Raw genomic sequence first — 57,671 nt, 5'->3', positions numbered from 1 at the left:
CGCCTGCGGATTGCTCCTCACGGGCGGCGAAGACGTCGACCCCCGACGCTACGGCGCCACCGCCCACGCCGCCACGCAGGCCCCCAACGTCCTGCGCGACGACACCGAACTTGAGCTCCTCCGAGTGGCTCGCGCACGGCAACTGCCCGTGCTCGCCATCTGCCGCGGCATGCAGCTGATCAACGTCGCGCTCGGCGGGTCGCTCGTGCAGGACATTCCCTCGCTACGGCCCTCCGAGATCCGCCACGATCAGCCCGACCACGCGGTGGGACGCTGCCACTCCGTGTCCGTGATTGCCGACAGCACACTGGCGCGCGCCATGGGGGTCACCACCCTCGACGTGAACTCATACCACCACCAGTGCGTGGATCGCGTCGCGCCCGGGCTCTTCGTGAACGCCACCGCGCCGGACGGGATAATTGAGGGATTCGAGAGCACCGACCCTGGCTGGTGGATGCTCGCGGTGCAATGGCACCCCGAAGATCTCACCCGCGACGTGATGGGCTGGGAGCGCGGGATCTTCCGCGCCTTTGCGGAGCAGGCAGCGCGCTTTCAGCGCACTTTGCAGCCGTAGCCAACCCCCAAGGGGCGCACGCACGGGTTAGGGGACCCTCGAATAGCGGGCCGAAGTACTACACCCAGCCCCACACGCGCTCTAACTTTGATACTTCGCTTCCAAAGGCCCCGTGCTGTACATCTGCATCCCCTCGTATAACGAAGCGCCGACCGTCGGCGTGTTGCTCTGGCGCATCCGCAAGGTGTTCCAGGAGTACTCGCGCGAGTATGAAGTCATCGTATATGACGACGGAAGCACCGACGGCACACGCGAGGCCCTCGCCCCGTACGCCAAGGTGATGCCCATCACGGTGATTGGCCGCAAGGATCACCGCGGCTACGCGGCCGCGGTTGACGCCCTGTTCCGTACCGCGAGCGACCGCACCAAGTATCCGCGTCGCGACGCGGTGGTGCTCATGCAGGCCGATTTCACCGATCTCCCCGAGCATCTCCCGGAACTCGTCAAACGGTTCGAAGGGGGTGCCGACGCGGTGATCGTTGACCGAGTGCTCGGCGCCACGGCGCCTGAACCGGTGCGCAAGTTTGCCCGCGCCGTGCGTTACCTGCGTGCATTGTGGCCCATTCGCTCGTTCCTCACCGTGCCCGGCGTACAGGATCCGTTCAGCGGCTTCCGCCTGATGCGCGTGACCGTGGTGCGCGACCTGCTCAAGGAAAACGGCGACCAGCCGATGAGCGACGCGCCCGTGTGGGCCATCAACGCCGAATCGTTGCGTGCGGCCATGCGACTGGCGCGTCGCGTTGAAACCGTGCCGCTCGAAGCCCGCTGGGATGTTCGGCCGCGCGAGAGCCGCGTGCGCCCGTGGCCGGATGCGGTCGATCTCGTCAAGCGCGGTTGGGCCGCGCGGTCGCGCCGCACGCCGAGCCCGGTCGTCTGAGGACGGTGTCCGTGCAGGCCCGCGCCGCCATCGGCGCTTTGCTATTGGTGTGCGCCGCCGTTGCTGTAGGTCTGGTGCCGATCCAACACGCGAGCGCACAGCGAGCCACCGAAGCCGCCGCCGTGGTGCCGACCGTCGCGCCCTTGGGTACGACGCGCACCGGCGTCCCGTGGGCCACCGGCGAGTACCTCGAATACGACGTCAAGTTCAATAGCATCACCGCTGGGCTCGGACGCATTCAGGTGGTTGGCCTCGACACCGTGCGCGGACGCACCGCGTGGAAGCTGCAGTTCGCACTCACCGGCGGGATCCCGTTCTATCGGGTCAGCGACAGCTACTACAGCTGGATCGACACCGCCACGCTGTCGTCCCTGCGATTCGTGCAGCAGCTCTCCGAGGGGAACTACCACCCCACCCGCACCTTCGAAATTTTTCCCGAACGCGGAATCTTTCAACAGAACGGCAAGCCGGAACAAAAAAGCGTCGCGCAGCCGCTCGACGACGCGTCGTTTTTCTTCTTCATCCGCACCATCCCGCTGGAAGTCGGCAAGAGCTACGAGTTCAATCGCTATTTTAATCCCGAAGGGAACCCCGTCATTGTGCGCGTGCTCCGAAAAGAGCGCATTCGGGTTCCCGCCGGCACCTACGACGCGATCGTCATTCAGCCGATTATCCGCACCAAGGGCATATTCTCGCAGGATGGCATGGCCGAGCTCTGGCTCTCTGATGATCCGCGCCACATGCTATTGCAGATGAAGAGCAAGTTTTCGTTCGTCACCCTCGGTCTGTTCCTCAAAAAGTCCACGCTACCACCGCTTGGTCCGGAGTCGGGACGATGAGCAAGACCCCACGCGAAACCGATCTGTCGCGCGTCCGCACCGTACCGGTGGGCGCTCGCCCCAACAAAGTGCGCGCCGAAGACTTCAGCGCGCCCCCAGGCCCCGACCGCTCCTTTGCCGCATTCGTGAAGGCGCTCCCCGACGTCCTCGTCGCGCGCGACTTCCGCGCCGTTGTCGCCGCGCTCGCCGCCGCCAAGCGCGCGAACAAAGGGGTGATCGTCATGCTCGGCGGGCACATCGTGAAAACCGGACTCGCGCCGGTGCTCATTGATCTCATGCGCCGCGGCGTCATTACGCACCTCGCTATGAATGGCTCCGCCGCCATTCACGATTACGAAATCGCCCGCTTTGGCGGCACGTCGGAAGATGTGGCCGCCGGTCTTCGCGATGGCACCTTCGGCATGGCTGAAGAAACGGGCCGCGGAATGAATGACGCATTCATTCGCGGCTCGGCGGCGGGGCACGGTATGGGCGAGGCCGTCGCGGAAGCACTCAATGCCGAGCCAGCCCTCGCACATCCCGAACTTTCCGTGGTGCTCAACGCGTGGAAGCTCGGCGTCCCAGTGACCGTGCACGCGGCGATTGGCGCGGAAATTATTCATCAACATCCCGCGGCCAGCGGCGCTGCGATTGGCGACACCAGCCATCGCGACTTCCGCCGCCTCGCGGCGAGCATCGAAACGCTCAATGACGGCGGCGTGGTACTCAACTGTGGCAGCGCGGTGATCATGCCCGAGGTGTTCCTCAAGGCGCTCACCATAGCGCGCAATGTGAACGCTGGCAAACCGCAGGGCTTTGTGACGGTGGACCTCGACATGCAGCGTCACTATCGCCCGCAGGTGAACGTGGTGCAGCGCCCCACCATGGACAGTGGCAAAGGCTACGCGATCACGGGCCACCACGAGATTATGGTGCCGCTCCTCGCGTGGGCCGTGGTTGAGGAACTGGAGCGAGGCTAACGCCTCCTGGCGGAGCTCGCGGATGCATACACGAAGGGGCACGGCCAATGCGGCCGTGCCCCTTCTGCGTTCTCGCGCGCTCCGATCCGGGTCGGGCCGCGCGGCTTAGCTCACGAGTGGGTGCTCCCCGAGAACCTGTCCTCCAGCGACCGTGCCGTACTCGGGCTCACGATGCGAAGGATGAAGTAGATCAGGGCGCCCCAGAACAGAATCTTGATGGCGAGAATCGCCACAATAGCAAAAACGCCTAAGAGCCCAGCCAGCACGCCAAAGACAATCTTCAGCGCAAAGAGCCCGACGATCGCCATGAGGCCAATCATGAATAGCGTGCGTAGCATTGCCATGTCCTCGAGAGAGTCACTGGTCCTTACGGAAGTTTGGGGGCGTGCGTTTCAGCTGGCTACGGCTTCCGCCGGAGCCGCCGAGGTGGGGGTGGAAACGCCCACCGTCCCCTCTACTTGATAACCGCCGAGATAGGGCCGAACAGCGCTTGGAATTGAGTAACCTTCTATTCTATTTACGATGGTTACTATGCTCTGGCGGAGGGCTAACACCATCCCTAGATTCGACTTCTGGCACTGGAATGCACGCGCTCGGCACCCCTCTCGCTCCATCTGGAATGACCGACCATCTCTATCAGATTCTCGGCAGGCACCGCGCCGATCCGCTCCCTGATCGCAAGCCCAACTGGCTCAAGGTCAAGGCGCCCGGTGGCACCGGCTATCTGGGCCTCAAGAACATGATGCGCGAAATGGACCTCCATACCGTATGTGAAGAGGCCCGCTGCCCGAACGTGGGAGAATGCTGGGATCACGGCACCGCCACCTTCATGATCCTCGGCGATGTCTGCACCCGGAACTGCGCCTACTGCGCGGTGGCCCACGGTCGCCCGCCCAAGTACGACCCCGCCGAGCCGGCGCGCGTAGCCGAAGCGGCCGAAAAAATGAAACTCCGCCACCTCGTCATCACGAGCGTGGATCGCGACGACCTCCCCGACTTTGGCGCGTGGGTCTTTGCCGAAGTCATTCGCCTGGTGCACGAGAAGGTCCCCGGCTGCTCGGTGGAAGTGCTCGTCCCCGACTTTCAGGGAAACGAAGACTCCATCCGCATGGTTCTCGAGGCCCGGCCGGAGATCTACAATCACAACACCGAGACGGTGCCGCGCCTCTATAAAAAGGCGCGCCCAGGTGGCCGCTACGAGCGCGTGAAGGAAATCTTCCGCTTCGCCAAGCGCACGTCGCCGGATACTCCCACGAAAACGGGAATCATTCTCGGCATGGGCGAGACCAACGAAGAAGTGCTCGACACCATGCGCGACCTGCGCACCGTGGATGTCGACATCCTTACCCTCGGGCAGTATCTGAAGCCGAGCAGTGCGCACATCGCGCTCGACCGCTACGTCACCCCCGACGAGTTCCGCATGTTCTATGAAGAGGGGATGAAGATGGGGTTCAAGCACGTCGAGAGCGCTCCGCTCGTGCGTAGCAGCTATCACGCCTGGGAGCAGGTACAGGCCGCGGGCGTCTAACGCCGCACTTTCGCCATCGCGTCGCTCGCCCGTTCCCCTCCGCTCTTTTTCGCTTTACCAAACACCGATTCCGTCATGCCTCCAAAGAAGAAATCCGAAAACGGCTCCAATGCCGCGCTGCACAAGGAGCTGCTCCATGCGATGCTCCTGCAACGGCGCTTTGAAGAAAAAGTCGCCGAGGCCTATGCGCTCGGAAAAATCGGCGGGTTCTGCCATCTGTATATCGGGCAGGAAGCCGTCAGCACTGGCATCATCGCGCAGCTGCGCGACGACGACTACGTCATCACTACTTATCGCGATCACGGGCAGGCCATTGTGCGTGGTATGTCGCCGCGCAGCGTAATGGCCGAGCTGTTTGGCCGCGTGGATGGCTGCAGCAAGGGCAAAGGCGGCTCGATGCACCTGTTCGACCGCAATGTGAATTTCCTCGGCGGGCACGGCATCGTCGGCGGGCATGTGCCCATCGCGGCCGGCGTCGGCTTTGCTATCAAGTACCGTGGCGGCGATCAAGTCATGATCTGCTTTATGGGCGAGGCCGCCGTGAACAATGGCGCCTTCCACGAATCACTGAACATGGCCGGTCTCTGGAAGTTGCCGGTGGTCTTTGTGATTGAGAACAATGGCTACGGCATGGGCACGGCGGTGAGCCGGTCGTCGTCCATCAAGGACATGTACAAGCGCGGCGACACGTACAACATGCACAACGCCGTCGTGGACGGGCAGGACGTGATGGCCGTGCGCGCCGCGGCCGCCGAAGCCATTGCGCGTGCCCGCGCGAACTCCGAGGCGACGTTGCTCGAAGTGCGCACCTACCGCTACGTCGGCCATTCGATGTCCGACGCAGTGAGCGGCACGTATCGCACCAAGGCCGAGCTTGAGGAGTATCTGAAGCGCGACCCAATCAACTTGCTCAAGGCCGTGATGGAGGACGAGGGGACACTCTCCGACACCATGGTGCAGGAGATGGAACAGGACATCGCAGCGGTCGTGCAGGACGCGTGGGATTTTGCCGACGCGAGCCCGGAACCGCCGCTGGAGTCGTTGTACGAGGATGTGTTGGTAGAAACAACCTCGGGCTGACGGCAACTACAACTGCGAGTTGTCGGTTGACAGTTAACCGTTAACGGTAAACCGTCAACGACTGACCACCACTCGCAAATCACACGCGCCGCCCGCTGTCTACTGCCTACTGTGTACTGCCTACCGTCTACTCGCTTCTAATACCATGCCCGTAATCACCTATCGCGACGCGCTCAACCAAGCCCTACGCGAAGAAATGCACAAAGACGACCGCGTCTTCCTCATGGGTGAGGAAGTCGCGGCCTACAACGGCGCGTACAAAGTCTCCAAGGGACTCCTCGAAGAGTTCGGCGAGATGCGCGTGGTGGACACGCCCATCACCGAGCTCGGCTTTGCGGGCGTTGGCGTCGGGTCGGCCATGGTTGGGCTGCGCCCGGTCATTGAGTTCATGACGTGGAACTTCGCGCTGCTCGCGATCGACCAGGTGGTGAACGCCGCCGCGAAAATGTTGTATATGAGCGGCGGCCAGTATCCCATGCCGATTGTGTTTCGCGGCCCTAACGGCGCCGCGTTGCAGCTCTCGGCGCAGCACTCGCAGGCCTTTGAGTCGTGGCTCGCCCACATCCCGGGGCTCAAGGTCGTGGTGCCAGGGACGCCGTACGACGCTAAGGGTTTGCTCAAGAGCGCCATCCGCGACGACAACCCGGTGGTGTTTCTCGAAGGCGAAATGCTCTACAACACCAAGGGCGAAGTGCCCGACGAAGAATATCTCGTGCCCATCGGCAAGGCCGATCTCAAGCGCGAAGGCGGCGACTGCTCGATCATCACCAGCGGCAAGATGGTGCTCGTGGCCATGAACGCGGCTGATCAGCTCGCAAAGGAAGGGATTCACATTGACGTGGTGGATCTCCGCACCATTCGCCCGATGGACACCGAGGCGATTTACGCCAGCGTGCGCAAAACCAATCGCGCCGTGGTGCTCGAAGAAGGCTGGGAGATCTGCGGCATTGGCGCGCAGGTGGTGGACTACATCCAGCGTGAATGCTTTGACGATCTCGACGCCCCAGTGGTGCGCGTGCACCAGGCGGACGTCCCCATGCCGTACGCCAAAGCGCTCGAGAAGGCGGCCAAGCCGGATCTCGCCAAGACCATCGCGGCGGTGAAGAAAGTCATGTACCTCGAGGCCTAACCGATGGCGACCAAGATTTTCATGGAAGCACTCTCGCCCACGATGGAAGAAGGGCGACTGGTGAAGTGGCTCAAGAACGAAGGCGACGCCGTAAAGCACGGCGACGTGATGGCCGAAGTCGAAACGGATAAGGCGGTCATGGAGCTCGTCGCCCGTGGCGACGGCGTGTTGCGCGCCAAGCTCGTGCAGGAAGGGAGCGCGGTTGCCGTTGGAACTCTGGTGGGTGTGATTGGCGCCAAAGACGAAGATGTGAGCGCCTTGGTGGCTGGCGCGGGTGCTGCGGCTCCGGCCGCTTCCCCGGCTAGTGCCCCTGCCACCAGTGCAGCGCCGCGCGTTGGCGCTGCCCAACCCGCCGCCGCGCCAAGCTCGGCCAGCGCGAGCAGCACCGTGTCGCTCGGTTCTGCGTCCGCTGTAGGCCGCACCATTGCCAGCCCCCTCGCCCGCAAGCTCGCGGATGACCGCGGCCTTAGCCTCTCGGGCGTCACGGGCTCCGGCCCGAATGGCCGTATCGTCAAGCGCGACATCGAAGCCATCGCCGCCGCTACATCCGCGCCGGCCAAGCCGTCAGCGCCGACGCGCGCCGCCAGCGGCGCCGACTTCGAGGACATTCCGCTCACGCAAATCCGCAAGACAATCGCGCGCCGTCTCGCGGAATCCATCGGCCCGATCCCGACGTTCTACCTCACCGCCGAATTCGACTTGAGCCGCGCCGCCGAAATGCGCGCGGCAGCCGCTGAGCTGGGCGACGAGTTCAAAGTCTCGTTCAACGACATCATTCTCAAAGCCACCGCCACCGCACTCACGCAGCATCCGGAAGTAAATGCGCACTGGCTCGGCGATTCCATTCGCTATCACAATCGCGTGCACCTCGGCATGGCCGTCGCCACCGACGATGGGCTGATTGTGCCAGTGATCTTTGACGCCAACGAAAAGGGGCTCGGCGCCATTTCGCGCGCGAGCAAGGATCTCGCCAAGAAGGCCCGCGAGCGGAAGCTCAAGCCTGAGGAATACACGGGCTCGACCTTCTCCGTGTCGAACCTCGGTATGATGCAGATTGATCAGTTCACGGCCATTATCAATCCGCCCGAAGTCGGCATTTTGGCCATCGGCGCCATCGAAGACAAACCGGTGGTCGCGGCTGACGGTGGTTTTGAGATTCGCAAGAAGCTGCGGGTTACTATGAGCTGCGACCACCGCGTGATTGACGGCTCGGTGGGTGCTAAGTTTCTACAGACGCTTCGTCGGTTAATTGAGAACCCTCTGCTGCTGGTGCACTAGCATGGCATCCTTTGACGTGATCTTTCTCGGTGGCGGCCCGGCCGGCTATGTCGGCGCCATCCGCTCCGCCCAACTCGGCCTCACCGTGGCCGTCATCGAGCGCGAAGGGCTCGGCGGCACCTGCGTGCTCTGGGGCTGCATTCCCGCCAAGGCGCTGCTCGAAGCGTCGAGCATCGCCAACCGCGTCAAGCACGCCGCCGAGTTTGGCGTGATGGTCGGCGAGGTGAAGACCGACTTTGGTGTGGCCATGAAGCGCTCGCGCGACATCAGCACCAAGAACAGCAAGGGCGTCGAGTTCCTCTTCAAGAAGAACAAGATCACTTGGATTAAGGGCACGGGCCTTCTTGGGCCGAACAAGTCGGTGAAGGTCACGACGGCCGACGGCAAGAGCGAGACGCACACGGCCACCAAGGGCGTAGTCATCGGAACCGGCTCGCGCGTGAAGGGGCTCCCGCAGGCCGGGCTCGAACTCAATAAAACAACCGTCATCTCGTCGGACGAAGCGCTCGTGCTCGAGAAGGCACCGAAGACGCTCGCCATCGTCGGCGCCGGCGCCGTGGGCTGCGAGTTCGCCGACGTGTTCAATGCGTTTGGCACCAAGGTGACGCTCATTGACGTGGCGCCGCGCATTCTCCCGCTCGAAGATGAAGACTCCAGCGCCGAAGTCGGCCGCAGCTTCAAGAAGCGCGGCATCGACGTGATTGTGGGCGCCAAGCTGAGCGGCGCTAAGATCGGCAAGTCGTCGGTCACGTTCAGCGTGGACGCCAACGGCGCCAAGCAGGATATCGAAGCCGAGAAGGTGCTGGTCGCCGCCGGCCGCGCGCCGAACATCGAGAACATCGGCCTCAAGGAAGTCGGCATCGCCACCAATGAGCGCGGCTTCATCAAGATCAACGAGAAGATGGAGACGAGCGTCAAGGGCTACTACGCCATCGGCGACGTCGCCGGCCCGCCGATGCTCGCCCACAAGGGCGAGCGCGAGGGGATGATCGTCGCCGAAGTGATCGCGGGCGTGCACTTCCACCCGGTGAACTACGGCAACATCCCGAACGCCACCTACTGCCATCCCGAAGTCGCGAGCATCGGACTCACGGAAGCGCAGTGTAAGGAAAAGAAGCTCGAGTACAAGGTGGGCAAGTTCCCCTTCAGCGCCAACGGCCGCGCCCGCACCTCAGGTGAGACCGAAGGCTTCGTGAAGATCATTCGCGACGTGAAGTACGGCGAAATCCTCGGCGCGCACATCGTGGGCGCGCATGCCACGGAAATGATTCACGAGCTGGCCGTGGCGCGCGAGAATGAGTTTACGGTCGAGGAAATCGAACTGGCCATCCACGCACATCCGACGCTCAGCGAGGCGATTGCCGAAGCCACCCTCGACGCAATGGGCCGGATGATTCACGCGTAGGAGGTTGTCGGTCGTTGCCGGTCGTTGCCGGTTTACGGCAAACGGCAAACGGAAAACGGAAAACGGCAAACGGCCAACCGTAAACGACTGAAAACCACGATCAAGTAAAGCGGGGCCGGAATCGCACCCCGATTCCGGCCCCGCCTTTTTCAACCGACAACGGTCGAAAACTACTTGTCGTACCCTTTCGCCCAGTGCGCCGCGCTGCGCCACGCCCCCGCTTCAAATAACTCCGCGGCCAACGGCATCCCCGCCTTCCAGTCCGAGTAGTCCTCCCCCTGCCGCCTCGCTCCGCCCGAGTACATCTCGATCTTCGTGGCAAGCCATCCCTCGCCCACGCGAACATAGCCGAGCAGATGGATGTCGAGCGGCGGCCGCCCAGCCCCCGACTCCACGATCATGCGCACCACCACCTGCCGCTCATCGTCCACCCAGAACTGTGGACTCACGGAGTCGCCGGCCGCTGCCCCTACCACCCAAGCGCGCCGCCCTTCCCAGCGGTCGGTGCGCACTTTGGAGAGATCGATCTTGAGCGGCGCCATTTCGCGCACGGTCCGCTCCACCGGCTGCAGGTAGACGCTCTCAATGAACGGAAGGAACGGATTCCCGGTCGGCCGCGTGGACGCGAGTGTCCCTCCGCGCACCGTGTACGTTGAGTCCCACGTGGAAAGCGAGCCGTTTCCGCCGGAGAGCGGCGCAACATCAATCCGCAGCACGGTCCCACGCGCCGGTGTGTAGCGGATGCTTTCATACCAGGTCTGCACCGTGTCACCGCCATCGGGGCGGCGGAGGGTGGTCTTCTGAACAAAAGTCAGCGTGGAGTACCAGCGGCCGCCGAAGGCGCTGCGCATGCGGCCGAGGATATCAGCACCGGTCGTGGGCACGACCGGCTGCGCGAACAGCGGCGTGGCCAACGCCAGCACAATCAGTAACGCGGATGAGGCGAAACGAAGGAAACGCATGCGCACACTCGGGCTCGGGTTCCGGTGAAAGCTACCGGTGGCGTCCGCGTCCGGAAGACGTCGCCACGCGCTCGCCCTGCCACGCTAGATTGTAGTCGTGACTTCTGAGCGCCTCCTTCTCGTCGCCGACCTCGGCACCCGTTCCTACACGGACGTGCTGCATTTACAGCGCGCCGCCGCCCGCGCGCGCCTCGACGGATCGCTCACGCAGGATCTCCTGCTGCTCGTGGAGCACCCGCCAGTCATCACGCTCGGCCGAGCGGCTCGCGATCCATCGCATCGCCTCTTTACGCCCGAGTTGCTCACGGCGCGCAGCGTCGAGTTGTTCGACGTGGAGCGCGGCGGCGACGTGACCTTTCACGGCCCCGGGCAGCTTGTTGGATATCCGATTGTGGATCTCAATCGCCATAAACTCGATTTGCACTGGTACCTGCGGCAAATCGAAGACGTGCTCATGCGCGCCATCGGCACGCTGGGCATCGTGGGCGAACGCAGCGTAGGTCAGACCGGTGTCTGGACGAGCGGCCGCAAGATCGCCTCCATCGGCGTCCACGCGCGGCAGTGGGTCACCTGGCACGGCTTCGCGCTCAACGTGACCACCGATCTCTCGTATTTCGATCTCATGGTGCCGTGCGGTATTGCGGGGGTGACGATGACGTCGGTGGAGCAGGAGCTGCTTCGCAGCTCCACGGCGGGTGCGCCCTCCGCATCGCCCACGGCATCGCCCACCGCATCGCCCACCGCATCGCCCACCGCATCGCCCACCGCATCGCCCACCGCATCGCCCACCGCATCGCTCGGCGCTGAGGTCCGGAGCGCGGTCGTGCGGGCGGCGGGCGAGGTGTTCTCGCTCGTGCCGACCGAGGCAGACGAGTCGGTGATGGAACCGTTGGAAGCGGCCGCGCGTCCCTCGGCCTAACGCGCCCCTGCGCGCCAATCACCGACACCGTCTGACCGCCGCCGAGCTACGGCGTGACGATCGCCATCACCGCCTGTTCGAGCGCGCGCGACAGCGCGTTCCGTTCCTGTTGTGTGACCGATCCGGCAATGGTGATATCCTCCGCCGGAAAGTGTCGCGAGAACGTGTTCCAGAATCCGGTGTGTCCCCACGCCATGTGCCCGCCTACTACAGCGCGCCCGATGCCGAGCGCGTACACGCGCTCGCTCACAATCCCAGTGGGCAGCGTGATCATCGCCTGAATAGTGGATGGGCGCGAGAACACACCACCGGCGAATAACGCACGCGTAAAGCGCGCCATGTCGAGGGTGGTCGCCGCGAGTCCACCGCCGCCGTACAAATCGAACGACGGATCGATGCCGCGTGTGTCCACCTCGCCCATGTACTGATGGACGAGATCGGGCACTCCGGCGGGCCGAGGCTCCATCGTCTCGAGCCAGGTCGACGAAAGCCCGAGTGCCTCGAAGTGAAGTAGCGAACGGAAGGCCGCTGCCATCGGTTGCGCCGTCAAACGCTCCACGATTTGTCCGAGGAGGATGTATCCCGTGTCCGTGTAGTGAAACAGCGCACCTGGGGCACCATACGGTTGTCCCCAGACCATCGCCGAGTCCACTTGTTCGGCGCGTGTCCACCGATGGAGCGGATCGTGCGTCACGATGTAGACGAAGTGTTCGTCCATCGCGTAGTCGTAAATGCCAGCGGTGTGTGTCAGGAGATGGCGCAGCGTGATGTGGTCTACGTCGTAGCCGTCGCGACGGAGCGGTGCGAGTGCCTCCGCTGGGAGGTGGCGCGTCATTGGGTCATCGAGCGATAAACGTCCTTCTTCCATCAGACGGAGAATGGCAGCCGCTGTGTACGTCTTGGTGTTGCTGGCCATGCGATGCGGAACTACCGGCGTGAGCGGCGTGCGCGTGGTGCGGTCGATAACACCCGCCGCACCGCTCCACGCAACACACCGCGCCGGCGCGAGCACGGTGAGCGCGACGCCAGGTACGTCCGGCGTGGTGCGCACCACGGAATCAATCAGCTGTTGCAAACGCTGTTCAATGCGACGTGATGCATCGCTCGGCGTGCACGCGGGAGCGGATTGTGCCCCGCTCACACGAGCAAGCCCCAGCAGTGCCACCACGGCGGCGGCGCGCAGACGCACGGCCAGCACCCGGCTCACCGCCGCACCGCGCTCGAGTCGCCGTTAATCCACATGCACATCCGCGTGCCGCACCGCTTGATCACGATGGCGCGCCCTTCTTGCTCCGCCAACACACTCCGAACCACGAACGACGAATCCGACGCTGGCTCGAGCGTAATGTCATTGCCTTCGTGACGGCCGGCGAGCGCGTTGCCCTTCACGGCCACATGCATGAGTCCCGACATCGTGTCCCAGTCGCCAGCGAACGCGCTGAGGCGTTCCGGCTTCATCGCAAATCCGTTGGCGGCCACGGGCTTGTGCGCCGGGAACGAGGCGTAGGCGGCCACCGGCAACCCCTTCAGCAGCTTCAAAACATTCTGCAGCAGCTGCACCTTGCCGTAGTCGATGTCGTTGAAGACGAGGACGATGCCGACTTTCTGCTCCGGCATCATGAAGAACAGCGAGCCCATACTCCCGACGCTTCCACCTTTCAGCGCCGTCTTGCCGCCTTCGTCGGTGGTGATTTCCCAGGCGAGCGCGTACGTGGTTGGGCCACCCAGCTCCGACTCCGCCTTTTGCTGACCACGGAGCAGTTCAGCGGCACTCGCCTCTGATAGCACGCGCGTGCCATTGGGCGCCTTGCCCCCAGCCATGATGGTCTGCAGAAAACGAGCGGCATCACTCGCCGTGGAGAGAATCATCCCCGATCCAGTCCATTCGCGGCCTAGCGACGGATTGCGCGGAAGTGGCTTCCCCTCAACCGACTCGCGATAGCCTTGCACCATGCCCTTCGCGGCGCCCTCCCAGAAGCGCCCCGTGCTGTGACGCATCCCGATCGGCGCAAAGATGTGCGACGCGATGTAGTCCTCATACGACTGCCCCGACGCATCCTGCACCACGAGCGACGCCAGCGAGAAGCCACGATTCGAATAGCGGTACGCCGACCCTGGCGCAAAATCGAGCGGCCGCGGGAGCATGTCGTCACGCACAACACGTTCAAGTGCACCGGTGCTCGTGTCCTGCACTTCGTACGGGTTGCCCGAGAATCCGGCGGGAATGCCCGTCACGTTGGTCAGGAGGTGGCGCACGGTGATTTTTCCAAAGCGCGCATCGGCCGCTTTTGACAGCTGCGCGTTGGCATGCCCCGGTGCGCCGAGCATCGCCACATAGTGCCCGACCGTGGAGTCGAGGGAAACACGCCCCGAATCCACCAACTGCATCATCGCAAACGAAGTGAAAGTCTTGCTCGTGGAGCCAATCACAACGGGCGTCGTGTCCGTCATCGGCACTTTCTGCTCAAGATTGGCGAACCCGTAGCCTTTGCTGTGAATCACGGAATCGCCGCGGACAATCGTCACAGCGAGCCCGGGGACTTTGCCGTCGCGCATCGCTTCCGCCACCAGGCTGTCCACGCGCAACGAAAATGCCGAGGCGGCGGCGGGGCTCTGGTTCTTTCCACACGCGAGAAGCGCAAGAACCGCAGTGAACACAACAGAGGAACGATAGGAAATTGACATGGGCCTAGGAGGTGGGAGCGCTGCGACGGAGCGGTCAACTGGCACGAATGTAGCACCAACAGAGAGCGAACACTATTTCCGAGAGGGAGCGTGGCACCGGCGCGCGCCACTCCCCGAGAGGAAGTAGGGTCGTTACACGGCCCAGAGCGAGCCCCACTACCCTGCTGTGAGATAGTGGGAGCGCCACGAAGGTTTGAATGCGGTATCTTGAAGGCGAAGGCGCCGGCATTCCGTTCCGGCGTGCGCCAACCGGTGCGGGCCAAAATCCTCACCATTCCCAGCTCGAACTCCTCCGAATGTCACGCAGCCTGCTGTTCGCCACCATCCTCGTGGCCGCCTGTGGCGGTGCCGCGCCGGTTCCGCCGGTTGCCGCACCACTTCCCGAAGCCGTGCCGCGCGCCACCGCCGCAAAGTCGTACGCGGCGCTCGACAGCGCCTCGGCGCGCATCACGGTGTTCGTTGCTACCTCGCGCCGCTCCGTGAACTCTGAACGTCCGGGCGATCGCTTTGGCCCCGACGACGCCGATCAACTCCAGTACGCCGCCGTCGGCGTGAATGTGCCGCCCTACACCGTGCGCGGCATCGGCGAACTCCCGCGCCCGGGCTCGCTGCGCAGCGCGATCAACTATAGCCCAGACCCCAAGAAAGAATTCTTCGTTACCTCCGTCATCGCCGCTGATTCCAACCGCTTTGTGCAGCGCGTCGCCGACGATCTCGCCCTCTCGCACGCACGCGACGTGCTCGTGTTTGTCCACGGCTTTAACGTCTCGTTCGAAGACGCCGCCGTGCGCGCCGCACAGGTCGCGGCCGACATCGGCTTCGACGGCACCGTGATTCTCTTCTCCTGGCCTAGCGCGGCCTCCGTCACCGCCTACGTGCGCGACCAGCAGACGGCGCGCAACGCGGGGTTCTATCTCCAGCGGCTTCTCACGCGCGTCCTGCCGCTCGCGAAGCCAGACCACGTCCACCTGCTCGGCCACTCGATGGGCAGCGAAGTGATCGCCAAAGCGCTGTCGCTCACCGCTGTGGATGCGCCGCTCCCGCGCTTTGAGCAGGTCGTCTTCGCCGCCCCTGATTTAGACGCACGGGTTTTCCGCCGCGAAATCGCGCCGTTACTCCTGCCGCGCGCAGCGCGAGTTACGCTCTATGCCTCGAGCGACGACGAAGCCCTCCGCGCCTCTCGCTCCGTGAACGGCGTCTGGCGCCTCGGGCTCGGCGGCGACTCGCTCACCGTCATTGACGGCATGGACACCATCGACGCCACTCGCGTACGCGGCGACGCGCTCGGCCATACGCTCTTTGGCAATCAGGGGTTCCTCTCCGATCTCGCCGTGCTCCTGCACGACGGCAAATCACCGGTGGATCGGCGCCTGCTCGCGGTGAAACGCGGCGATCTCACGTTCTATCGTTTTCGCGGCGATCCGAAGTAACCTCGCGAGCGAGAGTACGCTCCGATACGCTACAGCACGCAACTCTTACGGGGCGCGTTATCGCGACTGATCGGTTGGGTAGAGCTGCCGGAACCCAGACGCCTTGTACACGTCCACGGTCATTGCCGGCACCCCATGCCGATGCAACGGCACCTGCCCCGCAAGAGTGACGGACGTGAAGTATGGCGAGAACTTCGCCACCACATCATCTCGTTCTTTGTGCTTCACGAGCAGCACCGCGTCGTGGCCGAGCCAGCGGCGATCATCTTGCGTATACCGAAAGTGGTGCGGGTCGGCGCAAAGGCAGAGCACCGGCCAGTCCGGCCCCACACCCACGGCCGCCTTGCCGGACTGAATCCAACTCGGCGCGGCTACGAATCCTCCAGCCGGTAACCATCCGTTCGCCTCGAGGGCGGGGCGCACTTCGCGCCAGTCGAGGAGATCGGTGGTGGGGTCATCCTTGGTAAACGCGCTCGGCGCCACACGCACCATCCAACCACTGTTCGCCTGCGACGCGAGCACCGCAATCAAACCGATGTAGCCGCCCACACTCCAGCGCAACCAACGGCGCGTGGTGCGATCATCGCGCTCCATTCGTTCGGCAGCGGCAGCACCAAGCGCGGGGAATACAAACAACCACCCCGGCGCCTGCCAGTGCGGCAAGCCAACATCGCCGCGCAAAGCGATCAAGGTGAACGCCGCAATCGGCCCGATGGCTAAGCAGAGGAGAAACCAACGCGCGCTGTCGCGCGGGCCTGTGCGCGCGGCGCGCCAAAGCGCGGCGGCGAGTGGCACAAAGATCCACGGTAGAACCCACGCCATTTGCCCTGCGATGTTCGAGAGCATCGCCACTGGGTGCACACCGCCCGTCCCCGTGGCCCGCGCGCCCTGAAACACAAATGACGCCCACGCATGCTCGCGGTTCCATAGCAGCACCGGCAGCACACAGACAGCCGCCACGAGTGCGCCGAGGTACGGCCCGGGTGTGGCGAGCCACCGGCGGTGTCGCGCACTGCTGAGCAGAAAGAGTGTCGCACCAAAAAGGACAAACACGCCGTGATATTTCGACAACGTTGCCAGGCCAGTCAGCAGCCCCGCCAGCATCCATTGGAGCGTCGCACCGCCTGGCAGTGAGGCTTCGTCATCAAACAGGATGCGCGAAATCACGAGCGCCGCCGCCACCATCAGGAACATCAGCGGGCCATCCGGGAGGACCCAGCCGCCCGTGCTCAGACTGAACACCGCCGACACATTGATCAGCACCACGGCGAACGCACCCGCGCATTCGTCAAAGAGGCGGGCGGTCAGCAAGAAGAGCATCCAGGTGGTGCCCGCAAAACAGAGCACGAAGGGCAGTCGCAGCACAACACCGGCCTCACTCTGCGTGAGCCGCGCGGTCAGCCCCACGAGCCAGAGATGTAGCGGCGGATGGTCGAAGTACGAGAGCGACAGCTGCCGCGCCACCGCGATCACGTACGACTCGTCCACACCAAGTCCCACCGTGCCCGCGAGCACAAAGCGCACGAGCAGGCCGACCGCGATGACGGCGAGTGCCGTACTCCGCGGATCACGCGTCAGGTGGGAATGCATGGATCGCAGCACGCGCCAAATATCGCCTGTTGCGCCCCCGCACCGATAGCGCGGCCGCGGGGGATCGCCTCCCTCCCCGAGCTTACATCCCTTCTTTCGGGGGTGGCTCGCGTGTCCAAATCACAATCAGCCCACACGCGGTCTCGCGCTGCCGGAATCGGGCCGGCGTCTCGGCGGGGCCTCGGTACACCTCAATCCCCTCGATCGCTGACGGCGAGAGGTCGTCGATGTGGAACGTCCCGGTCGGCATCCAGTTGCCGTCCACGTAGTAGTTCACGCGGCACACCGACGCCGAGGACTGATTGCGCGTGAACGACTGCGCCTGCAACGGCTGACGCCCCATCGTGACCGAGGGCCGGTCGAACTGATCCGCCGTGCCTACCCGCACTCCGGCCAGCATGCGGAGCATATCGGTGGGCTTGCTCGGATGGCGGCGATCGATCTCATCGCGTGTCACGAATGCCCCGAGCCCCATGGCGCGCCGATTGTAGAAATCCGCCATGCGGCTACTACTCGGCCGGCCAAAGATTTTGACCGAGTCGAGCATATCGGGGATGCCTTCGAGGTCAAAATCCACCTGCCGCGCCTCGCCCTCAGCGATTTTCACCCCTTTGTCGAGCGGCTTGAAGCCGAGGCGGCGCGCGTACACGCGCACACGCCCTGCCGGGACGTCATCGATGCGATATTCGCCAGAATCGTTGGTCACTACGCGAAGCGCGGTGTTCTGGATGGTCACCTCAACACCAGGGAGCTTCACCCCATTGATGTTGGTGACAATCCCGTGCACGATCGTGACCTTCTGGCCACGGGCATCGGCACCACACAGGGTGACGGCCACACACGCCGCCACGACCGACACAAGAGGAAAGCGCACATCGCCTCCGAAGAGCTGCACTGCGGGCGCACCACGTGGCGCCCAACGCTGGGGGGAGCTGCGATAAAGCTCTCCGCCAAACGCCGGTGCGCAAGGCCAGCGGCGAACCGGAGTATATTTGCTGCATGACGGACGAGGCCCGCGTGTACCCGCAACGCCCCCGAACGGTGGAGCCGCGCGAGAAAAATGAACTCGCTGCCGGCCTCAACGAGGCGCAGGCGCGGGCCGCCGCGCACGCCGATGGCCCTCTGCTGATTATCGCCGGCGCGGGCACCGGAAAGACGCGCACCCTCGTGCATCGCGTGGCCCATCTGCTCGAGCGCGGCATCAAGCCGGAGCGCATCCTGCTCCTCACCTTCACGCGACGCTCCGCACAGGAAATGCTGGCGCGCGCCGAACGGCTCGTCGGGAGCGTCAGCCGGAGCGTGCAGGGCGGCACCTTCCACGGCACCGCGCATCGTCTCCTCCGCCGCTTCGGCGAGCGCGCCGGCCTCCCGCACGGCTTCACCATCATGGACCAAGGCGACGCCGTGGACCTGATGCAACTCTCGCGCGGCAAGCTCGGCCTCGGCGACAAGAAAAAGCGCTTCCCCAAAAAGGAAACGTTGCATCACGTCTATTCCCGCCATGTGAACACGGAGTATCCGGTTCCGGCGATCCTCAACGAGGAATACCCGCAGTTCCGCGAGTTCGAAGAAGACATCGCCCGCATCTTCGCCGACTACACCGAGCGCAAAACCGAACGCAATCTGGTGGACTACGACGATCTCCTGCTCTTTTGGGCGATGCTCGTCGAATCGGAGAGCCCGCTCGCCGAGCAGATCGCCGGCCTCTACGACCACATCTTGGTGGACGAATATCAGGACACCAACCACCTGCAGGCGCGCATCCTCCGCGGCATGTGCCGCACGCATCAAAACTTGACGGTGGTTGGCGACGACGCGCAAAGCATCTACTCATTCCGCGGCGCCACCATCCGCAACATTCTCGACTTTCCGCAACAGTACCCAGGCACCGCCGTGGTTCCGCTGGAGGAAAACTACCGCTCCACCCAGCCCATTCTCGATTGCACCAACACGCTCATCTCGCGAGCCGAAGAGCGCTACACCAAGAACCTCTTCACGCACCGCACCGGTGGCGAAAAACCGTGGCTCGTCACCGCCCACGACGAGCCAGCGCAAACGCGGTTTGTGGTTGATCGCATTCTCGAACTGCACGAAGAAGGCACGCCGCTGCGCGAAATGGCCGTGCTCTTCCGCGCCGGCTACATGAGTGCCGATCTCGAAATCGAACTCACCGCGCGTGGCATTCCCTTTGAGAAATGGGGCGGCCTCAAATTTCTCGAGGCGGCGCACGTCAAAGACGTCCTCGCCTTTTTGCGCGTGCTCGAAAACCCGCGTGACGAAGTCAGCTGGTATCGCCTCCTCCAACTCATGCCCGGCATCGGCGAAGTCACCGCGCGCGGCGCCGTCGAATCCATGGCGGCACTCGCCTGGACGTCAGAGGCCTTTGGCCGCTATGTGCCGCCGCCGCGCGCCCGCGCGGCGCACGCAGCCCTCGTCGAACTGCTCGATCAACTCCGGAGCAATCCCACCGAAGCCGATGGCATTGTGAGCACGGAGATCGCGCGCGTGCGACGCCTCTACGACGACATCCTCCGCGAACGCTACGACCGCGTGGAGCCTCGCCTTTCCGATCTCGACCAACTACAAACCATTGCCGCTGGCTATCCCAGCCGCGCGGCCTTTCTCTCCGCCCTCGCGCTCGAACCGCCACAAGCCACCCAAGACCTCGGCTTTGGCAGCGACAGCGAAGACGACGTCCTCGTGCTCAGTACCGCGCACAGTAGCAAAGGACGCGAGTGGGACGCCGTGTTCGTCATCTGGGCCGTCGATGGGTATTTCCCCATGTCCCGCGCCCTCGGCAGCGACGACGAGATCGACGAAGAGCGCCGACTCCTCTACGTGGCCACGACCCGCGCACGCAACCATCTGTTCGTCACGTATCCGCTCAACGTGTACGACTCGCGGCGTAGCGCGGACTACTCTATTGATCAGATCTCGCGCTTTCTCGATCGCGGCGTCCGCGAGATGATGCAACGCGTCGTCGTCGATAACCCAGACGCACCCACGCCCGCCCCAGACGCGGCCCAGCCGCCAGTCGTCGACTTGCGCGCGATGCTCCGCGGCCGCTTCGGCGCGTAACGCTTAGGGCGTACGCGCGAGCCACGCACGGACCGCCGCGCGCGAACCGCTCACAGCACCGGTGTCACTCCGCGCCGCCGCCACATCCGCCGCACCGGCCACCGTGATCACGCGATCCAACGCTCGGCGCACGTCCCCGCCCTCGCGCGCGAGCACCTGCTCGAACTCACCGAGCCCCGTCGCGTAAATGAAACGCGCCATCAGCGCGGCGTTGTCGAGTCGTACGCGAGACGCATACCGCGCATCAATGGTGCGCAACTGCGGCGCCACCGAATCGACGAGCCACCGACGCGCTGCTGCATACACGGTGTCGCGGGCACGCAGTCGCTCGGCACGCGCGGCGTCACCCGGATGCGCGCGAAACGCAGAGTCGAGCGTGTCGTAGGTCCGCGCCCATACATCGCCGAGCAGCACATCATCTGCCCACCGCGCAGCCACCCGCCGCGCGCGCGCCGTATCGCCACGCGCACGGAAGAATCGCTCTGCGCCGCGCGCACCTGAGAAATTCGCGAAGCTCTCATTGAACACCGCTTCCCCCGCCGCATAAAAGCGATTGTGCGTCAGCTCGTGAATCACGGTATTCACGATCTCTAGCGAATCGGAGCCCAAGGTTGTCGAGAGCAGAGGGTCGTTGAAAAACCCGAGCGTGCTAAATGCTGGCGACGGCCGCAAATACGTATCAAAGCCCTGCGCCGCGAGTTCTTTTTCCGCACGCCGCGCCAGCGCAAAATCAAAAAATCCCTTGTACGGCACGCGTCCCACTACGGGGAACCACCACGTCACCGCACGCAGCGCATCGGGATGTGCACCCGACAGCACGAGTACGAGCGTGTCGTGCTCCAACGCTGTGTACTGGGTAAAGGCGTTCTTTGCGGGAAGCCCCAGCGAGTCCACAGCAAAACGCCGGGCCTCGAGCACGAGCTGCAACTTGGCTCGCACCGCCGGAACCGTGGCGCTGTCGCGCACCATCGCGTCGATCGACCGGCGGCGTGCGAGAATCCCCGCCTCAGCCCACGCGCCCCGCGCGAGGTAACGACCCATCGGCGTCACCACCACCAGCAACGCGATGCCAGCCAGAATCGCCAACAGCGTCAGTCCCACGGTGCCCCACCGCGTGCGTACCAAGCGACGGCGCTCGCTCACCGTACCGGAGGCGCGGCGGCGAACCGCAGCCCCACACGGTGCGTGGCACCGCCAAGCAACTCAAAACCTTCGTACGCATAGTCCACTGTGAGGCGACCGAGCGAGAGTCCGCCGCCCAACGAAAGCGGTGAGCGGTCGTTCGTCGCGCTGCGCAGCGCGTACCCAATGCGCGCGGCCAGCAACGGTGCCTGCGCCGAGGCGCGCCACGTTCCTTCCGCGGCGAGCACACCGGTCACATCGTCGCCGCGCACCTGGCGTACTTCAACTATCGGGCGCAACGTCGCGCGCGTGGTACGCACCGCAGGCAGTGCCGCACCAACACGCCAGGTGAGCGGCAGCGGCGCCGTCACGGCCCCGAGCGTGAGCCGCGGCCCAGCATTCTGTAGCGCCGCCGAGAAATCCCAGCCAGCCGCGGTCGTGAGCGCTACGCCGACGTCCGCCGCCACCGCGCTCCCCGACACCGCCGCCACATGCTGCTGCGCCCATGTGAGCGCCGCTCCCACACGCCAACGTATCGCCTCGCCAAACTCCACTCCGTAGCCGAGTGAGAGCGCCACGTCCTGCGCAGTCACCTGTGCGCCAGTCGGCACCCCCTGCTCCGGCGTCGCGTTGGACGAAAGCACCACTTCGTCCGTTGATCCATAGTCCACAAACCGAACCCCAAACGCCACCACGCCACGCCCCAGCGGCGTTGCAACGCTCGCCGCGCCGAGCGTTGTGCCCATCACATAGCGCTGCAGCGACGCGGACACATCCGCGCCGCGCACTCGCGAGAGCTGGGCCGGATTAAAAAAGAGCGCATCGCCGCCGTCGACCACCGTGCCCCATCCGTCGCCCAGCGCGAGGCCGCGCGCACTAGACGGGAGCGTGAGAAACACCGCCGCCTGCGACGCGCCCTGCGCATGCGCCAGCGCAGGCGCCAAAACGGGCGCCAAAACGTGCGCCGTAATCAGCGCCATCGTCGACATCAGCGTGCACAACCGTCGCGTCATCATGGAGGTAACCGAAAAATGCTCACCTGCGCCCCATCTCGGCTACTGAACGACGAAAGATCAGGGCGCGAAAACCGCAACGTGATCGCACTCGCCGTGGACGCTCGCGAGAGCGTGTGCGTCATCGTCCCCGGCAACATCGCCGTCGAGAGTGACCCCCCGGTGCGCAAATCAAAGAGCGGCAAAGGCCATGGATTGGAGAACCCATCAGCAATCGCCAGACGCGCCATCAACGCCCGAAGATTACGGCGCCCAAACCGATACCGCGGCGCCACCGCCGCGCGCGGCACCCCAGGGAGCGAATCGGTGAAAAGCGCGAGGCTGAAATCGCCGAACATCGCGCCAAAGGTCTCGCCCGTGGCGGACTCCACATTGCCGATCCCCGTCTTTGACGTCTGCACCAGCCGCGAGAGAAGGCCGTCCCCCTTCTGCTCAGTCAACCAGCGCAGAAAGAGCCAACTCGCACCGCGATCTTCCAGCGAGCCCGCGTCGATATAACTCGTGACCGAATGGCCGCGCGGAAACGAGAGATATACGTACGCGTCGAGGAGATTCGCCGTAATAAACGGCCCTGCTGAATCCGGAAATATTTGCTCGGGCGACGTCCGCCCAGTGGGGTATGGAAAGCGCGCTTCAAAGAGCTGCGCCCCCAACTCTTCGGCGAGATGACTGAGCCCTTCATTCAACCAGGTCACCTCCGACTCCCCGCCGCGCGCCAGCACATGCTGGTTGAACGAAATCATATGCTGCATCTCGTGCACGAACGTACTTGGCACCGTTTTCAACACATACGCGCCGGTGTGTTCGCAGCTGTACCGCGCCGTGGAATCGGGCACCATCGAGTAGTAGATCTCCCCCTTATTGGAGTTCGCGCTCGACGGCAGAAGGTCATTCCCAAAAAAGAATCCCGTGACGAACCCTTTTTGCCCACAGTCCGCGCGGTCTACCATCGCGTTCACCACTGAGGTGAACAACACAATCACATGCCCGTTGTTGTCCACGTCCGATTCCGTGCCGAATGCCGCGCCGTCAATCGGATACAGATCTTTGTCGATCAGCACACCGAGCGACCGGTATTCTGCATCTGAGAACGCGCGCTCGGTGGTATCGGTGTACACCCAAAGGTGCGTTCCCGCGTACCGAAGACGGGCGCCCACATCGGCAAAGCGCGACCCATCGAGCGCCGCCACCACGCGAAACGACCGCACCGCCGGCGGCACCGCTGCCACCGTCTGGAACGACACGCCCTGCGCCCGCCGCATCGCGGCCTCCGCGGCCGCCTGCGGCGCGATCTGCCGCTCACGAGCTCGCAGAAATGCGTCAAACTGCTGCTGGACCCTATTCGTCGGTACGCTCAGCATCGCACTGGAGCGCACGTCGGCGCCGCTCGCCGACGGCGTCGATCCAAGCCGCCACGCCACGAGCGAATCCCCCGACCCGATTGACGCAAACTGCGGCACCACGAGATACGTGGCATTGGCCGGCAACCGCAGACAACTCGCCAACTCCGCCCCTGGAACGCGCATCGCCTGATACGGCGCAAGCGCCACCGACACGGACGCCCCGACATACGTGGCCGAGAGCGCATTCGTCGTCACGTTCCCCCACGACACGCGAAGCGCCACGGGCCCAGACGCCAAACAGGGCGGCACGATCACCCGCAGCAACGTGTCGCCACTGGCGACCAGCGCATTCGCGCGCTCCGAGCCGAATAACACCGTCGGCGTAGCGCCACTGATCGCCAAGCCACGCCCTCGAAGCGTGATCGTATCGTTCGCAGCAATCGCGGTGGGCGCCGTGGCCAGCACCGGCGCCGCCGTCGCAATCGCGCGCATCGTCACCGCATGCGAAATCAGCGGCCACACAAATGCCGTGACCAGCGTGGTGTCGCTCGTGCTTCCCACCTGCAAGCGTACCGACGCCGCACCGTCCACTCCCGCCAAACTCACACTGTCCACCAGTGCCGACCCGCCCGCCGCACCGCGAACCACGCGGAACACCACGCGCGTCCCCTTCGCCGGCGCGCCATCCGCATCGACCACCCGCACGGTCAGCGCCTCAGAAAGCACCGATCCGGCGGGCGCGCGCTGGTTGTCGCCGCTTACAACGGTGATCGAATAGGCCGCCGACGTAGGCACCGAAATCCGATCCGTCCGGCATCCCAGCCCCCCCACAGCGCACGCCAAAGCGAGCGCCAACCGGGCGCCGCCACTCCGGCAATGCCGGGATATCTTGCCAATACTGGCTAACTCGTTGCTATACAACATATTAGCTATTCAATACCACCCCATCTATAACTTTGACAGCGAGGCGCTCGCCGGGCTAACTTTGTTGGTTCAATGTCCTTCGTCCATCTCCATTGCCACTCCGAGTATTCCCTACTCGACGGCGCGAACCGCATCGATGACCTGATCACCAGGGCCATCGAGTTCGAGCAGCCGGCGCTCGCGATTACCGATCACGGTAACCTGCACGCGGCCTGGGAGTTCCAAGAGAAGGCCAAAAAGCAGGGGCTCAAAGCCATCCTGGGCATGGAGGCCTATGTCGCCCCGGGTGATCGCCGCCAACGCGGCCGAGCCACCCCCACGGAACGTTCATATTATCACCTCGTTCTGCTCGCCCGCGACCTCACGGGCTACCGGAACCTCGTCAAGCTTTCCTCCCTCGCCTACACCGAGGGCTTTTATGGCAAGCCTCGGGTCGACCGCGAGTTGCTCGAGCGCTACAACGAAGGGATCATCGTCTCCAGCGCCTGCATGGCTGGCGAAGTCGCCGTCCACCTCCTCGGCGACCGGGCGGAAGAAGCGCGCAAGACCGCCGAGTGGTACGCCGACGTCTTCAAGGACCGGTACTACCTCGAGGTACAGGCCCACGACGCCGGCGAACAGCGCAAGCTGAACAGTCAAGTGTTCAAGCTCGCGTCGTCGCTCAGCCTCCCCGTGGTGGCCACCAACGACTCGCACTTTCTGCGCGAAGAAGACCACGACTCGCACGACGTGCTGCTCTGCATTGGGCTCAAGAAAGACCGGCTCGACGAAAACCGCATGAAGTACGACCGCGGGCTCTACTTCAAGTCCGCGCCGGAAATTCGCGCGCATTTCAACGACCGCCCTGACGTTCTCGAAAACACACTCAAGATTGCCGACGAAGCCGGCTTCTCGTTCGAAAAAAAGTACTACGTCCCGTCCTTCCCCCTTCCCAAGGGCGTCAAAACCGAGAACGCCCTGCTCGTGAAGCTCGCCACCGACGGCGCGAAGGTGCGCTACGGCTCGCCACTGCCCGCGCACGTCGTGGAACGGCTCGAGTTCGAACTGGGCGTCATCACCAAGACGGGCTACGCGGGCTACTTCCTGATTGTCGCCGACTTTATTCAGGCCGCGCGCGACAAGGGAATCCCCGTCGGACCGGGGCGCGGTTCTGCCGCTGGCTCTATCGTCGCATACGCCACGCGCATCACCGACGTCTGCCCGCTCAAGTTCGACCTGCTCTTCGAACGCTTCCTGAATCCCGAACGCGTGTCGATGCCCGACATCGACGTGGATTTCTGCGAAGAGCGTCGCGGCGAAGTCATCGAGTATGTGCGCGACAAGTACGGCCGCGACTGCGTGGGGCAGATCATCACGTTCGGTACGCTCAAGTCCCGCGCCGCCATCAAGGACGTGGGCCGCGTGCTCGGCTTCTCGCCCTCCGAAACCGACGCGATTGCCAAGCTCATTCCCAACGCCCCGAACTTCTCGCTGACGGTCAAGGAAGCGATCGAGAAAGTGCCGGACGTCCGCAAGCTGTACGAAACGGACGAACGGCATCAGCAACTCCTCGACTTCGCCATCGCGCTCGAAGGGCTCTCCCGCCACGCGGGCGTGCACGCCGCAGGCATTGTCATCGCGCCAGGTCCGCTCGACGAGTACGTCCCCATTTGCACGGCGGACTCGAAAGGATCGGGCTCCGGCGGCGATGAGCGCGTCGTCGTCACGCAGTACGACATGAACGCGCTCGAGAAGGCCGGGATGCTCAAGATGGACTTCCTCGGCCTCACCACGCTCACGATCATCCACGACACCCTCGTGGCCATCAAAGCGCGCGGCCGCGACGTCCCCAATCTCGACACCCTCCCGCTCGACGACGACGCCACCTTCCGCATGCTGCGCGCGGGTCGCACCGCCGGCGTGTTCCAGTTTGAATCCCCGCTCGCCACCGACATGGTGCGCTCCATGCGCGCCGACTCGTTTGACGATCTCGTGGCCTGCAACGCGCTCATGCGCCCAGGCCCGCTCGACGCGGGGATGCACAAGACGTACATCCGCCGCAAGAAGGGTGAAGAGCCGGTCTCGTATCAGCTCCCCGAGCTCGAGGAAATCCTCAAGCCCACCTACGGCGTCATCACCTATCAAGAACAGGTGATGCGTATTGCACAGCGGCTGGCGGGCATTTCGCTCGCCGAAGCCGACGTGCTCCGTAAAGCCGTCGGCAAAAAAGACGCCGAGCTCATCAAGAAGGAACTGGGCAAGTTCGAAACAAAGGCGGTCGAGAAAGGCTTCGACAAAAAAATTATTTCCGAAATCGCCGCGCAAATCGAAACGTTCGGCCGTTACGGTTTCAATAAGTCGCACTCGGTGGCGTACTCGGTGCTCTCGTACCACACCGCGTACCTCAAGGCGCACTTCCCGGCCGAGTTCATGGCCGCACTGCTCTCGGCGTGCATCGGCGACACCGACTCGGTGGTGAAGTACATCAGCGAAGCCCGCGACCTCGGCATCGACATACTTCCGCCCGACGTCAACGAGAGCAACTACAAGTTCACCGTCCTCGAAGACAAGCGTATTCGCTTCGGCCTTGGCGCGGTGCGCAACGTGGGCCGCTCCGCCATCGATTCCATCATCACCGCTCGCACCGCCTCGCCCTTCACCACGCTCTACGATTGCGCCGAGAAGGTGGACCTGCGCGTCTGCAACAAACGCGTCTTCGAAGCGCTCCTGTACGCCGGTGCACTCGACGGACTCGGCGGACACCGCGCCCAGTATGCCGCGGCACTCGACGGAGCCATGCAGCACGCCTCGCTCTCGCAGGCGGAACACGCCACTGGGCAGGGCTCGCTCTTTGGCGAAAACGCCGGCCCAGAAAACGCGCCGCCGCTTCGTCCCGTGCTCCCCAACTTGCAGCCGCTCAGCGAGCACGAACGGCTCACCAAAGAAAAAGAAATCCTCGGCTTCTACATCTCGGGCCATCCGCTGGAGCCGTTCCGCGCCGAGTGCGAACTACTGGCCACACACACCGTGGCCAAACTCGGCGAGTGGACCGATCAGGCGATCACCATCGCTGTTGTGGTGACCACCGTGCGCCGCCAGTTCTCAAAGAAGAGCGGCAACGAGTTCGCGCGCCTCACGGTCGAAGACTTTTCGGGCTCCGGCGAAGTGCTGGTCTTTCCCGAAGCGTGGGCCGCCATCGGCGACCGCGTGCAGGCCGACGTTCCCGTCCTCATCAAGGGCGGCTATTCCAAGCGCGATCAAGGCGTGGACAACCCCACGTTCATCGTCGACGGCATTACGCGTCTGGCCGAACTGCGGACGCAGGGTCAACTCTCCGTGAGCCTGGAGCTCGGCCCCGACTCGGGCTGGACGCCGAGTGTTATGCAGGATGTTCGCGCCGTCGCCGACGCACACCCCGGCTCCGCGCCACTCGAAGTGCAATGGTCTGGCGCCGACGGCTCTCAAGCCCGCTGGCGTTCTGCCTCCGTCAAACTCTCCCCCGCCTCCGCCACCCTCTTGGAGCTGCGCGCGCTCCTCGGGCCGGAACGCGTTCGCCTCGTCCGAGGAAGCTGATCATGGGTACATCCGCCCTTGAGTTCGAAAAACCGATTGCCGAAGTCGAACGGCAGATCGAAGAACTGCGGCGCGTCGCCGAAGAACGCGGCGTCTCGACCGACGAAGAAGTCGCCTCGCTCACCAAAAAGATCGACGAGCTGCGCGCAGAGATTTACGAGAACCTCACGCCCATTCAGCGCGTGCAGGTGGCACGGAGTCCGCGTCGGCCTTTCACGCTCGACTACCTGCGACTCGCCTTCAGCGACTGGATCGAACTGCACGGTGATCGCGCGTTCCGGGAGGACGCGGCTATCGTCGGCGGATTCGCGCGCCTCGACTCCGAGACCGTGATGGTCATCGGCCATCAGCGCGGCCGCGACGCCAAGGAAAACATCTACCGCAACTTCGGCATGCCGCATCCCGAGGGGTACCGCAAGGCACTCCGCCTGATGAAGCTCGCCGAGAAATTTCACGTCCCCGTCATCACGTTCATCGACTGCATGGGCGCCTGGAGCGGACTCGGCGCCGAAGAACGGGGCCAGAGCGAAGCCATCGCGCGCAATTTGTTCGAGATGAGTCGGCTCACGGTACCCATCGTTGCGACGGTCATCGGCGAAGGCGGCTCCGGTGGCGCACTCGCGCTTGGTGTGGCCGACCGCGTGCTCATGCTGCAAAACGCCATCTATTCGGTGATCACCGTCGAAGGATGCGCGGCCATCTTGTGGAAGGACGGCAAGAGCGTGGAAAATCGTGAGCGTGCCGCGAGCGCGCTCAAGATCACCGCCCCCGACCTTATGGAACTGCGCGTCGTGGACGAAGTGATTCCAGAACCCGTGGGCGGCGCGCACGCCGATCACAACGCCACCGCCAATGCTGTGCGCGACGCGCTCATCCGGAATCTCGACGAACTGCGTCGCCTCAAGCCCGACAAACTCGTACGCCGACGTCGCGAGAAGTTCTTGCGCATCGGTCAGTACGTCGAGTAAGCCCTTTTAGCCGTATCCGATGACGCAACTGATTGAAGTGTCCTTCAAGGGCAACCGGCGGGAATTCTTCCACTGGCCGTTTGACGAAGCCCCCGCTGAGAAAGCCGGGATTATCGTCGAAACCGACCGTGGCGAAGACTTCGGCCGCGTGCACGCCACCGGCGAACTCGCCACGCGACGGAAGGCCGGCACCACGCACGGCAAAGAAGCGACGGGGCCACTCCGCACCGCCGTGCGCCTCGCCAACGGCGAGGAGATTGAACGCGCCCGCCTGTTGCGCGAAGACGAAGACGCCGTGCGCAAACGTGCGATCGAAAAAACACGCGCGCAAAAGCTCGACATGAAGATTACGGACACCGAGTGGCAGCTCGACCGCCGACGGCTGACGATCTACTTCACCGCCGACGCGCGTATCGACTTCCGTAATCTCGTCCGGCAACTTGAGACGGAACTCAGCACGCGCGTGCAGATGTGGCACATTGGCGTCCGCGACGAAGCGCGGCGTCTCGACGGCGTCGGCCGCTGCGGGCGCCAGCTCTGCAGCGCCAGTTGGCTCCCCGACCTGCGCCCCGTTAAATCGAGCATCGCCAAAGACCAGCGGCTCTCCACGCTCAACCCGGCACAGATCTCGGGTTCGTGCGGACGCCTCATGTGTTGCTTGCGCTACGAGCACGAGTTCTACGTGCAGCAACGCAAGCGCTTCCCCAAGGAAGGCAAGATCCTCGTCACGCTCCTCGGCGAGGAAAAAGTCGTCTCCAACGATATTTTCCGCGAACAGGTCACCTTGCGCGGCCCCACGGGCGAATCGCGCATTCTCGCGCTCGAAATTCTGAACCGTGAGCTGGGCGGCGAATACACCGCCCCCGCCGCCGATGTGGCGGAGGATGGTGACGACGACAACATGGACGACACCGCCGAGCGACGCGTGATGGTGGACAAGCCATCGACGCCGCAGCGCTCGTCGCACGAAAAACAACGCGAGCACCAGCAGCGTCAACAGCAACGGCCCGAGCGACCGGCACAGCCCGAGCGTACGCGGTCCCGCCCAGAGGGGCCGCAGCAAGGCGGCGCCGAACGTCCGCCGCAGTCACGGCCGGAGCGAGCCAAGCCGCCACGCACGGAACGGACGCAGGAGCCGCGCACGGAACGGACGCACGAGCCGCGCCCCGATCGGTCGCAACAAACACGCGCCGATCGCCCGCAACAGCCACGCGGCGAGCGCCCGCAGCAGGGTCGTCCGGAGCGTCCCAACCGTTCGCAAAACGAGCGCCCGCCTCGCCCCGTCCCAAACGCGCCATCGACGCCCGCACCGGATGAAGTGAGTGCCGATGCCGGCAGCGGCGCAGGTGCTGGCGACGAAGCCGCCCAGCACCGCCGTCGCCGGCGCGGACGCCGTGGCGGCCGCCGCAGCCGTGACGGCGGCGCCCCTCCGTCCGCCCCCGAGGGAACACCGCCCTCCGCTCCGCCTACCGCCGGAAGTTGACGTGACCGAACCACGCCCGTTCTACATCACCACCGCCATCGACTACGCCAACGGCGATCCGCACTTCGGACACGCCCTGGAAAAAATCGGCGCCGACGCCATCGCACGCTTCCACCGTCAACTGGGGGAACGTGTCCATTTCCTTATTGGAATGGACGAGCATGGCCAGAAAGTCGCGCAGACCGCCGCCGCGCAGGGCATCGAACCGCAAGCTTTCGTGGACGGCGTCGCCGAACACTTCAAGGCGATGTGGGCGCGACTGTCGATTTCGTACGACCAGTTCATTCGCACCACCGACGCCCCGCACAAGAGCGGCGTGCGTGCCCTCATCAAACGCATCGCCGAAAGTTCGCCCGACGACTTCTACCAAAAGTCATACGACGGCTGGTACTGCGTTGGCTGTGAACTGTTCAAGCGCGAAAACGAAATCGTCGACGGCAAGTGCACCGTCCACCCCACGCGCGAACTCCAGTGGACGGAGGAACGGAACTGGTTCTTCCGCCTCACCAAGTACCAAGGTTTTCTCGAACGCCTGCTCGCGGACCGCCCTGATTTCATTCAGCCGGCGTCGCGCCGCAACGAAATCCTCGCCCTGCTCGAGCAGGGTCTCGAGGACATTTCTATCACGCGCTCCAAGCTCAGTTGGGCGATTCCCTTCCCCCTCCCATCGGGGGACGGTGAATCACAGGGCACCTGGGTCTGGTTCGACGCCCTCCCCAATTACCTCACCGCCACAGGCTATCCCAACAAGGGATGGAAAGACCGCTGGCCCGCGCAACTGCACATCGTCGGCAAAGACATCACGCGCCTTCACTGCGTCGTATGGCCGGCCATGCTGCAAGCGGCCGAACTGCCGCTCCCCGAGCGTGTATGGGCCCACGGGTTCATCAGCTTTGGTGGCGAACGCTTTTCAAAGTCGGCCGGCGTCAAAGTCAGCCTCCCCGACACCGTCGAGCAGTACGGCCCCGACGCCTTTCGTTATTTCCTTCTGCGCGAAGTCCCCTTTGACGGCGATGGCAGCTTCAGCGCCGAACGCTTCGAAGCCGTCTACACCGCAGAGCTCGCCAACGGACTCGGCAACCTCGCCAGCCGCACCATCGCGATGGTCGAGAAGTACTGCGCCGGCATCGTTCCCGCCGCCGCACCACTTTCCCTCGACCACGAAGACGCCGCCGACCTCGCCGACGCGCGCGCGGCGATGGACGGCTCCCGCGGCTATCTCTGCCACGAGGCGCTCGCCGCCATCGCTCGCGTTACCGACCGCGCCAATCTGTTCATTCAGCAGACACAGCCCTGGGTGCTCGCCAAAGACCCGTCCAAGCGCGCCGAGCTCGACGGCGCACTCGCCGCTCTCGTGCGCTCTCTGGCCCGCCAGGCGGCCTACCTTGCCCCCTTCATGCCCGGCAAGGCCGCAGCCCTCTGGGGGCAGCTGGGAGCCCCAGGAACCGCTGAGGCGCAGCTCCTGAACGCCACAGCACCAATCGACGCCACCGGCTGGACCGTACAGAAGGGAGAGGGCCTCTTTCCACGCCCGGAACCAAAGCCCGTCGCCTGACGTAGCAACCAGACTCACCCACCGGCCGTCGGGTCGCTCCACGCCCGCACCTGTTTGACCTGCTCCCCCCGCACCCATACCGTTAGACGATGCGCAAACGTGAATGGACGATCGTCATAGTTCCCCCCGATAACGCCGGCGCGCGCACCTTTCGCGTCGGTGAATACGGGCGACGCGTCGCGTTCACCTTCGCAGGCATTTCTGCCGCACTCGTGTTGGGGGCCGTCGGGGTGCTCTTTACTCCGTGGGCCACGCCGAGCGCACGGGCGCTGCTGGCCGAGAATCAGCGCCTGCGCGCCGATATGGGCCAGATCGACATCCGCCTCTCGGCGCTCAACGACAGCATCACCGCGCTCTCCACGCGCGACCAGCAGATCCGTCTGCTCGCTGGACTCGCGCCCGAGTCCGTGACCGTGGCGAATGGCGGCAAAAAGCCAGACCTCGCTCCGCCCGGCACCACGCCGGCGACGAGCACCAGCTCCCGTTTCGGTAAATCGCCCTTCCTCGGCCGCCTCGCCTTTAGCGCTCGCCCCGATATCGACGGCCTCATTCAGCGCGCGCGCGAACTCTCCTCCAGCTTCCGCGCCGTCAACGACACGCTCACGCGCAACTTTGAGCGCCTCGCCAACATGCCGTCGATTATGCCGACGGCTGGATGGCTCTCGAGTCATTTCTCGGAAAGCCGCTTTCACCCCGTGCTCCACGAAAATCGCCCGCACGAAGGCATCGACGTCACCGCGCCGATGGGCGCGCCGATTATCGCGCCGGCATCCGGCATCGTGCGGTCGGTATCACGGAACGAGCCCGGCTACGGCAATACGCTCGAGATTGACCACGGCAATGGCATCATTACGCGCTTCGCGCATTGCTCACGGATTACGGTGCACCCCGGTCAGCGTGTCACGCGCGCGCAGGTCGTCGCCACCGTCGGCAACAGCGGACTCACCACCGGCCCACACCTGCACTACGAAGTGCACGTCAACGGAAAAGCCGTCGATCCGCTGACCTTCGTGCTCCCGGAAAAAGTCGCGGACTGAGCACGGGCTGGTCGTTCGCACCGCAGCACGCAGTCACGCGCCCCGCAGGAACCTCAGGCACGTCGGGCACCTCGCGCGCCGGATCCCTACGGAAGCGGCACCGCGCCTGAACGACCGCACGCCACACCGGTTGAGGTCGGCTGTGCCGAAGGCGAGGTCCCCGAGATGATCACGTCCACGCCGCCGGGGCACGCAATGCCATTTACGGTGACGGACGTCGCCACCATGTGCAGATTAATCGCGCCCCACGTGTCATTGGCGATCGCCACCGATCCGGTAATCGAAATCCCCGATGCGGTGATCTCGGTGACCGTCACTTTATCGTCAAACTGGCACCCAGCAAGCGACCCCGTCATGGTGAGGGTCGCCGTGCCGTTCCCAGCGGTCTTCGAACCAGCCAGCGTCCCCTGATACGATCCGCTGCCCCCACGGGTGCACAGCACCTGATAACTCAGCGGGAGACTGAAGGTGTCGGTCGAGGGCTCACGCTTGGCCGCAATGGCAGCGCGCACGCCGCTCCACATATACCCCAGTGTCGCGTACGTCGCGTCGTTACTAATCGGCGACGCCAGGCTGGCATCAATGCCTCCGACCTTGGAGCACGCGGCAAGCGCAAACACGAGCACGGCAACAGCGGTGGCACGCAGGGGGATTCGTGCAGAGCTCATGTGACGCCTCTTCATCGGTGATCGGGGCAGCGCACACCCCGTGTGCGGATACCGGAACTTAAGCCAGAAGGGCCGGCGCGGAAGCGCCGACCCTTCTGTTCACTCACAAACAATTCACTGTGCCAGCGGGTGCACACCCGTGCCCACCGCCGTCACACTTTACGGCTTTACCGAGTTGGCCGGATTCGTTGCACCACCAAACGTGTACAGCGGCTCCGACTTCACACCGAGTTCCTTGGCAGGAACCGGCATTTCGTGCGGCGTGCCGGCGCGGAGTCCGTTCGCGACGCGACGACGCACCCAGAACGGCGACCCACCAAGACCGAGCAGTTCGACGTCATTCTCATAGGAGAGCTTGGCCAACAGGCCAGCAGCACCATCAGCTGCCGAAGCAGGCGACAGCCCGCCACGCGTGACGCGCGTGTTGTTGATCTTCGCCGAGGCCGTCGCCAGATCCGGCGATGGACTGCGAATGAGCCCCTCGGCCCAGATCAAGTCATTCTGGGCAGCGGAAATGACCGGCGCCGGACCGTAGCCGGAGTAGATGCCCGTCGGATCCTGATTGCGGCTCAAGTCGTAGCGGTTGTGATTGATGTTCGACTGGTGATACTGCCCACGCGAAGCACTGAAGATTTCGTATTCGGAGTAGCCGAAATCTGTGCCCGGACGGCCGCCCGCCTTCACGGGAATCGTGCCGAACCCATCGACAATGCTGGCATCACCAAACGTGCCGTCACCCAGACGCTTGTCGGGCGAGTTCGGCTGCTTATTGCCGCCAGCCGGATACGGATCCTTCTGCGTGGCCGGATCGAGCTGCGTCGCGATGCGCGTGTGAATGACGCCCGTGTCGATCGAGTTGAACCACACCAGCACTTCGTGGCACCAGGACGAGCAACCATCGCCGACGAACACAAAATCAAACGGTGACGTGCTCGACATCCCCTTCGCGGCGTAGGCGGCCACCTTGGCCCAATCCACTTCCGTTGCCATTTCCGCATCATTGCGCGGATAGTACGCGAGCGTCATCGCCGCCATCGTGTTGGCGATCTGCGCGATCTGCACGTTGGTGTAGGCGCGGCCGTTCGTCCAACCAGCCGGCGTCGTGAACGTATTGGCATTGGCCAGCACGATCGCTTCATCGAACTTCTTGATCGCCGCGTCACGCATGATCTTGCGATTCGAGTACGTCAGCTTCGAGACATCCACCGTCTCGTCAATGATGTAGCCCTTGTCGTAGTTCATCGAGATGCCCGAGTGCGCGGCGGCATTCATGAATGCCGCGATCGTCTCGGCGCGCTTGGTATCGGCCGCGCTGTTAATGACCTTCTTGTCCACGCGGATCGCACGCAGCACGTCCGACGCGGACGACGCCACGCTGTAATAATTCGTCCAGTACTGCTCAAGGTTCACGCGCTCCTGCGCGCCGGGATCGTTCTTCCAAGGACGCGTGTTGCGCGTGCCGTCGGCGTCCTGGCTGTTGATGTAGAGCATGAAGAAGTTGTTCCACGACGACGAGTACGAGTCCGCAATCGTCGAGAGCGGTCCCACGGCATTCATCCCTTCGTAGCCGGTGAACCACGTGTGCATCGTACCGCCCGCCACCGCTTCGAGCGCGGCCGGATCGGACAGCGCGCGCCGAGCGTCCGGCGCGTTGGGGTTGGCGACGTCAAGGTTTCCACAACCCACCACGGCGACTGCCGCGGCGACGCTCAGCCATCGGATGGACTTGATGATGTTCATAAGTGTCGGTCTCCTGATAGTGAGGTGGCGGCTCAGAAGCCGAATTCGATCATGGCAGTGAACGTGCGATACGCGGGGTAGCTGAAGTTGTCCACGCGGTACGTGAACGGCTTGCCGGCGCCGCCCGACACGTCGGGGTCATAACCCGTGTACTTCGTGCTCGTCCACAAGTTGCGACCCACGATGCCAATGCGCGGAGCCTGCGCCTCGCCAAGGTGGAAGATCTTTGCCACGGACTTCGGAATCTGGTAGTTCACCGACAACTCGCGAAGCTTGACGTACGACCCGTCTTCCACAAAGAAGTCGTTCGCGTTGATGCCGTTGTAGAAGACCTTGTAGTAGTTCACCGGCTTCTTCAGCGCCTGCGCCTTGCCGCGCTGATCGAAGATCGGATCGCGCTCTTCATTGAATGGCCACTGGCGCGTCAAGTTATAGATCTGACCACCCTGCACCATGTTGAACAGGATGTTCACCGACAGCCCCTTGTACTTGAGGCTGTTGTTCAGGGAGAGGTTGTAGTCCGGGTTCACATCGCCAATCGTCTGCAGCGACGACCCGCTCGCCAAGAACGCCTTGAGCGGCTTCTCGTCCACCGTGCCCATGGCCGACTTCAGCACGTAGTAGCCGTCGGAGTTCACCGCGTAATCGGCCGCCGTCCCCGACAACTTCTTCGCGGCAATCGTCGTCGCCAACTGGTCGGCACTCTTGATCCAGCGCTCGCCGTACATCACGCCAAACGTTTCGCCGGCCGCCACGCGGAACAGCTGCGTGTTGCCGTCCGGCCCGTTCAGGAATGGCGGCACGTTCAACGCGGTGATCTTCGACCGCGTGCGGTCGCCCGTCAACGTCATCTGCCAATCGAAGTCGTTCGTCGCAAACAGGAGCGCGCTCACGGCCAATTCATGCGTGTTCCCCACGAGCGTGCCGGCGTTCTGCCACTGGCTCTGGTAGCCGGCGGCAGCGGACAACGGCACCTGCAGGATCTGATCCTTGGTGACCTTGTCCGAGTAGCTGTACTCGACCGTGAACCTCTTGAGGAAGTTCAAGTTGAATCCGATTTCCTTTTCCGTCGACAGCGCCGGCTTGAGGTCGGTGTTGCCGAGCGTGACCTTCTGCGGGCTGCCCGCCGAGATCACCAGCGTTTCGTATTGGGCGTCATACGTCGGACGCAGACCGGCCGTGCCGTACGAGGCGCGTAGCTTGAACTCGTCCACACCCGGAATCTTGAAGTCTTCCGAGACGCGGTAGGCACCGGACGCGCGAATGTAGGTCTGGCCACGCTGAGCGGAACCGAACAGCGACGATTCGTCGCGACGCACCACACCGTCGAGGATGTAGCGATCCTTGAACTCGAACGTCGACACGAAGAACGCATTCTTCGCGCGATACGCTTCCGTTCGCGAACTGGGCGTGACCGGCGTGTTCGGATCGGGCGAGTACGCCGAGAACTCCGTCACCTTCGGTACCACGAGCGCCGACGCGTTCACGCCGATGAAGGCATGGCTCTGATCTTCGTACACATACGCAACCTTCGAGGTGTTTGTGAACCAGCTGTACGTCCGCACGGACGTGAGCGTAAAGCCCGTATTGTAGGTGCGGTCGTTCATCGCCTGTTGGAACAACGCACCCTTATCGGCAGCACCGGCCGAATTCAGGAAGCCCATCGGTCGGAAGTTCTTGTAGTTCTGGTTCGACTCGTCGTAGTTGAAGTTGCCTTCCGCCGTCAGCCAGCTCAGCGGATGCCAACGCATCTTGGCCGTTCCCGTAAAACGGTCGCGGTCATTGCTGATCTGGCGCTGCGAGAGGCCATATAACGGATTGTTCAAGTTGCCCGACTGCGGCGGCTGCTTGATGACCGCATTGTACGGCGTGCCATCCTTGTTCTTCGCGAGCAGGTCGATGTTCGGCTCAAGGAAGCGCAGGCCAAAGAAGATGCCCGTGTCTTCGCCCTGGTCGGCGTGCGAACGGCCATAGAAGGCGCCGGTCGAGAGGTCCAGATTGTCTGAGAGCGCCTGGTCGACGTTCAAACGGAAGTTCTGGCGGCTGAAACCCGAGAGCAGGTTGAGCACGCCGGTCTCGCGCGTGTTCTGAATCGAGGCGTTGAAGTTGTTCGCGCCACGACGCTGGCCGACGGACGCATAGTTCGTCATGAACGCGCCGCCGTGGAACACTTGACCGAGCTGGTCGTATGTCTTCTGGTACGAGTTGTCCGAGATCTGGTCATTCTTGAGCTGACGGCTCCCGCTCGACAAGTCAAAGCTGCCGTCGGCGTTGTTCTTGTAGGCGTGCGACAAGTTGTTCGCCAGCACGCGCGGCAAGGTGCTCGAGCCATACTCGTTACGAACCGTGATGTACGTCTGCCCTTCCGCCAAAGCAGCGCCACGCTTCGTGAAGATCTGCACCACACCATTCGCGGCGTCGGAGCCGTACAGCGAGCTCGCCGCGGCGCCCTTGATGACTTCCACGCGCTCAATGTCTTCCGAGGCGACGTCGGCCAAGGAGAGACGCGAGATCGTGCCGTCAATAATGATCAGAGGATCGGTCTTGCCGGTAATGCTCGCCGGCGAGCGCAAACGGATGGCCGGAGCCGCACCAGGCTGACCCGACACCGTCACCACACTCGCGCCCGCGACCTTACCGCTCAAGCTCGCCAGCGGCGTCGTGCCGGGCGCGTCTTTGAGGGCCGAGGCATCGACCACGGCAACCGAGAACGCCGTCTTCTTCTGCGATGTCGCATCCGACACGCCCGTGACGACCACCTGCTCGAGGTTCATCGCGTCCTTCTCAAGATCGAAATCCTTCTCGACGCGGCCGACCACAAGCGTCAGCGCCATCTGCTTCGGCTTGTAGCCGATATAGCGCACCTTCAGGGTGATGGACCGTCCACCAGCGCGCGCGACATCCACCGTAAAGTTGTAGCGACCATCAAGAGAGGTGACGGCACCGACCCCGAGTTCGGGAATGCCGACACTCGCACCACCTAGCGGTGCGCCCGACGATGTAACTTTTCCGGAGAATACTGCGTTCTGAGCTTGTGCCGTTCCGACAATCAGCGCGAGCGCTGCAAACATGCCGGTCACACGCAGAAGCCGTCGGACGATCGCACGGTCCATCTTCATTTGCGAACTCCCTGGCGGAGGGGGTGGGGGAACTACAACAGCAAACGGCTACCCGAGGTCCCAGTTTTCACGCCGGAACCCAAGTAGTTTGATTGCATTGCGCAATCAGGATTATTCTGTTAGCAATGCCTATGTAACTACTATAGGACGCCGGACGCAACCCCCTCCGGGGCTATATATGCCTGCTACATACCGGTTACTTTCCCATGCCTCGACCCAACGGTTTCGTCTCAGGTGCGTAAGTACTAGCCCTGTGCGACTTCCGGCCGCCCCGGTTACGGCCCTTCTCCTCTCGCTCGTGGCCGGCCTCCCCACTGCGGCGATGTCTCAAAAGGGGACAGCTCAGATCGCCGGAACCGTCACGGATATAACCACTCATATGGTTATTATCAACGCCGATGTCATCCACCTAGGCCTTGGCCGCGTAACCGTCACCGATTCCGCCGGCAAGTTCCTTCTAACCGATCTCCAGCCCGGCATTGTTCGGATTCTGGTGCGCGCCAAAGGGTACCCGTCCTCCGTCAACACCATAGCCCTCGCCCGCGGCGAGTTCATGACCCGCGACTTTGAGCTGGACTCTTCAGCCACCGGCCGCGCGAACGCCCAAAAACTCCCGTCGGTCGCGGTCAGCGCTCCCAAACCGGCGGAACCGCGTTACGCCGACTTTGAGCGGCGGCGCGCCACGGGGCGCGGGCATTACATCACACGCGACGACATCGAAAAAGGAGGCTTTGCCAACCTCCAAGACGCCATGAAAGGAATCCGCGGCGTCGCCCTCGACTGCGGCGGGGCCACCGCTGGCGCGGCTTCAGGCACAAGCTTGGGCTGCAATATCCGCATGGCCCGTGCGCCGATGCGCTGCAATCCGGAATACATTGTAGATGAGCGCGTCGATAACGACTTCGGACCAAACGTCGCCATCCGGGACATCGAGGCGCTGGAGGTCTATACCGGACCCTCCGACGTGCCGGGCGAGTTCGCCGGGCGCTACGCTGGCTGCGGCGTGATTGTCATTTGGACCAAGAACGGACCGCCTCGAAAAAAACCATGACCGTGTGCATCACCAACACAGCACCGCTCCGTCCGTTCCTCCTGCTCCTCGCCCTGACGCTGGCCTGCAGTTCGTCGGAACAGAAGCCGCAGAAAAGCTTGATCCAAACCAAACTCGCCGAGCGCGCGCTCGCCGAGACCCGCACAGACTCCTTCACCCTGATCGCCGACCGCGGCCGCGTACTCGGCGATCCCGCCGCTCGCGTCTGGGTCACGATCGTCAGCGATTTTCAGTGCGCCCCCTGCAAACAATGGCATCAGGACGTGCTGCCGCTGCTGCGCAAAGAGTATGCAGCGTCCGGACGCGTACGCCTCGCGTTCGTCCACTTCCCGCAAGCAGAGCACCTCAACGCGCAGACGGCCTCCATCGCCGCCACCTGTGCGGCGCACCAGGGCAAGTTCTGGGAAGCGGCGGATCGCATCTTCGACACGCAGGCCCGTTGGATGAACCTGCCCGATGCGCGCCCCTATCTCGACTCCGTCAGCATTGCCGTGGGAGTCAACGCCGCTCCACTCCGCCTGTGCACCGAACGCGCGCAGGCGCTCAAGCTCATTCGTGATGACATCGAACGGAGCCGTTCGGCGCGCGTCGACTCGCTCCCGACGTTCTTTATTGGCACACGGCGCATGAGCGGCGCGGCATCGATCGCGACGTTGCGGACCGCAATCAACGCGGCACTCGCCGGCCAGTAACGAAACACGCCCAGCACTCACGAGTGCGGGGCGTGCTCCACCACAACGTACAAAAACAGCGCGCCCTTACTCTGGCGCGCGCACCGTCAGCTCGCGCTGCCCCGCAGCGATCGGAACCGTCTGCTCGCGCCCGCCTGGCCAGCGCACCCAAAGCGTGGTGGCACCGGCCGGCAACGCAAGGACGCTCACCGCACCGTCCATCGACCAGTAGCCGCCGCCACCGTGCACCTCGCGCACCGGACCGCGGTTCGTGCCGCTCACCACGCGCAGCTGCACGCCGATACCGAGCGGATTGCCGGCACCGGCACTCAGTCGCACTCGCAATCCGACGGCCGCTCCCACGTTGTGCCAGAGCGTCGTCGCCGCGCCGTTCTGCGACACGGCAAGATCGACGCGCCCATCGCCGTCGTAATCCGCGGCCGCCGCGCCGCGGCCATCCCCAAGCACGGAAATCCCAGAGCCACGAACGCTGAGCGCGCTAAACACGCCGCGTCCATCGCCGAGGAGCAACTGTCCTGCGCCGGCGTCGAAGCGCATCGTGCGAATGTCCGTCGGAGAGAAATTCTGCGCGAGGAACAGATCTTCGCGCCCGTCGCCGTTGAAATCGGCGACCACCACCCCGAACGCTGGCGCAATCTGCGCGGCACGCGGCAAGGCGTGCGCTTCAAAGCGACCACCCTTGTTCAAAAACACCGTGTGCTCAAACGTCGTCGCACCCACACGCATCGCACTCTTGGCCGCATCGCCGAGCACGCTGTCCACGGTCAGTTTGGAATACTCGGTAAACGAGGCAATGCGCTCGCGCACCGACGGCAACGCCACGCCGAGCCGTGAGAACGACTCGAGCGGAAGCTCGCGCCCCGTGAGTGAGTCGCGCCGCGCAAATAGTAGCCCGGGACCACCGGTCCCGAAATTTCCAACCACGAGTTCGTACGGACGTTCCGCCGTCGCTTGCCACGGCGTGTTGAGCCCCCAGCTCGTGGCCACCAAATCGATTTTCCCGTCGCCATCAAAATCACCGGCGGCGAGACCATTCCACCGACTCGTCATCGCACTCATCCCCCACTCGCGCGTGACGTCGCGGAACCGTCCTTTCTCATTGTGCAGAATTCGAACAGGTCCCCACTCGGCGGCCACCACAAGCTCCGGCCATCCATCGCCATCCAGATCGGCAAACAAGGCAGACGACAACAGCCCGAGCGACGCGAGCACCTTCGCGTTCACGGTATCGGCCACAAAGCGGCCGTCGGCGGTGCGGAGATATAGATGCGAGGGCGCTGGGAATGGCCAACTGCCTGGAACAATGCGCGCGCCAACAAATAAATCGAGCCGTCCGTCGCCATTCACATCGCCGAGCGCCATTGGACCAACGCTCGCACTCTCGGGCGGCGCCATCGGCACAGGCGTAACGAGTGCACCGGCGCGGAGCGCATAGCCGAGTACCGAGGGCACCCCGAGCGCCTCAGCGGGCGACGCCGACTCGTAGCTCGCCTGCCCCGCGAGGAGCGTGGTGCCGCCACGCGCGTCCGGCACGGGGAGAATCGTGGTGACGTCCCACTTCGCCGCGCCACCGGGCGCTGCGGTTGCACTGAAGCGATTTCCTGCGTTGCGCAACACGGTAAGAGCACCGCCACGTCCCGTGCCCACAACAAGATCTTCTCGACCGTCACCGTCCGTGTCGATCCAACTCACGCCCGGTCCGAGCTGACTAAAACGATTCGGCAGCAGCGGCTGACGCCGGTAGTCATCAAAGATCGAGTCTACGTGCGTGTGTCCACCGAGCAACGCCGTGGCATTCTCAAAGAGCGGGCGAGCCGCGTCGGCCGGCGATGGAATCGTGGAGGGTTGGTTCGAGGCGCCAGCCTGATCAATCTCGTATAAGCGATTCGGCGGCGTATTCCGAATGATGCTGCGCCGCCCGTCGCGCCATTTCACTTCGATCGTGACCAGCGAATCGCGCCCCGAGGCAAAGGCGAGCTGCATATCGCTGCCCGACATGTAGTAGCCGCCCGCCGTGAGTTCTCGCGACTGCACCGGCAGCGAAGGCGCCAACACACTCACCACCGCGCCAATCCCCTGGTCGTTCGGCGACACGCCCTTGAGTCGCACCGCCACGCGTGGCGCCTTGCTCTCGTTGCGATAGACCACCGGCGGCGCGTCGAGCCGTGTCACCAACACATCGAGATCGCCGTCGCCGTCAAAATCGGCGAGCGCCATCCCCTGCGAAATCGCCTCGTCCACACCGAAGCCCCATGCGGCGCTCACATCCGCAAAACTGGCATCGCCGCGATTCCGCAACGCCACACTGCGCGCCGCGAGGCGCGGGAACTCGCCCTGCTCACGATTCCACGGCACGCGCGGGAAACTATTGCGAATGCGTTCGAACGTATCGGCATCTCGAATATCCCAGCGATGCCCGTTCACCACGAGGAGATCTTCATAGCCATCGAGATCCACATCCACAAACGCCGACGCCCACGACCAATCGGTGGCGGCGACACCCGCAAAGTCCGCGGCCTGAGCCCACGTACCGTCACCGCGATTGAGCTGCAGCGCGTTCCGCATCCACTGCCCACGATCGGGGGTGAGCCCGACCTTCTTGGGGAGCGGCGTATGCGTGGGAATCTGGCGCTGCCGAACGCCGAGGGTGGGGCTGAGCATGTCGGTGGTGAATAAATCGACGTGCCCGTCGCGATTCACGTCGGCGAAGTCCACCGACATACAGGTGTTGCTGGTTTCCCGAATGGAGAGCGACGGCGTGAGTCGGAAGTTTCCCGTGCCGTCGTTCAGCCAGAACTGGTCGGGGTCTTCAAAGTCATTGCACACGTACAGGTCCGGCGCGCCGTCGCCATTCACATCATAGAAGCGTGCGGCCAGGGTAAAGAAGTCAGGCTCGACCGTGAGCGTCTTGCCATCTTCGCCCGTAAATCGTGGCCCATTGATCGGCACGCGCGTGAAGTGTCCCTTGCCGTCATTCAAATAGAAGAGGTCCACTTCGGCGCGCTGCGAGCGAACAATGCCGCCGAGATCTGGGCGGTCTTCGACGCGGTACTCGCCCTTCCACGGATCGACGACCTCGTATTTTCCGTTGATCTTCTTCACCACCTGATCAAACGACCGCGCCTGCGGTGGAAAGGCATCGAGCGAATTGCGTTTCTTGTATGTGGCCACGTAGAGATCGAGCGTGCCATTGCCGTCCACATCGGCCATCGTGAGCGTGGTGGCCGCGTAGCCGCTGTCGAGACCGCTCCCCGCGGTGGCGTCGGCAAAATGCCCTTTGCCGTCGTTGAGCCAAAGCTTGAGCGGTCCACCGAGCGTACCGACCACGAGGTCAGGATGGCCGTCGCCGTTGACGTCGGCAAAGACGGCGCCGGTGGTCGCGAGGCCCTTCGTATCGATGCCGCTGCTGGCGGTCACGTCTTCAAAGTGAAAACCACCCGTGTTGCGATACAGCGCCGCCGGACGCTCCACGGAGGCAAGAAACATGTCAGGCAAACCGTCGCCGTCTATATCACCTAAGGCCACGCCCGCGCCAATCAGCAGATTGCGATTGGCCATCGCGTGCTCGTCGTCCACATCGTTGCGATGGACGAGCCCGGTCGAGGAGGACGTGAGTTGCGTAAAGCCATCCTGCCCGCGCCACGGCAGCGCGAGCGCGCGCCAGCGATAGCCGTCGGCCTGATGCCAGGCCGTGTCCACGCGCGAGCCGCACGCCGCGACCGCACAGACGCCAATCAGCGCGAGCGCCACCGCCTGCGCGCGGCGGACGACGCGCGCCGCGAGCCGTTGCCGCTCCTCAACACTCACTTCGCGCGCCGCGTCTTGACGCGGTCGAGCACGCGCTGCCCAATGCACTGCCCCTGCGTGAGACCGTCGTACACCGCGGGGAAGTAGTGCACCCCGGCATAAATGCGCGAAATCGCCACTTCATCGCGCGCGGCCGAGAAATTCTTGAAGGCCCGCGCCGGCTGCCCGACATCCATCTGCGTGGAATCGCTAAACGGAATCGTGTCACCCAGCACCTTGGCCAGCACCGCCACCGCCGCACCGGACTGCACCGAGTGCCCAGAGGTGTACTCCGGGAATGGCGGCGTTGGAATCACGGTGCGGTACTGCTTGTCGAACACGCGCTGCACATACGCCACCGGCCGCACCACCATCGAGCGGTACTTTTCCTTCCAGCAACCAATGAAGGCATCCGCAATGGCCAGCGACGTGAGGGCGTACACTTCCGCCGCATCGTCCGCCGTGAGATGGCGGCGCACAATCATCTGGTTCGTCACACTGATCCAGTGAAAACCTGGAGTGCCCGTTGCCACGGGGTTGTCCGCCCAAAAGAGCGCAATATTCCGCTGGTCCGGCGTAAGCGCCTTGACCGTATCGTAGAACTGCTTCCCCATCTTCCAGAACGGAGAATTCGGCTTCTCGGAGTATTCCAGGGGCTTTGGCGCCGCGCAGTCGTCGCCGTCGCGCAGAACAAACGTGCGAAGATTTCCCCAGTACGGTTCGGTCGGACGCACCGGATTAAACGTCGGAAGCGTATTGCTCCCCGCCGCCTTGGGACGATTGGAGAACACCCACTTCTCCGACTCGCGCTCCGGTTCCAGCGCGGCATTCGGATTCTTCGTCACCACAACGTCGGACTGCCCCGACAACGTCTGCGGCACATACTGGTCGAGGGTGGCCGTGTTCTCCCACTGATCGTGCTTGGTGGACGGCGTCCACACGCGCCCTCGCGTTGCGAAGAAGCTGTCCGTCGCCGCCCACGCCAGCAGGGCGCCGCCCAGCGCGTGCCCGTGCGCCACGGAGCGGTCACGTTGCGCCGCCGACACGCCGGCCGCCTCGCGCGCCGCTACCTGCGCCTTAGCGAGCGAATCGATCGTGCGCCGCGTACTCGCAAAGCCGTCGCGGAATAACGAATCGAGTACCAGGCGCATCGCCTCGGCGGCAACGGTCGCGCCGTCTACCGGGCCGCCCTCGGGCGCCGCCGGCAGTGCATCGAGCCGGTTCAGCTGACCCGCCATCGAGCGCAACGGCGACGCGGGATCCGACGCGTAGCCTTCGTACAGCGCCAGCGAGGCGTATGCCGAAATGCGCGCCGCCACCGGTGGCCCCAGCCGCTCGGATCGCGCGAACGCAAGCGTGGTGCGCAACCACTGCGCCACCAACTGTGGATCGGACGGCGTGGCGGCCCGCGGCCCGCACGCGGACAGGGACAACGCGGACACCGCAACAAGGACGGCGCGAGACGAAACGTTCATGAGACTGGGTGGTAGGGGTGGACGAACCAGTCCGACGACTGCATCACAGCGCATCGCGCGGTGCTCCGCCCTTTTGCCGGCGGAGCACCGCGATGAATCATGCTACGGCTTGGCCGCTGGCTTTGAAAAGTCCACCTTCGGCGCTTCGCGAGCCCCAGGGTTGGTGACGTCAAAGTACTCGCGCGCCTTCGAACCAATCACCTTCGCCGTCATCACCTGCGGAAACTTGCGGATGTACTCATTGTACGCTTGCACCGCGCCGTTGTAATCTGTGCGCGACACCGCAATGCGATTCTCGGTACCGGTCAACTCGTCCTGCAACCGCAAAAAGTTCTGGTCGCTCTTGAGCGTCGGATAGTTCTCCGAAATCGCGAGCAACCGGCCCAGCGCGCCGGTCATCTGCTGGTTGGCGTCTGCCATCTCGCCAATCTTGCCTCCGCTGACCGCGCCCGCCAGTCCGGCGCGCGCCTGCGCCACCTTTTCAAACACTTCCGCTTCGTGCGCCGCGTACCCCTTCACGGTCTCGACAAGATTCGGGACAAGGTCGGCACGGCGCTGCAACTGCACCGCAATCTGCTTCTGCGCGGCCGCCGCATTCTCGTCCATCGACTGAATGGAGTTGTAGCCGCACGCGCCCAGCACGAGGGGGAACGCCAACACTAGGGAACGAAATCGCATCTGCCTCTCCAAAGAAGGGTCGAACTCGCTGAATCGCCTACTGCGCCGCCGGTAGCGCATCCAAGTACGCCACCAGCTGCTCCAGCCCTGCGTGATACGCCATCAACACATCCGCCGCCCGCGCCGCCGTGATTTTCTCGTCGCCGCGACGGTGCAGCACCACCGCCACAAAGGGCGCGGCCTCAATCCCCGCGCGCGCCGACACCGCGCGCACCAGCGCCTCATTATCCATCGCCGCTGAATCGCCCGTCAACCGCGCCAGCGTCCGGAAAATCACCAGCACCTGCCCCGCACTCGCGGCCAGCACATGCACCCGCTTGGCCGCATCGTCGCTCGACGAGAGCATGGCCGTGCGAAGCCGGAGTAAAATGGCCATCGCTTCATATTCCAACTGTTGCCGAATATCCGCGCGACTCACCGCGATGCCAGCCGCTACATCCATCCCCTCGGCCGCCCACAACACGCGATGACGCTCGAGAATGTCCGCGTGCTCCATTGCAAACACATCCACGCTACTCCGCCACTCGGCGCCCGTCAGCGTGAGCAACGGCGCATGGCCGGCCTGCTGCCACGCGCGCAGTGCGGCGCCTGCCGCCGGAACAGCGGCCGCGCGGAGTTCCTGAACCAACACCAGCACGTTTTGGTCCGAGTGACCCGTGTGCGCCTCACCGCCAGCCGACGAGCCGTAGAGCACCACGGCCAGCAGGTCTGCACCGTAGGCCGCGCGCAACTGCGTCACCAGGGCTTCAAGTGTCATCGATGCCATAGCCTAGTAATCTCCGCTCGAGCCGCCGCCAGAAAAACCACCCCCGCCACCAAACCCGCCAAACCCGCCACCCCCGCCTCCGCCACCACCAAAGCCGCCCCCGAACCCGCCTCCACCACGCCGACCGCTCTGCGAGGCCAGCAGGAGCCAGAGGCAGCCATTGCCACGGCCGCCCGACAACACGAGCACCGCGATCACGAACAACACCACGGCCAGTATCGGTGGCATACCGCGAGAGCGCCGGCGATCCGGCGCCGCCACCCGCTCCGAGGCCAGCGGCATCCGCGCCACAGAGTCGAGCGAGAACCCAAAGTTCCCCGCATACCGCTCGGCCACCCGCTGCGCCATCAGTTCCAACGCGGTGCCATAGTCACGGCGCTGCAAAAGCGGCGTCGCCTCGCGACGAATGTCACCAGCCTGCGCGTCGGTAATGAACCCCTCGGTACCCTGTCCTGTTTGGATGGAAACGTGCCCCTTTCCGTCAGAGCTCGTTTCGCGCGGCACCAGCAGAATCACGATCCCCGTATTGCGCTGCGCCTCACCGATCTTTGCCGCTGAACCAACTTTCCATTCCCGCCCAATACGAAGCGCGATGTCGCCCACGTCACGCCCGGCGATGTCGGCGAGCGTCACCACGGCGATCTCGCCACCGGACGCCTCGCGCACCACCCGAGCGAGTCGCTCCAGTCGCTGCACTTGATCAGCGGAAATGACGCCGGCAAAGTCGTTGACCATTCCACGCGGCGGCGGAATGACTGGCCCCGCCGGCTGCTGCGCAGGCAGTGACGCGGACGCGACCAAAGCCGCGGCCAGCAAGGCCACAACGGCGCGCAGAGAGCGAAAGAGTGGGGTGAGCATCAGGTGGGATTCGGACCTCCGCAGAGGCTGCCGAATCATACCCTTACAACGGCCGAGGAGTGCCCAGGGTTTCAAAAAACCACCGGACAGGTGCCACCTATCGCTCGCGCCGGTCGCCGTACATCCGGGTGTAAATGACAATGGCGCCGTAGGGCGCACGGTCCCCCCACATCACCGACGACTGCACGCCGGTGAGCACCGCAAAGAAGTACACATCAGACGGCTGAATGGCCAACTGATACCCAATGACCTGATCGTCCACGATATACGTCAGGCATCGGTTGTTGCGCATAGAGCGGACACAATCACTCGGCTTTTGCGGCAACAAAATACTCTGCACCTGGGCCGCGCGCATGAGGTCGGCAAAAAAGGGCGAGTCCGCGCGCCGGCTCGCCACTAACTCGGGCTCAAACACCTGCCACCCTCGGCGCCGGGCCTCCTGCAACCGACGCGGCCCAAGCGATGCGGCGTCAACGGTGGTCACAATCTCCACCGGTGACAATGACGGCGGCTCCGCCGGAATTTCGAGATTCATCTCCACCGTGTCGGTCGCGGCGATCCCTTTGATCAACTCCGTGAACGACGGCTGCCACCCAATCTTGCGCACGGCAATCGAAAACGGTCGCCCGTCAACCTTGAGCGTGAAATGTCCCGACGAGTCGCTGAACACCTCGTGGAGGGGGAGGCCCGCACTGTCGTGTGCGCTCACGCGCGCTCCAATCACGCGTGCCTCGGTTTGCCGCACGGTGATTCGCCCGCGAATCACCTGCGCGTCCGTCTTGTGCGTGCAGAGCAGCAACGCCAACGCGAGCCACTGGCAGGCACGCACAAGGCCGCTGCGCGACGAATCGCGCAGCGGCCTTGTCACGAACGGATCGTTCGTGTGCGTAGCGTACCTTACGGCGAGGTGGTGCGCGGCGGCTGCTTGTCCATAAACCAAACTACCGACGCCGTGGCCGCAGCGGCAGCCTTGGAACCCGTCACCGACGGGCCAAAGATGAACGCCGTGGCGATCGTGCCAGCCACGCCCGATCCACCGAGCGGGTCAGCCAGCGTCGTGCCGGCCGTGCCAGCGCCCATCGTGTAGCCGGTAGCAGAACCGACTGCGGTTGTGGGATCGCCCACAGCCGTCAGCTTGACGTTGGTCGCGCCCAAGGCACGAGCCTGATACGCCTGCGCCGTGCCGAACGACATGTTGGAGATGGTGGCAGCGCCGGCGAGTGCCGCCGTGCCGTCCGTCACCCACACGTCAACGTTGGGCTGGTTCGCGCCCGCGTGTAGTACGCGAACCGCGATGCCAGAGCCCTGCGCCGGCTGTGCATCGTTGATGATCCACAGCTTGGCCTTCACGCCACCCGCACGGTACTGACCCGTGTGGATGATCGTGTAGTACTGGCCAGCCGTGAAGCTGTAGGTCGTGTCGATGAGCACCTGGCTCACGACCAACGGATCAACTGCCACGCCCGACGTGGTGATGCTCATATTCGGGAACACGCGGATATGGCGCGAACCCGCCTGCCAGCCCTGAAAGTTTCCGTCACCGAGGGCCCGATAGGCCACGTTGAGGAACGGCTGGCTGAACTCAACCTGATCGATGGCGCGGAAATCCATATTGAACGTGTCGGACACCGCGTTGATGTACCGGATGTACGCCAACGGCGGGTTCGTGAACGTCGTCGGGTGACCGGTCGAGTCGGCCGTGCAGGCCTGCACGCCGATCATACCGGCTACCACAAGGAGAAATCGCGAGACTCGCATGTTATTCCTGACTCCAGAAGAGAAGAAGGAGTGGCTTCTTGGTTTCAACGTGAACTAGCGGGAATGCTGAGGTGGAGCGCTTGTGCCATCGGAGGGCATGGTGCCCGCCCCCGTCAAGCTTCGCGTCAACACGAACGCGATTACTGCAACTGCCGCTCCGCCGGCCAGCATCGTCGTACGGAACCGATCCAACTGACGGACCTGAAAACCAGTCGTGAACACTCGGGGAACCCGAACCGCTTCACCCGTCCAGCCATTCGACAACCCCGACAACTGGTAGACCCGGGACACGTGCAACACGTAGACCGAATCGTCCGCCGCCGCCACCGTCCCTTCCACGCGATCCACTGCGATTCCGAGTCGGTCTGAAAGTGCGGCCCGCCCCTGATCGTTCAGGAACACCCACACCTTCGTGGCGACCGGCGCTGGTCCCTGCTGCGTCGGGAGTGACTGATAGCACCCCTGAAGCAGCAGCGACCACGCCGCTAGCACCGCGCCGGCGTACCGGCGATGATGCTTAGAAACCGTACGTCCCCTTCGGAGCGGCAAACTTTCCACCCTGGCCGCCCATGTTGTAGAACGCTTCCAAACGCGAATCCATTTCCTTGTTCGGAATCGGCCACTGTTGCGCCGTGTACTGCGGGAGATCGTTCCAACCGCGGGCGTCCAAGTACCAGGACATAAAGCCCGTGTAGGCGGTCTCCATACGCTTTTCCCACTTCATCGCTTCCAGAATGCTGCCGCACGCGACATCAGAGCTCGTCGCGTTTGGCACCTGCGGCACGCACCCCTGCGCCGAGAAGCTTCCGGTGACCGAAGCCGTGGCGCTCGCCGGCGTGTTGATCGCCGGAAGACCATGCAACGTGCGCGACGCATTGATCAGCGTGGCCGCCGAGGCGAGGTCACCCTTCCGGATGTAGCCCTCAGCCGCGAGCATGTCGTTTTCAGCCTTCGCAAAGACCACCATCGGGCCCGTGCCAGACGCAGCACGAATGTTCAGCCAACGGCGGTGATCGTACTGCGAGGAACCCCATCCGTCGCCCGGGAAGTCATCGCCCGAAGCGCGGTTGCCGATGTAAATGCCGGCCGGAAGCGCCGTGCCACTGACCGGAGCGGCCGCCTGCTGCGCGGCGCGCGTGGCGCCAGCCGGGAAACGAGCGTCAGGCGTGCGAATGAGCACGCTGGCTCCGTCGCGGCCGCCGACGGCCGTTGTGATGTACGTCTTGTACGCACCCGACGTATCGGCCATGCCGAGAATCGGAAGCGGGAACTCGTGCCAGCCACCGGTCACATACATCTGTGAGCAGTCAAACGCGCAGCTCCAGCTGCCGCCCATCTGCAACACGACGTTGGCCGAGATGCCGTTGGTGGCGTCAGCAATGACCGACGTCCAGTCCACCGCCGCACGCTCGGTCCCATCACGGGCCAAGCCAGCGCGGATGCGAGCCTTCTGCGAGCGCACGAAGCGCACCCAGTCGGCCTGCGACATCGAGTTCGTGGAGAGCCAGCCGGACGGAAGCGGGAACGCCGCTGCCGCCGTGGCACTACCGCCCCACGCCAGCGCGGAATCGAGCAGCGCCAATGACTTGGCACCCACCGCGGCGTAGCCGGACAGCGCCGGGATCACATCGCTACCCACCGTGTGATCGACGATCGCCGCCGAGTCATACGCCAGTGCGACGTAACCGAGCGACAGACCGATACCCATCAAGGCGAATCCGCGGTCCCGATAATCCGAGGCCAGCGTACCCGTGGTCTGGTTCGCCTTCATAATGCGATCGAGTGCCTGCACCAAGTTGGCCGAGGTGCGTGACACACGCTGGAACGCCGAGTACTCGCGGTTGTTGCCCGCGTCGGACTGGTTCCCACGATCGTTGGAGATCGGGGAGCGCGGGATCGCCGCGCGAATGTTCATGCCAAAGTTGGCGACCGTCGCATAGCCCTCAAACGCGAGCTGGTGCGACTGCACGTGAATGGCATCCGAGCTGCCCATCCACGCGTTGTGAAACTGCAGATACTGCTGCCCGACCAGGCTTTCGACGTTGGCGGGCGTCGAATACGCGCGCGCCACGTCGGCACTGTTCAGGTTCGTAACATCGAGCGGGCTGTTGCACGCCGTAACCAGCAACGCGCACGCCGCCGCCGATGCCACGCGAGAAATCATTTTACGCATCTGTGGTCCTCGTGGGGGGGCGACCACCTGCCGCCGATGCGGCGACAGGTGATGGCCTCCATCAGAATCAGAAGCTGGTGGTCAGCTGGAACGTGAACGCGCGGAGGTTCGGGAAGTTGTAGGCGTCGACCGCGTTGATAGCGCCCGAGCCATTGGTGCCGCCCGAAAGACCGGTTTCCGGATCGTAGCCCTTGTAGTTGCTCCAGGTCTTCAGGTTGCGCCCGATGAGCGAGACCGTCCAGTCGCCACGGCCAGCAATGGCGCCGATGCGATAGCCGACCGTCACTTCACGCAACTTGATGAACGAACCGTCTTCCACGACGTACGAGTTCGAACCGAGAACGTCGTACAGCCCGCCGACGCCCGAGTTATCCGGGAGACCGACGCGATAGTAGTAGCCCATCGGCTTGGCCGTTTCGACCGTCTTGTTGAACTGGTCTTGTTCCTTGTTCTGGAAATCGCCGAACGACCAGGCACGCTGCAGGTTGAACACGCTCGCGCCGCGCGTGGCGTCGAGAATCGCGTACACCGAGAGGCGCTTGTACGTCAGGTTCTGCGAGAACGACCAACGGTAGTCGGGCAGCGCGCTGCCGTTCTTGTTGTTCGTGACCGCAATGCCGGTGGAGTCACGCATGATGATCGGCATGCCCCAGCTTTCGGCGTAGTTGAACGGCGACTGATTCGCGCCGAGCACGGCCTGCCACAGGTTCTTCGTGATGCCGTCCTTCGTCGAGTTGCCGGCGCCGGTCCACACAATGAAGCCCATGTCGTTCTTCTGCCATTCCTTGCCATCGCCGCAACGGCTCTGGAAGGAGGCCGGCAGCTGGCTGCAGGTATTCACAAAACGACGGCCGTAGATGGTGCCGAAATTCACATTCGGCGCCACATAGAACATCGTTTCCGTGCCCTGCTGGCCACTCGCCGTGTAGTAGTACGGCGCCACCGACGACTGCAGGCCGGTGATCTTGGAGGTGGTCGCGTCGTAGTTGAGGCGGACGCTGTACTGGAAGTTGCGACGCTCAATGATCGGCATGTTGAGCGAGGCTTCCCACGTGTTGTTCTCGAGCTGGCCAGCGTTCTTCCACTGGCTGGTGAAGCCCGACGCTGCTGGCGGCGGAACCAAGAGAATCTGGTCGGCGACGATCGAACGCGCCTTCGTGATCGTGAGGCCGAACTTGTTCAAGATTTCGGCGTCAAAGCCGATTTCGACTTCGGTCGCGACTTCCGGCTTGAGGTTCTTGTTGCCGAGCGCGGAGGCCGACACGGAGCCGCCACCGACCGAGAAGGTCTCGTACTGCTGCGAGAACGACGGACGGTTACCGGCCTGACCCGCCGACGCGCGGAACTTCAGCTCGTTGACGATGTTTTTGAGCTTGCCGCCCCAGAACTTTTCTTCCGAAATACGCCACAGGCCGGACACGCGCGCATAGGTCTTCCAGCGCTGCTCCGAGCCGAACAGCGAAGCGCCGTCACGACGGACGAGCGTTTCGACGGTGTAGCGATCTTTGTAATCGAGGTTCACACCGACCGCGCCGCCCATCTGGCGGATCGAGCTCTGGTTCGAGCTGATGCCGGTGCTCGTCGACGGCACAACAGCCGCCGAGGTGTAGAGGCCGGGCACCACGAGGTTGACACCGCTCTGACTGTCGCCGCGGTTGTCCTGCTGCTCGTACTGCGTGCGGATCGTGAAGCGGGCAGCCAGCTCGCGGAACAGATCGCGGCGCGCCGTCCAGTTCATCGAGGCGTTGTACGCCTGATTGTAGCCATCGCTGAACCCGATGCCGCCCAAGTTTGACGTGCTCTGGGTGGAGGTCGAGATGCGATAGCCGCGGTCGTAGATGCTGCGGTTGGTGTACGTCTGGTTGTCATAGCCAAACGCAAACTCCCCGTCCACCCACGTCAGCGGCTGCCAACGGGCCGTCAAGCTACCCGTGAAGCGATTGGCATCGCCGAGCTGCGGGTTGAACTTGTTCGACATCAGCGGATTTTCGTTCTGCGCGCCCTGCGCGAGCGGGTTGCTCCGCACAAACAGGCGGCCGTACTTGTCGGTGCGAAGCATATTCGCAAAGCCCGGCTGACGCGACATGCGGAAGAAGTTCGAACCGTTGTTGTCCACGCCGACACGCGCGTAGTAGGCGCGGATCGAGGTCGTCCAGTTGCCTGGGAGCGTGTTGTCCACGTTCAAGCGGACGTTGTTGCGGCGGTAGCCGTCGAGGAAACGGATCGAGCCCGTCTCGCGCAGGCTGCCGAGCGACGCAAAGAAGTTCGCGCGGCCATACTTGCCCGTCATGTCAACGTTGCCACCCATCCACGGACCACTCGTGATGAACTGCGCGACGGGATCAAAGGTCGTCGGGAAGCGCGTCACCTGATACAGACCACGGAGCCTGATCGTGCCGAGGTTCGACGAGACGCCCGCGTCATTGGAGAACGTGGCCGGCGACAACGCCCAGTCACCGCCGCCTTCGTTGATGCGGAGCGCTTCGGCGTAAATGTCCACCGAGCGCGAGCAGTTCTGCGCGCCCGACGCCGCGATGCAGAAGCGGTCGCGCGTTTCATTCATCAACAAGCCCGTGCCCTTGGACAGCGGGATCTTGTTTTCGATGTCGCTCGAGCCGCCCTCGGCACGGACGTTGAACTTGATGCCTTCCTGACCAATCTTGCCCGACTTCGACGTGATGTTGATCACGCCGCGGCCGGCGCGCGAGCCGTAGAGCGAGGCAGCGGCGGCACCCTTCACGACTTCGATGTTCTCAATCGAGGTCGGATCGATGTCGGCCAGCGAGCCCTGCTGCACCACGCCGTCAACGATGACGAGCGGACCCTGATCGCGGCCCGAGGCGTTGATCGACTGCGGTCCACGCAGCACGATCGACGGCACCGTGCCCGGCTGGCCGCTGTTCGAAACGATGTTCGCGCCCGGCACCTTGCCGGCGAGCTGCGAGAACGGGTTCGAGCCCGGGACCGGCATGTCCTTCTCCGTCACCTGGGCCACCGTAAACGGCAGCTTGCGCTGCTCCGTTCCCGCCGTCACGCCGGTCACGACGACCTGGCTGAGGCGGTTGATGTCTTCCTTCAGTTCGAAGTTGTACGTCTGGTTTCCCGCGGAGAGCGTAATCGCCTTGCTCTGTGCGGTAAAACCAATCGCGCGAACTTTCAGGGTCACCTGCTGTCCGCTCACGCGGGCGCCAGGGACAGGAATCGTGTACTGACCGCTGGCATTCGTGCCGACTGAGATCTGGAGCGCCTCAATCGTGACGTTCGCGCCCAACAGGGGCTGACCGTCAATGCCCGAAATCACCTTACCGGTGATCGTCAGGCCCTGCGCGAACGCCGTCGCCGGTGCCATCACGGCGAGAGCCAGTACCGCGGTCAACAGCCGCCGCAACCGAGTACTCGTGTGCATCGCGTTCCCTCAACTAGGTGGTGAAGGGGGGAAACTTTTGCTTCCCGCTCAAAACAGTCCTGCTTTGGTGCCTTCCTGATGTCCAACAACTGCAACTACCCAAACGCGCACTTCGAGATAGTACGCCTTAATAGCGCATTACCCATCGTGCACCGCCTGCGTCACAATTCCGTAGCAAAGAAGATTTCCCCAGTGTAGGGCGTCGGCGAAACCCCTCTGAACCATCTTTGTTCCGGCTAGTCGCCGTACCGGTTTGTATCGGTTTCTGCCATTTTCTACTACAGACCCGAACAAACGCCATCGTGGCGCTCTGTCAGGACTTACATTAGATATGTCCGCGCCAGCTCACCCCGGTGACCGCGCGCTTCCCGTTGACCGCCCCTTCCAGCGCTTCGACTATGACCCGACGCCTCGCTCTTTCCCTTGCCGCCGCCCTTCTCGCCGCCTGCTCCACCGGCGATGCGGCGTCCAAACGCTCGGCAACGCCCTCGGTGGTGGCTCAGAACCCAGCCCCCTCTGCACCGGCCGCCACTCCAGCCGCCAACGCGAGCGTCAAGCGCGATTCCCTCATCGAAGCCGCCGACCGCGGCCGCGTGCTGGGCTCCGAAAAAGCCGGGACCTGGCTCGTCATCATTAGTGACTTTCAGTGCCCCTACTGCCGCCAGTGGCACGTCGAAAGCTTTGCCACCATCAAAAAAGAGTACGTGGACACCGGCAAGCTTCGCGTCGCCTACCTGAACTTCCCCCTCAGCATGCACCCGAACGCGATGCCGGCCGCACACGCCTCCATGTGCGCCTCGGCGCAGGGAAAATTCTGGGAAACCGAAGCGAAAATTTTCGATTCGCAAAAACAGTGGGAGAAGCTCCCAGACGCGCGCGCCTTCTTTGACTCGGTCGCCATCTCTACGGGCGTCAATGCCGCGCAACAGCACGCCTGCACGCAAACGCAACACATGGCCTCGCTCATCGATGCGGACCGCCAGCGCGGCGAGTCGGCCGGCGTGCAGTCCACCCCCACATTTTTTGTGGGGCAGCGCCAAGTCCTCGGAGCCCTTCCCATCACCGAGTTCCGCCGCGTGATCGACTCCGTGCTCGCCGCCTCCGGCAAGCGCTAAACTCCGTGCACCGCGCGGACCTCACACGCGCACTCGCGACGTGAATCCGCTGCTCCGCCTCCCGTATGCGCTCGCGGCGCAGGCGGCGCGCCTCGGCGCTTCGCTCGCGCCGGCGGCCGCGCACGGAAAGACCTGGCAATCGCTGCGCGCACGACGCGGCATTCGGGAGCGGTACGCCGCGTGGGGGCGTGCGCACCGGGATCCCGCGCGCCCACTGCTCTGGGTGCACGCACCATCGGTAGGCGAGGGGTTGCAGGCTCGGGCCGTGATTCCGCTCGTGCGCGCGCTGCACCCGCAGCTCCAGATCGCCTACACGTTTTTCTCGCCGAGCGCCGAGGCGTTTGCCACGAGCATCGGCGCGGACTTCACCGACTACCTCCCGTTCGACAGCGCCGGTGACGCCGACGCCGCGCTCGACGCGCTGCGCCCCACCGCCCTCGTGTTCAGCAAGCTCGACGTGTGGCCCACCCTCGTGGCGCGCGCCGCAGCACGCGGCACAAAGATTGGCATGATCTCCGCCACACTCGCCGACGGCTCCGGCCGCGTCTCACCGTGGGCCAAGGCGCTCCTCGGTGATGCCTACGGAGCATTGGCGGCGGTCGGCGCCATCGACGCGGAAGATGCGGCGCGGCTCATCGCGCTCGGCGTGCACGCGCACGCCGTCGAGGTCACTGGCGACACGCGGTACGACCAGGTTTGGCAGCGGGCCCTGACGGCCGACCGCATGGGGCCGCTCCTCGCGACGCTGGCCAGCTCACGGCCAACGTTGGTCGCTGGCTCTACGTGGCCCGCTGACGAAGCGGTGCTGCTCGACGCCTGGGCTGTGGTGCGAAAAAAATTGCCTGGCGCACGACTGATTATTGCCCCGCACGAGCCCACGCCGATGCACCTTCGCCCTGTGCAGCAATGGGCGAACGATGTGCGCGCGCCACTCGCGCGCCTCGGCGATGTGGCACAACGCACTGCCGATGTAGTACTGGTAGACCGCACCGGCGTACTCGGCGAACTCTATGCGCTCGCCGATGTGGCGTACGTCGGCGGCGGCTTCCACTCAGC

The 57,671-nt window shown here is 64.0% G+C and carries 43 protein-coding genes (2 of these 43 only partly in view); 21 read left to right on the top strand and 22 right to left on the bottom strand.

Annotated elements, in window-relative coordinates:
- From NTZ43_11945 to NTZ43_11930, 4 genes are all read left to right on the top strand, one after another.
- A protein-coding gene (locus tag NTZ43_11945) for a gamma-glutamyl-gamma-aminobutyrate hydrolase family protein (protein MCX5767921.1) crosses the window boundary here: on the top strand, window positions 1-574 show its 3' portion. 152 nt of this gene lie to the left of the window's left edge; 574 of the gene's 726 nt are visible here — the last part of the coding sequence; its start codon lies off the left edge, out of view; it ends in the stop codon at window positions 572-574.
- A gap of 112 nt (window positions 575-686) precedes the next feature.
- On the top strand, window positions 687-1,451 hold the full coding sequence (locus tag NTZ43_11940) for a glycosyltransferase family 2 protein (GenBank protein ID MCX5767920.1): 765 nt from the start codon (window positions 687-689) through the stop codon (window positions 1,449-1,451).
- A gap of 74 nt (window positions 1,452-1,525) precedes the next feature.
- Window positions 1,526-2,290: a DUF3108 domain-containing protein gene (locus tag NTZ43_11935; protein ID MCX5767919.1), complete on the top strand. Its 765-nt coding sequence runs from the start codon at window positions 1,526-1,528 to the stop codon at window positions 2,288-2,290.
- Complete coding sequence (locus tag NTZ43_11930; GenBank protein ID MCX5767918.1) at window positions 2,287-3,249, top strand: hypothetical protein; 963 nt, start codon at window positions 2,287-2,289, stop codon at window positions 3,247-3,249. Before NTZ43_11935 ends, NTZ43_11930 begins: the two co-directional genes overlap by 4 nt.
- Window positions 3,250-3,359: 110 nt before the next feature.
- Here the strand turns inward: NTZ43_11930 and NTZ43_11925 are convergent, their stop codons facing one another.
- A complete protein-coding gene (locus NTZ43_11925; protein ID MCX5767917.1) occupies window positions 3,360-3,587 on the bottom strand; it encodes a hypothetical protein in 228 nt (75 codons plus the stop codon).
- 281 nt (window positions 3,588-3,868) lie between these two features.
- Between NTZ43_11925 and lipA the strand changes: the two genes are divergently transcribed.
- The 5 genes from lipA (at window position 3,869) to lpdA (ending at window position 9,669) form a co-directional block, all read left to right on the top strand.
- Window positions 3,869-4,777, top strand: coding sequence for a lipoyl synthase (lipA, locus tag NTZ43_11920; protein MCX5767916.1), 909 nt, complete (start codon window positions 3,869-3,871; stop codon window positions 4,775-4,777).
- Window positions 4,778-4,852: 75 nt separating this feature from the next.
- Window positions 4,853-5,857, top strand: coding sequence for a pyruvate dehydrogenase (acetyl-transferring) E1 component subunit alpha (gene pdhA / locus NTZ43_11915; protein MCX5767915.1), 1,005 nt, complete (start codon window positions 4,853-4,855; stop codon window positions 5,855-5,857).
- A gap of 109 nt (window positions 5,858-5,966) precedes the next feature.
- Window positions 5,967-6,986 carry a pyruvate dehydrogenase complex E1 component subunit beta gene (locus tag NTZ43_11910; protein MCX5767914.1) on the top strand — a complete coding sequence of 340 codons (1,020 nt, stop codon included), beginning with the start codon at window positions 5,967-5,969 and terminating at the stop codon, window positions 6,984-6,986.
- Between the two features lie 3 nt (window positions 6,987-6,989).
- Window positions 6,990-8,264 carry a pyruvate dehydrogenase complex dihydrolipoamide acetyltransferase gene (locus tag NTZ43_11905; protein MCX5767913.1) on the top strand — a complete coding sequence of 425 codons (1,275 nt, stop codon included), beginning with the start codon at window positions 6,990-6,992 and terminating at the stop codon, window positions 8,262-8,264.
- Between the two features lies 1 nt (window position 8,265).
- The gene (lpdA, locus tag NTZ43_11900) at window positions 8,266-9,669 is read left to right on the top strand and encodes a dihydrolipoyl dehydrogenase (GenBank protein MCX5767912.1); all 1,404 of its coding nucleotides are present in this window, start codon (window positions 8,266-8,268) and stop codon (window positions 9,667-9,669) included.
- 170 nt (window positions 9,670-9,839) lie between these two features.
- Here lpdA and NTZ43_11895 read toward each other — a convergent pair whose 3' ends face one another.
- Window positions 9,840-10,631 carry a hypothetical protein gene (locus NTZ43_11895; protein MCX5767911.1) on the bottom strand — a complete coding sequence of 264 codons (792 nt, stop codon included), beginning with the start codon at window positions 10,629-10,631 and terminating at the stop codon, window positions 9,840-9,842.
- Window positions 10,632-10,728: 97 nt separating this feature from the next.
- Here NTZ43_11895 and lipB point away from each other — a divergent pair, with 97 nt between their 5' ends.
- Window positions 10,729-11,550 carry a lipoyl(octanoyl) transferase LipB gene (lipB, locus tag NTZ43_11890; protein ID MCX5767910.1) on the top strand — a complete coding sequence of 274 codons (822 nt, stop codon included), beginning with the start codon at window positions 10,729-10,731 and terminating at the stop codon, window positions 11,548-11,550.
- A 46-nt stretch (window positions 11,551-11,596) separates the two neighbouring features.
- Here the strand turns inward: lipB and NTZ43_11885 are convergent, their stop codons facing one another.
- Window positions 11,597-12,739 (bottom strand): serine hydrolase, encoded by a 1,143-nt coding sequence (locus tag NTZ43_11885; protein ID MCX5767909.1) that lies wholly within the window; start codon window positions 12,737-12,739, stop codon window positions 11,597-11,599.
- Window positions 12,740-12,753: 14 nt separating this feature from the next.
- Window positions 12,754-14,208, bottom strand: coding sequence for a serine hydrolase (locus tag NTZ43_11880; GenBank protein MCX5767908.1), 1,455 nt, complete (start codon window positions 14,206-14,208; stop codon window positions 12,754-12,756).
- Window positions 14,209-14,531: 323 nt separating this feature from the next.
- Here NTZ43_11880 and NTZ43_11875 point away from each other — a divergent pair, with 323 nt between their 5' ends.
- Complete coding sequence (locus tag NTZ43_11875) at window positions 14,532-15,665, top strand: alpha/beta hydrolase (protein ID MCX5767907.1); 1,134 nt, start codon at window positions 14,532-14,534, stop codon at window positions 15,663-15,665.
- Window positions 15,666-15,722: 57 nt separating this feature from the next.
- Here the strand turns inward: NTZ43_11875 and NTZ43_11870 are convergent, their stop codons facing one another.
- Window positions 15,723-17,255, bottom strand: a complete 1,533-nt coding sequence (locus NTZ43_11870; GenBank protein ID MCX5767906.1) for a glycosyltransferase family 39 protein — start codon at window positions 17,253-17,255, stop codon at window positions 15,723-15,725.
- Window positions 17,256-17,337: 82 nt separating this feature from the next.
- Window positions 17,338-18,129: a carboxypeptidase regulatory-like domain-containing protein gene (locus tag NTZ43_11865; protein ID MCX5767905.1), complete on the bottom strand. Its 792-nt coding sequence runs from the start codon at window positions 18,127-18,129 to the stop codon at window positions 17,338-17,340.
- Between the two features lie 125 nt (window positions 18,130-18,254).
- Here NTZ43_11865 and NTZ43_11860 point away from each other — a divergent pair, with 125 nt between their 5' ends.
- Window positions 18,255-20,333 carry an ATP-dependent helicase gene (locus NTZ43_11860; GenBank protein MCX5767904.1) on the top strand — a complete coding sequence of 693 codons (2,079 nt, stop codon included), beginning with the start codon at window positions 18,255-18,257 and terminating at the stop codon, window positions 20,331-20,333.
- Between the two features lie 3 nt (window positions 20,334-20,336).
- On the opposite strand, the gene NTZ43_11855 is transcribed toward NTZ43_11860, so the two are convergent.
- From NTZ43_11855 to NTZ43_11845, 3 genes are read right to left on the bottom strand one after another with little or no spacing between them, the layout of a single operon-like run.
- On the bottom strand, window positions 20,337-21,476 hold the full coding sequence (locus NTZ43_11855; protein MCX5767903.1) for an aminopeptidase: 1,140 nt from the start codon (window positions 21,474-21,476) through the stop codon (window positions 20,337-20,339).
- Window positions 21,473-22,471: a PorV/PorQ family protein gene (locus NTZ43_11850; protein MCX5767902.1), complete on the bottom strand. Its 999-nt coding sequence runs from the start codon at window positions 22,469-22,471 to the stop codon at window positions 21,473-21,475. Before NTZ43_11850 ends, NTZ43_11855 begins: the two co-directional genes overlap by 4 nt.
- A complete protein-coding gene (locus NTZ43_11845; GenBank protein ID MCX5767901.1) occupies window positions 22,468-24,606 on the bottom strand; it encodes a hypothetical protein in 2,139 nt (712 codons plus the stop codon). The genes NTZ43_11850 and NTZ43_11845 overlap by 4 nt, the downstream gene beginning before the upstream one ends.
- A 201-nt stretch (window positions 24,607-24,807) precedes the next feature.
- On the opposite strand from NTZ43_11845, the gene dnaE reads away from it, so the two are divergent.
- The 5 genes from dnaE to NTZ43_11820 all read left to right on the top strand — a co-directional run bounded on the left by dnaE (window position 24,808) and on the right by NTZ43_11820 (window position 33,330).
- Window positions 24,808-28,287, top strand: a complete 3,480-nt coding sequence (dnaE, locus tag NTZ43_11840; protein ID MCX5767900.1) for a DNA polymerase III subunit alpha — start codon at window positions 24,808-24,810, stop codon at window positions 28,285-28,287.
- A gap of 2 nt (window positions 28,288-28,289) precedes the next feature.
- The gene (locus tag NTZ43_11835; protein ID MCX5767899.1) at window positions 28,290-29,255 is read left to right on the top strand and encodes an acetyl-CoA carboxylase carboxyltransferase subunit alpha; all 966 of its coding nucleotides are present in this window, start codon (window positions 28,290-28,292) and stop codon (window positions 29,253-29,255) included.
- A gap of 19 nt (window positions 29,256-29,274) precedes the next feature.
- Window positions 29,275-30,738 carry a regulatory iron-sulfur-containing complex subunit RicT gene (ricT, locus tag NTZ43_11830; GenBank protein ID MCX5767898.1) on the top strand — a complete coding sequence of 488 codons (1,464 nt, stop codon included), beginning with the start codon at window positions 29,275-29,277 and terminating at the stop codon, window positions 30,736-30,738.
- Between the two features lies 1 nt (window position 30,739).
- Complete coding sequence (locus tag NTZ43_11825) at window positions 30,740-32,293, top strand: methionine--tRNA ligase (GenBank protein MCX5767897.1); 1,554 nt, start codon at window positions 30,740-30,742, stop codon at window positions 32,291-32,293.
- An 89-nt stretch (window positions 32,294-32,382) separates the two neighbouring features.
- Window positions 32,383-33,330, top strand: a complete 948-nt coding sequence (locus NTZ43_11820; GenBank protein ID MCX5767896.1) for a M23 family metallopeptidase — start codon at window positions 32,383-32,385, stop codon at window positions 33,328-33,330.
- A gap of 86 nt (window positions 33,331-33,416) precedes the next feature.
- On the opposite strand, the gene NTZ43_11815 is transcribed toward NTZ43_11820, so the two are convergent.
- The 3 genes from NTZ43_11815 to NTZ43_11805 form a co-directional block, all read right to left on the bottom strand.
- Entirely contained in the window at window positions 33,417-33,998 is a 582-nt protein-coding gene (locus NTZ43_11815) for a hypothetical protein (protein ID MCX5767895.1), read from the bottom strand.
- Between the two features lie 159 nt (window positions 33,999-34,157).
- A complete protein-coding gene (locus tag NTZ43_11810) occupies window positions 34,158-35,738 on the bottom strand; it encodes a hypothetical protein (GenBank protein MCX5767894.1) in 1,581 nt (526 codons plus the stop codon).
- A 32-nt stretch (window positions 35,739-35,770) separates the two neighbouring features.
- Window positions 35,771-38,857 carry a SusC/RagA family TonB-linked outer membrane protein gene (locus NTZ43_11805; GenBank protein ID MCX5767893.1) on the bottom strand — a complete coding sequence of 1,029 codons (3,087 nt, stop codon included), beginning with the start codon at window positions 38,855-38,857 and terminating at the stop codon, window positions 35,771-35,773.
- A gap of 298 nt (window positions 38,858-39,155) precedes the next feature.
- Between NTZ43_11805 and NTZ43_11800 the strand changes: the two genes are divergently transcribed.
- Window positions 39,156-39,908, top strand: a complete 753-nt coding sequence (locus NTZ43_11800; GenBank protein MCX5767892.1) for a carboxypeptidase-like regulatory domain-containing protein — start codon at window positions 39,156-39,158, stop codon at window positions 39,906-39,908.
- The gene (locus NTZ43_11795; GenBank protein ID MCX5767891.1) at window positions 39,905-40,600 is read left to right on the top strand and encodes a thioredoxin domain-containing protein; all 696 of its coding nucleotides are present in this window, start codon (window positions 39,905-39,907) and stop codon (window positions 40,598-40,600) included. Before NTZ43_11800 ends, NTZ43_11795 begins: the two co-directional genes overlap by 4 nt.
- Before the next feature lie 66 nt (window positions 40,601-40,666).
- Here the strand turns inward: NTZ43_11795 and NTZ43_11790 are convergent, their stop codons facing one another.
- The 10 genes from NTZ43_11790 to NTZ43_11745 form a co-directional block, all read right to left on the bottom strand.
- A complete protein-coding gene (locus tag NTZ43_11790) occupies window positions 40,667-44,455 on the bottom strand; it encodes a VCBS repeat-containing protein (GenBank protein MCX5767890.1) in 3,789 nt (1,262 codons plus the stop codon).
- Entirely contained in the window at window positions 44,404-45,861 is a 1,458-nt protein-coding gene (locus tag NTZ43_11785) for a vanadium-dependent haloperoxidase (protein ID MCX5767889.1), read from the bottom strand. Before NTZ43_11785 ends, NTZ43_11790 begins: the two co-directional genes overlap by 52 nt.
- Window positions 45,862-45,963: 102 nt before the next feature.
- Entirely contained in the window at window positions 45,964-46,539 is a 576-nt protein-coding gene (locus NTZ43_11780; GenBank protein MCX5767888.1) for a LemA family protein, read from the bottom strand.
- 37 nt (window positions 46,540-46,576) lie between these two features.
- Window positions 46,577-47,305: a hypothetical protein gene (locus tag NTZ43_11775; GenBank protein MCX5767887.1), complete on the bottom strand. Its 729-nt coding sequence runs from the start codon at window positions 47,303-47,305 to the stop codon at window positions 46,577-46,579.
- A 3-nt stretch (window positions 47,306-47,308) separates the two neighbouring features.
- On the bottom strand, window positions 47,309-48,163 hold the full coding sequence (locus tag NTZ43_11770) for a TPM domain-containing protein (GenBank protein ID MCX5767886.1): 855 nt from the start codon (window positions 48,161-48,163) through the stop codon (window positions 47,309-47,311).
- A gap of 97 nt (window positions 48,164-48,260) precedes the next feature.
- Window positions 48,261-49,031: a carboxypeptidase-like regulatory domain-containing protein gene (locus tag NTZ43_11765; protein ID MCX5767885.1), complete on the bottom strand. Its 771-nt coding sequence runs from the start codon at window positions 49,029-49,031 to the stop codon at window positions 48,261-48,263.
- 29 nt (window positions 49,032-49,060) lie between these two features.
- Window positions 49,061-49,921 (bottom strand): DUF4397 domain-containing protein, encoded by an 861-nt coding sequence (locus tag NTZ43_11760; protein ID MCX5767884.1) that lies wholly within the window; start codon window positions 49,919-49,921, stop codon window positions 49,061-49,063.
- A gap of 54 nt (window positions 49,922-49,975) precedes the next feature.
- Entirely contained in the window at window positions 49,976-50,413 is a 438-nt protein-coding gene (locus NTZ43_11755) for a hypothetical protein (protein ID MCX5767883.1), read from the bottom strand.
- A gap of 25 nt (window positions 50,414-50,438) precedes the next feature.
- Window positions 50,439-52,094, bottom strand: a complete 1,656-nt coding sequence (locus NTZ43_11750; GenBank protein MCX5767882.1) for a hypothetical protein — start codon at window positions 52,092-52,094, stop codon at window positions 50,439-50,441.
- A gap of 67 nt (window positions 52,095-52,161) precedes the next feature.
- Window positions 52,162-55,500 (bottom strand): SusC/RagA family TonB-linked outer membrane protein, encoded by a 3,339-nt coding sequence (locus tag NTZ43_11745; protein ID MCX5767881.1) that lies wholly within the window; start codon window positions 55,498-55,500, stop codon window positions 52,162-52,164.
- A 398-nt stretch (window positions 55,501-55,898) separates the two neighbouring features.
- Here NTZ43_11745 and NTZ43_11740 point away from each other — a divergent pair, with 398 nt between their 5' ends.
- Window positions 55,899-56,615, top strand: a complete 717-nt coding sequence (locus NTZ43_11740; protein MCX5767880.1) for a thioredoxin domain-containing protein — start codon at window positions 55,899-55,901, stop codon at window positions 56,613-56,615.
- 40 nt (window positions 56,616-56,655) lie between these two features.
- Window positions 56,656-57,671 carry the 5' portion of a hypothetical protein gene (locus NTZ43_11735; protein ID MCX5767879.1) on the top strand. It continues 277 nt past the right edge of the window, so the window shows 1,016 of its 1,293 coding nt (coding positions 1-1,016); its start codon is at window positions 56,656-56,658; its stop codon lies off the right edge, out of view.

The sequence above is a fragment of the Gemmatimonadota bacterium genome (assembly GCA_026387915.1).
GTDB lineage: Bacteria > Gemmatimonadota > Gemmatimonadetes > Gemmatimonadales > Gemmatimonadaceae > Fen-1231.
Note: the sequence above shows the minus strand (reverse complement) of the source record. Positions and strands in the feature narration are given on the sequence as shown.

What these genes read in the sequence shown, in the direction of transcription:
- NTZ43_11930 (MCX5767918.1), top strand. Translation starts at nt 2,287, where the DNA reads ATGAGCAAGACCCCACGCGAAACCGATCTGTCGCGCGTCCGCACCGTA.
- NTZ43_11925 (MCX5767917.1), bottom strand. Translation starts at nt 3,587, where the DNA reads ATGCTACGCACGCTATTCATGATTGGCCTCATGGCGATCGTCGGGCTC.
- lipA (MCX5767916.1), top strand. Translation starts at nt 3,869, where the DNA reads ATGACCGACCATCTCTATCAGATTCTCGGCAGGCACCGCGCCGATCCG.
- pdhA (MCX5767915.1), top strand. Translation starts at nt 4,853, where the DNA reads ATGCCTCCAAAGAAGAAATCCGAAAACGGCTCCAATGCCGCGCTGCAC.
- NTZ43_11905 (MCX5767913.1), top strand. Translation starts at nt 6,990, where the DNA reads ATGGCGACCAAGATTTTCATGGAAGCACTCTCGCCCACGATGGAAGAA.
- lpdA (MCX5767912.1), top strand. Translation starts at nt 8,266, where the DNA reads ATGGCATCCTTTGACGTGATCTTTCTCGGTGGCGGCCCGGCCGGCTAT.
- NTZ43_11895 (MCX5767911.1), bottom strand. Translation starts at nt 10,631, where the DNA reads ATGCGTTTCCTTCGTTTCGCCTCATCCGCGTTACTGATTGTGCTGGCG.
- NTZ43_11875 (MCX5767907.1), top strand. Translation starts at nt 14,532, where the DNA reads ATGTCACGCAGCCTGCTGTTCGCCACCATCCTCGTGGCCGCCTGTGGC.
- NTZ43_11870 (MCX5767906.1), bottom strand. Translation starts at nt 17,255, where the DNA reads ATGCATTCCCACCTGACGCGTGATCCGCGGAGTACGGCACTCGCCGTC.
- NTZ43_11860 (MCX5767904.1), top strand. Translation starts at nt 18,255, where the DNA reads ATGACGGACGAGGCCCGCGTGTACCCGCAACGCCCCCGAACGGTGGAG.
- NTZ43_11850 (MCX5767902.1), bottom strand. Translation starts at nt 22,471, where the DNA reads ATGATGACGCGACGGTTGTGCACGCTGATGTCGACGATGGCGCTGATT.
- dnaE (MCX5767900.1), top strand. Translation starts at nt 24,808, where the DNA reads ATGTCCTTCGTCCATCTCCATTGCCACTCCGAGTATTCCCTACTCGAC.
- NTZ43_11835 (MCX5767899.1), top strand. Translation starts at nt 28,290, where the DNA reads ATGGGTACATCCGCCCTTGAGTTCGAAAAACCGATTGCCGAAGTCGAA.
- ricT (MCX5767898.1), top strand. Translation starts at nt 29,275, where the DNA reads ATGACGCAACTGATTGAAGTGTCCTTCAAGGGCAACCGGCGGGAATTC.
- NTZ43_11820 (MCX5767896.1), top strand. Translation starts at nt 32,383, where the DNA reads ATGCGCAAACGTGAATGGACGATCGTCATAGTTCCCCCCGATAACGCC.
- NTZ43_11815 (MCX5767895.1), bottom strand. Translation starts at nt 33,998, where the DNA reads ATGAGCTCTGCACGAATCCCCCTGCGTGCCACCGCTGTTGCCGTGCTC.
- NTZ43_11810 (MCX5767894.1), bottom strand. Translation starts at nt 35,738, where the DNA reads ATGAACATCATCAAGTCCATCCGATGGCTGAGCGTCGCCGCGGCAGTC.
- NTZ43_11805 (MCX5767893.1), bottom strand. Translation starts at nt 38,857, where the DNA reads ATGAAGATGGACCGTGCGATCGTCCGACGGCTTCTGCGTGTGACCGGC.
- NTZ43_11795 (MCX5767891.1), top strand. Translation starts at nt 39,905, where the DNA reads ATGACCGTGTGCATCACCAACACAGCACCGCTCCGTCCGTTCCTCCTG.
- NTZ43_11785 (MCX5767889.1), bottom strand. Translation starts at nt 45,861, where the DNA reads ATGAACGTTTCGTCTCGCGCCGTCCTTGTTGCGGTGTCCGCGTTGTCC.
- NTZ43_11780 (MCX5767888.1), bottom strand. Translation starts at nt 46,539, where the DNA reads ATGCGATTTCGTTCCCTAGTGTTGGCGTTCCCCCTCGTGCTGGGCGCG.
- NTZ43_11775 (MCX5767887.1), bottom strand. Translation starts at nt 47,305, where the DNA reads ATGGCATCGATGACACTTGAAGCCCTGGTGACGCAGTTGCGCGCGGCC.
- NTZ43_11770 (MCX5767886.1), bottom strand. Translation starts at nt 48,163, where the DNA reads ATGCTCACCCCACTCTTTCGCTCTCTGCGCGCCGTTGTGGCCTTGCTG.
- NTZ43_11760 (MCX5767884.1), bottom strand. Translation starts at nt 49,921, where the DNA reads ATGCGAGTCTCGCGATTTCTCCTTGTGGTAGCCGGTATGATCGGCGTG.
- NTZ43_11750 (MCX5767882.1), bottom strand. Translation starts at nt 52,094, where the DNA reads ATGCGTAAAATGATTTCTCGCGTGGCATCGGCGGCGGCGTGCGCGTTG.
- NTZ43_11745 (MCX5767881.1), bottom strand. Translation starts at nt 55,500, where the DNA reads ATGCACACGAGTACTCGGTTGCGGCGGCTGTTGACCGCGGTACTGGCT.
- NTZ43_11740 (MCX5767880.1), top strand. Translation starts at nt 55,899, where the DNA reads ATGACCCGACGCCTCGCTCTTTCCCTTGCCGCCGCCCTTCTCGCCGCC.